Source organism: Pseudofrankia sp. EUN1h, assembly GCF_001854645.1.
GTDB lineage: Bacteria > Actinomycetota > Actinomycetes > Frankiales > Frankiaceae > Pseudofrankia > Pseudofrankia saprophytica.
Map to the genome: position 1 here is coordinate 115,208 of NZ_MBLN01000072.1, position 46,781 is coordinate 161,988.

35 protein-coding genes and 1 pseudogene (1 of these 36 cut by a window edge) are annotated in these 46,781 nt (G+C 71.9%); 19 read left to right on the top strand and 17 right to left on the bottom strand.

What is annotated here, in order from left to right:
- From BCD49_RS28180 to BCD49_RS28195, 5 genes and pseudogenes are all read right to left on the bottom strand, one after another.
- Nucleotides 1-559 carry the start of a serine/threonine-protein kinase gene (locus BCD49_RS28180; protein WP_083401744.1) on the bottom strand. 995 nt of this gene lie to the left of the window's left edge, so 559 of the gene's 1,554 nt are visible here — the first part of the coding sequence; the start codon lies at nt 557-559; the stop codon falls past the left edge of the window.
- Nucleotides 560-617: 58 nt separating this feature from the next.
- The gene (locus BCD49_RS28185; RefSeq protein WP_232794122.1) at nt 618-1,310 is read right to left on the bottom strand and encodes an LmeA family phospholipid-binding protein; all 693 of its coding nucleotides are present in this window, start codon (nt 1,308-1,310) and stop codon (nt 618-620) included.
- Nucleotides 1,311-1,853: 543 nt separating this feature from the next.
- Nucleotides 1,854-2,090, bottom strand: a pseudogene (locus BCD49_RS41165) (hypothetical protein); the annotation flags it as partial.
- Nucleotides 2,059-3,111 carry a MerR family transcriptional regulator gene (locus BCD49_RS28190; RefSeq protein WP_051466354.1) on the bottom strand — a complete coding sequence of 351 codons (1,053 nt, stop codon included), beginning with the start codon at nt 3,109-3,111 and terminating at the stop codon, nt 2,059-2,061. The gene BCD49_RS28190 and the pseudogene BCD49_RS41165, both read right to left, overlap by 32 nt.
- A complete protein-coding gene (locus BCD49_RS28195; protein WP_007513237.1) occupies nt 3,105-3,893 on the bottom strand; it encodes a HEAT repeat domain-containing protein in 789 nt (262 codons plus the stop codon). Before BCD49_RS28195 ends, BCD49_RS28190 begins: the two co-directional genes overlap by 7 nt.
- A 718-nt stretch (nt 3,894-4,611) precedes the next feature.
- On the opposite strand from BCD49_RS28195, the gene BCD49_RS28200 reads away from it, so the two are divergent.
- The 3 genes from BCD49_RS28200 (at nt 4,612) to BCD49_RS28210 (ending at nt 6,451) form a co-directional block, all read left to right on the top strand.
- The gene (locus tag BCD49_RS28200; RefSeq protein WP_007513235.1) at nt 4,612-5,085 is read left to right on the top strand and encodes a hypothetical protein; all 474 of its coding nucleotides are present in this window, start codon (nt 4,612-4,614) and stop codon (nt 5,083-5,085) included.
- 401 nt (nt 5,086-5,486) lie between these two features.
- Nucleotides 5,487-5,906 (top strand): hypothetical protein, encoded by a 420-nt coding sequence (locus BCD49_RS28205; protein WP_007513233.1) that lies wholly within the window; start codon nt 5,487-5,489, stop codon nt 5,904-5,906.
- 14 nt (nt 5,907-5,920) lie between these two features.
- Nucleotides 5,921-6,451 carry a hypothetical protein gene (locus BCD49_RS28210; RefSeq protein WP_007513232.1) on the top strand — a complete coding sequence of 177 codons (531 nt, stop codon included), beginning with the start codon at nt 5,921-5,923 and terminating at the stop codon, nt 6,449-6,451.
- 16 nt (nt 6,452-6,467) lie between these two features.
- Here BCD49_RS28210 and BCD49_RS45955 read toward each other — a convergent pair whose 3' ends face one another.
- Together BCD49_RS45955 and BCD49_RS28215 are read right to left on the bottom strand one after the other, a co-directional pair.
- Nucleotides 6,468-6,593 carry a hypothetical protein gene (locus BCD49_RS45955; RefSeq protein WP_007513230.1) on the bottom strand — a complete coding sequence of 42 codons (126 nt, stop codon included), beginning with the start codon at nt 6,591-6,593 and terminating at the stop codon, nt 6,468-6,470.
- Between the two features lie 110 nt (nt 6,594-6,703).
- Nucleotides 6,704-7,324, bottom strand: coding sequence for a TetR/AcrR family transcriptional regulator (locus tag BCD49_RS28215; protein ID WP_007513228.1), 621 nt, complete (start codon nt 7,322-7,324; stop codon nt 6,704-6,706).
- An 876-nt stretch (nt 7,325-8,200) separates the two neighbouring features.
- On the opposite strand from BCD49_RS28215, the gene BCD49_RS28220 reads away from it, so the two are divergent.
- From BCD49_RS28220 to BCD49_RS28240, 5 genes are all read left to right on the top strand, one after another.
- A complete protein-coding gene (locus BCD49_RS28220) occupies nt 8,201-10,063 on the top strand; it encodes a fatty acyl-AMP ligase (protein WP_035929275.1) in 1,863 nt (620 codons plus the stop codon).
- Nucleotides 10,060-17,133, top strand: a complete 7,074-nt coding sequence (locus BCD49_RS28225) for a type I polyketide synthase (RefSeq protein WP_071042093.1) — start codon at nt 10,060-10,062, stop codon at nt 17,131-17,133. The genes BCD49_RS28220 and BCD49_RS28225 overlap by 4 nt, the downstream gene beginning before the upstream one ends.
- Before the next feature lie 117 nt (nt 17,134-17,250).
- Nucleotides 17,251-18,426, top strand: a complete 1,176-nt coding sequence (locus BCD49_RS28230) for an alpha/beta hydrolase (RefSeq protein ID WP_007513222.1) — start codon at nt 17,251-17,253, stop codon at nt 18,424-18,426.
- Nucleotides 18,351-19,988: an MFS transporter gene (locus BCD49_RS28235; RefSeq protein WP_232794120.1), complete on the top strand. Its 1,638-nt coding sequence runs from the start codon at nt 18,351-18,353 to the stop codon at nt 19,986-19,988. Before BCD49_RS28230 ends, BCD49_RS28235 begins: the two co-directional genes overlap by 76 nt.
- Nucleotides 19,989-20,249: 261 nt before the next feature.
- Nucleotides 20,250-21,812 (top strand): alpha/beta hydrolase domain-containing protein, encoded by a 1,563-nt coding sequence (locus tag BCD49_RS28240; protein ID WP_007513219.1) that lies wholly within the window; start codon nt 20,250-20,252, stop codon nt 21,810-21,812.
- A 77-nt stretch (nt 21,813-21,889) separates the two neighbouring features.
- Here BCD49_RS28240 and BCD49_RS28245 read toward each other — a convergent pair whose 3' ends face one another.
- Nucleotides 21,890-23,023 (bottom strand): phosphotransferase, encoded by a 1,134-nt coding sequence (locus BCD49_RS28245; RefSeq protein ID WP_007513217.1) that lies wholly within the window; start codon nt 23,021-23,023, stop codon nt 21,890-21,892.
- A 221-nt stretch (nt 23,024-23,244) separates the two neighbouring features.
- Between BCD49_RS28245 and BCD49_RS28250 the strand changes: the two genes are divergently transcribed.
- Nucleotides 23,245-23,625, top strand: a complete 381-nt coding sequence (locus BCD49_RS28250; protein WP_007513216.1) for a YciI family protein — start codon at nt 23,245-23,247, stop codon at nt 23,623-23,625.
- Nucleotides 23,607-24,710, top strand: a complete 1,104-nt coding sequence (locus tag BCD49_RS28255; RefSeq protein WP_007513214.1) for an RNA polymerase sigma factor — start codon at nt 23,607-23,609, stop codon at nt 24,708-24,710. The genes BCD49_RS28250 and BCD49_RS28255 overlap by 19 nt, the downstream gene beginning before the upstream one ends.
- Before the next feature lie 65 nt (nt 24,711-24,775).
- Here BCD49_RS28255 and BCD49_RS28260 read toward each other — a convergent pair whose 3' ends face one another.
- From BCD49_RS28260 to BCD49_RS28275, 4 genes are all read right to left on the bottom strand, one after another.
- Nucleotides 24,776-26,488 carry an Ig-like domain-containing protein gene (locus BCD49_RS28260; protein ID WP_051466353.1) on the bottom strand — a complete coding sequence of 571 codons (1,713 nt, stop codon included), beginning with the start codon at nt 26,486-26,488 and terminating at the stop codon, nt 24,776-24,778.
- Nucleotides 26,489-26,749: 261 nt separating this feature from the next.
- Nucleotides 26,750-27,772 (bottom strand): FAD-dependent oxidoreductase, encoded by a 1,023-nt coding sequence (locus tag BCD49_RS28265; RefSeq protein ID WP_007513210.1) that lies wholly within the window; start codon nt 27,770-27,772, stop codon nt 26,750-26,752.
- Nucleotides 27,765-28,283 (bottom strand): isoprenylcysteine carboxyl methyltransferase family protein, encoded by a 519-nt coding sequence (locus BCD49_RS28270; protein WP_007513209.1) that lies wholly within the window; start codon nt 28,281-28,283, stop codon nt 27,765-27,767. Before BCD49_RS28270 ends, BCD49_RS28265 begins: the two co-directional genes overlap by 8 nt.
- The gene (locus tag BCD49_RS28275) at nt 28,280-29,347 is read right to left on the bottom strand and encodes a type III polyketide synthase (RefSeq protein WP_007513207.1); all 1,068 of its coding nucleotides are present in this window, start codon (nt 29,345-29,347) and stop codon (nt 28,280-28,282) included. The genes BCD49_RS28270 and BCD49_RS28275 overlap by 4 nt, the downstream gene beginning before the upstream one ends.
- Nucleotides 29,348-29,591: 244 nt before the next feature.
- Here BCD49_RS28275 and BCD49_RS28280 point away from each other — a divergent pair, with 244 nt between their 5' ends.
- Nucleotides 29,592-30,482 (top strand): hypothetical protein, encoded by an 891-nt coding sequence (locus BCD49_RS28280; protein WP_007513205.1) that lies wholly within the window; start codon nt 29,592-29,594, stop codon nt 30,480-30,482.
- Nucleotides 30,483-30,575: 93 nt separating this feature from the next.
- Here the strand turns inward: BCD49_RS28280 and BCD49_RS41170 are convergent, their stop codons facing one another.
- The 3 genes from BCD49_RS41170 to BCD49_RS28295 all read right to left on the bottom strand — a co-directional run bounded on the left by BCD49_RS41170 (nt 30,576) and on the right by BCD49_RS28295 (nt 32,988).
- Nucleotides 30,576-31,316, bottom strand: a complete 741-nt coding sequence (locus BCD49_RS41170; protein WP_083401745.1) for a class I SAM-dependent methyltransferase — start codon at nt 31,314-31,316, stop codon at nt 30,576-30,578.
- Entirely contained in the window at nt 31,208-32,137 is a 930-nt protein-coding gene (locus BCD49_RS28290) for a phosphotransferase (protein ID WP_007513201.1), read from the bottom strand. The genes BCD49_RS41170 and BCD49_RS28290 overlap by 109 nt, the downstream gene beginning before the upstream one ends.
- 95 nt (nt 32,138-32,232) lie before the next feature.
- On the bottom strand, nt 32,233-32,988 hold the full coding sequence (locus BCD49_RS28295; protein ID WP_007513199.1) for a hypothetical protein: 756 nt from the start codon (nt 32,986-32,988) through the stop codon (nt 32,233-32,235).
- A gap of 267 nt (nt 32,989-33,255) precedes the next feature.
- Here BCD49_RS28295 and BCD49_RS28300 point away from each other — a divergent pair, with 267 nt between their 5' ends.
- The gene (locus BCD49_RS28300) at nt 33,256-34,653 is read left to right on the top strand and encodes a hypothetical protein (protein ID WP_131803582.1); all 1,398 of its coding nucleotides are present in this window, start codon (nt 33,256-33,258) and stop codon (nt 34,651-34,653) included.
- A gap of 147 nt (nt 34,654-34,800) precedes the next feature.
- The gene (locus BCD49_RS28305) at nt 34,801-36,477 is read left to right on the top strand and encodes a class I adenylate-forming enzyme family protein (RefSeq protein ID WP_071042095.1); all 1,677 of its coding nucleotides are present in this window, start codon (nt 34,801-34,803) and stop codon (nt 36,475-36,477) included.
- Nucleotides 36,478-36,491: 14 nt separating this feature from the next.
- On the opposite strand, the gene BCD49_RS28310 is transcribed toward BCD49_RS28305, so the two are convergent.
- Nucleotides 36,492-37,730 carry an amidohydrolase family protein gene (locus BCD49_RS28310; RefSeq protein WP_007513193.1) on the bottom strand — a complete coding sequence of 413 codons (1,239 nt, stop codon included), beginning with the start codon at nt 37,728-37,730 and terminating at the stop codon, nt 36,492-36,494.
- 376 nt (nt 37,731-38,106) lie between these two features.
- Here BCD49_RS28310 and BCD49_RS28315 point away from each other — a divergent pair, with 376 nt between their 5' ends.
- Nucleotides 38,107-38,898 (top strand): SDR family oxidoreductase, encoded by a 792-nt coding sequence (locus BCD49_RS28315; protein WP_007513191.1) that lies wholly within the window; start codon nt 38,107-38,109, stop codon nt 38,896-38,898.
- On the opposite strand, the gene BCD49_RS28320 is transcribed toward BCD49_RS28315, so the two are convergent.
- A complete protein-coding gene (locus tag BCD49_RS28320; RefSeq protein ID WP_007513189.1) occupies nt 38,874-39,869 on the bottom strand; it encodes a Rieske 2Fe-2S domain-containing protein in 996 nt (331 codons plus the stop codon). The two genes, BCD49_RS28315 and BCD49_RS28320, sit on opposite strands and share 25 nt — an antisense overlap.
- Nucleotides 39,870-40,124: 255 nt before the next feature.
- On the opposite strand from BCD49_RS28320, the gene BCD49_RS28325 reads away from it, so the two are divergent.
- The 5 genes from BCD49_RS28325 to BCD49_RS28345 all read left to right on the top strand — a co-directional run bounded on the left by BCD49_RS28325 (nt 40,125) and on the right by BCD49_RS28345 (nt 46,712).
- Nucleotides 40,125-42,431, top strand: a complete 2,307-nt coding sequence (locus tag BCD49_RS28325; RefSeq protein WP_071042096.1) for an acyl-CoA dehydrogenase — start codon at nt 40,125-40,127, stop codon at nt 42,429-42,431.
- Between the two features lie 244 nt (nt 42,432-42,675).
- Nucleotides 42,676-44,055 carry an ABC transporter substrate-binding protein gene (locus BCD49_RS28330; protein WP_007519164.1) on the top strand — a complete coding sequence of 460 codons (1,380 nt, stop codon included), beginning with the start codon at nt 42,676-42,678 and terminating at the stop codon, nt 44,053-44,055.
- A 215-nt stretch (nt 44,056-44,270) separates the two neighbouring features.
- On the top strand, nt 44,271-45,182 hold the full coding sequence (locus BCD49_RS28335) for an LLM class flavin-dependent oxidoreductase (RefSeq protein WP_007519162.1): 912 nt from the start codon (nt 44,271-44,273) through the stop codon (nt 45,180-45,182).
- A complete protein-coding gene (locus BCD49_RS28340) occupies nt 45,175-46,215 on the top strand; it encodes an LLM class flavin-dependent oxidoreductase (protein ID WP_007519161.1) in 1,041 nt (346 codons plus the stop codon). Before BCD49_RS28335 ends, BCD49_RS28340 begins: the two co-directional genes overlap by 8 nt.
- Before the next feature lie 119 nt (nt 46,216-46,334).
- Nucleotides 46,335-46,712: a nuclear transport factor 2 family protein gene (locus tag BCD49_RS28345; RefSeq protein ID WP_007519160.1), complete on the top strand. Its 378-nt coding sequence runs from the start codon at nt 46,335-46,337 to the stop codon at nt 46,710-46,712.
- Nucleotides 46,713-46,781: the final 69 nt, after the last annotated feature.

Sequence of the window (46,781 nt, forward strand, 5' to 3'; positions counted from 1 at the left end):
CGATCACCCTCGGACCGGTCAGTGAGAGGATCACGTTGCTGGGCTTGAGGTCCCGATGCACCAGCCCGGCATGGTGGATCGCGGTCAACGCGGTCGCCACGCCGACCGCCAGCCCGGTGAGTGTGGATGAGCTGAGCGGGCCGACGGCTACTGCCTGATCGAGGCGAAGGCCTTCGATGAATTCGGTCACCAGATATGGCGCGAACGCGTCCGGGTCGGCGTCGAGAACCTCGGCTGTGCAGAACGGCGCGACGCTCCGGGCCGCCTCGACCTCCAGCCGGAAACGGTGTCGATATTCTGGGCTGTTCGCCCTGTCTGGTCGAATGACCTTGACCGCGACCGCGCGGCCACCGKGGTCACGTCCGAGGTAGACGGTACCCATTCCTCCTTCACCCAGCCGGCTGACCAGAATATAAGGGCCGACGGAATCCGAGTCATGCGGCAACAGCCGCTCGCCGGGAATGGTCGTCGCACCTGAGGAACTCACCGCCCGCGTCAGTGGGGTCGCCGGACCGTCCACGTCCAGCTGCCTCCAGGTCATGCCACTATTCCTGGTCATCCCGCGGCTCACCTCCCGGTTTTTTCTGCTTTCTGCGCATCTCGGTTTGGTGGCGCGCTCAGCAGCCCTGGAGCCGGGTCGTCGAGGGCTGCGTCGGCTCCAGCTTCAGGTCGTCGGCCTCGGCAGTGATCTCGACACCGGACGGCGTCACGGCGGCCGACGTCAACCGCAGGTCCAACGGCAGGCTGGAGAGCGGTATGGTCACGCTGAGGGCTCGCACGGTGCTCGCGGGGATGCTCAGGGCACCCAGGCCGTTGACGCCGAGCGCGGTGGGCGCGAGGGTGAGCCGGTCGTTCTGGACGCTGGCCCGCACGTCGCCGAACGCCTTGATCTGTCCGACCAGCGGTACGTCCACCGGTGCCGAGATGCGCATCCCGCCGCCAGACGCGCTCAGCTGGATGTCTCCGGGCTGGTCGGCGAGGTAGGCGTTGAGGTCGGTGTAGGTGAGTCCCACCGTGCCGATGACATGATCGATCGGCATCGTCTTGACGTTGTTGCCGATCAGCGTGCTCAGCGGAAGATGCACTCCTCGGACGTGCACGCTGATGTCGTTGACGCACAGGTCGGACACGGCGACCCGGCGAATGCGAAGACCGATGTCCTTGTAGTCACCCGTGACCACCTGGGTCAGGAACGGGAAGCCGCCTACCGAGGCCGCCGGCTTGTTCGGCAGCTGCTGACTTTTCTGGAGCTGGCTGACCAGTTGGGAGGCTGCGACGTGAGCGGCCAGCCGGTCCATCGCCCCGAGCACGATGATCAGAAGAACCAGAGCAACCGCCAGGATCCTGCGCGACCTGCGGCGGCGAGTGGATCTCCGGGGGGTTGCTGACGTCTTGGGCGAATCCTCCTCGCTCGGTGACGGCCGGCCCTCCGATGGCACCTCCATTCGGGTGGATCCCCGCAACCACGACGCTTCGCGATCTCTCGTCTTGCCAGGTGGTGGCTCGGTGGGCTGTGGCGCTCGTGGGAGCTCGGGTGCGTCAGGGCGTGCGGCACCGGAGTCCGCATCGATCTCGCCACTGGCGGCACCATGGGCCCCGTATCCGCCAGGTCGCGGATGAGGCATCGGAGTAGCCACGGAAGTGCCTCCAGACTGAGCTCAGGTCTTCACCACGCTCGCTGGGACGGCCTCTTCCGTCGTCATCCGTATGCGGACATATCCGTGTACCGCGGCTGCGGTACCTGCGCCGATCGTGGGCAGGCGCGATCAGTGTCCGAACCTGGCGATCACCCGATGGTGACTCGCTATCCGTCGGCCGCGGCGAGGTCCTCGGGACCCCTCGATCARCAGCGATGCGAAGCGTTGTATCCACCGATACACAGTCACGTGATCAACCTCGATGCCGCGCTCAGCGAGCAGCTCCTCGACGTCCCGGTAGGACGGGGCGTACCGCAGACACCAGCGCACTGCCAGGACGATCGCCTCGGGCGGGAACCGGAACCCCGTGAGCTCCGAGACCGGGATGTGCGGACGAGGACCACGGCGAGCCGTGATCCGATCATGCCGGGTCGCCGGGGCGGACCACGGCATCGACCGGCGCGACAGAACCCTCTTCGAGAACTCCGACGAAGGCGGAGGCGACGAGGGCGACAGCAGGGTCGTCGTCGCGGGCCAGCTGGCGCAGGACCTCCTGCGCGCCCGGTCCCGGCAGCTCGACCAGCGCCTGGGCCAGGCGTATCCGCGTCGCGGAGTCGGCGGTGTGCGCGGCGAGTTCGTCGACCAGCGCGGTGATGATCCGGGCCGCGCACCCGGGATCCTGGGACAGCGTTCCCAGGACCTCCGCCGCGTCGACGTCATGGAAGCCTTCGACCACCATGCCGACGAGTGTCGGCACGGCTGCGGCGACGCCACGCCCGCCCAACGCCAGCGCGGCGTACCCGCGCACCATCGTGTCCGGGTCCCCGAGCGCGTCCGCAAGCGCCACGGTCGTACCCGGAGCCTGGGACATCCCGGTGATCGCCAGGACCGCGCGCCGCCGGATGTCGACGTCCCGCGAGTGCATGCCGGCCGCCAGCGTCGCCAGGCCGTCGCCGCCCGATCGGGCGAGCGCCCAGCGCAGGGCGCCCGCGACGTTGGGGTCGGACTCGGCCAGCACCGCCCCGGCCAGTAGTTCGGCGGGAACCGGTTCGCCCACCGGGCCGGCCAGGACGGTCTGCTGTCTGCGCGCGGCGCTGGTCGAGCCGAGCCCGTGCATGAGTTCGACGATGCGCAGGACGCCCTGCCAGCCGGTGGGTGCCGACGCGTCGATCGCGCGGAGCCGCTCGAGCAGCTCCTGTTCCCGCTCCAGGCGGTCTTCCGTCCACCGGATGAGGTCGCCGACCAGGGCGGACGGAGCGAAGGCCGGGTCCTGCAGCGCGCGTCCGACCTGCCTGAGCGAGAGCCCGAGGGATCGAAGGCTCTCCACGTGGAAGATCCTGCGGATGTCCTCGGGGGAGTACTCGCGGTAGCCGCTGACCGTGCGACCAGACGGTCGCACCAGCCCGAGGGCGTCATAGTGCCGAAGCATTCGGGCACTCACCCCAGAGTGGCGGGCCACGTCACCGATCAGCAATCCGCGATCTCCGCAGCCTCCGTCGACCCGGTCGACCCGGTCGACTCCATGGTCGCGGCAGTCTCGGGACTCCCGGCGACTCTCGCCGCCACCGCCGCCGTGGCGGCAGCGGCGGCTCGTTCCGGGCCGAGCGTGACCACTCGTTTCGCCTCGTCGATGGCCACGTCGAAACCAGCCTCCGGGTACCGCAGGAGCAGCTCGGTCGCACGGGCGTGCGCCGCCACCGTCGGGTCGAGGTTCGCCGCGGCCTTCTCCAGGGCGGGCTCGATCACGCTGCCGAGGTCGACGAGGGCCCGGCTCAGGCTGAGCCGCACGTCGCGGCCGCCGCGGCCGAGCTGCGCGACCAGGTCGTCGACCAGGTTCTTCTTCTCGTCCTCGGGTACGAGGGCGACCGCGACGCGCCACGCGGTCCGCGCGACCTCGTCGTCGGTGTCGCGCAGCAGGTCGCGCGTGATCCAGTCCCACGCCCTCCTGTCACCGATCTTGGAAAGTGTGTGCAACGCCTGGCCGCGGGCCTGAGCGTGCTCGGAGTCGAGCTCCTGGCGGATCCGGGGCAGGGTGATCTCCGGCGAGAGCCGGGCAAGCGCCCAGGACAGCATGTCTCGCACGAAGAAGTCCGGCTCGACCGCGCACCGCTCGACGAGCGTCTCCAGCAGGCCGGGGTCCGGGTTCGAGCCGACCGCCAGGGCCGCCTGAAGCCGGACTGACGAGTCCTTGGCGCCCAGGGCGCCCGCCACGCGGGTGTGTTGCGGGGTTCCGGTTGTCGTGTTGATCGGGACCACCTCCTGCGCCCAGTGGACACCCTGACATCGTGTCAAGGTAAAGCCCGTGACCGGCGAATCAGGAGATCGTCTGGTTTGCAGGGCAGGCAAACGCGAGCACCGGGCCGCACGCGGTCAAAGCGACCGTGCGCGGCAGCGCGCGGGCGCACGACGGCGGGGCCGGTCGCCAGACCAGTCCTCCCTGCCGACCAGGGCCCGTGTTGATCGCGAGGACCGTAGGCCACCAGTCCCAGGCTGGCGCGGCGGACAGGACCCCGCCCGACACTGTCGCGTCCGGCGAGGCCAGATGATTTTCACGATAAATCGTCCGACTCGGAGACCTCACAGACAGCCGATGAGACTCTGAAGGTAGTCGGTCCGGCGATCGGAGGGCTTGATCGCACGAAGGCTCACGGGCAAAATCGTCTGGCTCGGCTGCATGCGACAGCGCCGAGCGGCCCGATCAGGGGCGTCGAGCGCCTCGGAAACCTTCTCCGCAAGTGTCGACACGCCCTCTGGCCGGCGAAACCGCATCGCGCGCTTCCGCGGCGGTCGGAGAATGCGCAGGCCAACCGGCACCTCGTCAGCGGCCTTCTCTACGGTCAGTCCGGTTCGGCGGAGGCCGTGAGGAAAGAACCGGCCCAGCACGCGCCCCCACGATGTCGTCAGGGTTCCAGGCAGGTGGGCACCTTTACCGACCGTCGACCAGCAGCTCTCGGATGATTGGCAGTGCTTTGCGATGGAGTTACTGGCTAGTTTGACGTCGGTCGGGATCGCCGGGGTCGCCGTGTTCTACGCGTGGAAAAGCGCGAAGGCGGCTGACCGGGCCGTCGATCAGGCCAACAAGGTAAGACTGGACGAGTTGTATGAGACGACCGGACTGGTACTTTCTCAAGATCCTCGGTTTCTTTACGACATCTATGGACTCGATCGGTCCATACCTGAGAGGGAAGCGCAGAACATTGCCTATCTTGGAATGGTTATAGATGGCATGCATCGCTACTATGGGCACGCCTACGACAGGAACTTTCGAGCGATGGTCGAGAAGATGAAGGTTGAGCGAACCTTTCTCAATGTTCTTCTTTCGAAAAGCGAGAACAGGAGGCGATGGAATACTCTCCGGATGCTTTATTACGGCGAATCTGCCAGAGAGTTCGTGGTGGCTGTCGACGAGCTCGCAACATTCGAAGCGATGCGCACGCCGGCCAGTTGAGGAGCCGGGCACCGACCTCGCCGAAGCAGAGCAACGGACGCCGAACCCCAATTTCGTGGGCCGGGATTCGCCGGCCGGGAGCAGGACCTGGCCGGCTTCGGATGTCTAGGTGCACGGGTCACCAGCGCAGTGCGGTGAAGTCGACGGGTCGGCTCGGTGCCGCGAAGGACGCTGTCGGCGTCTGGCGCCGAGGCCAGGTCGTACACGCGGCAGCGCCAACCGCCGGGGCGCCACCGGTGTGGCCGCCTGCGACGCCGTCCTTGCCCGCCAGCGCGCCGCCTGCGCCCTGCCCTGACGGCGCATCGATTCGCCGCTGGCCGCTGGCCGCTAGCCGCTAGCCGCTAATCACGCGTATGCGACCATTCGGCCGGGATCGTGACGTGACTGGGAGGTGCCGCGCGATGGACGAGGAGTCGTGGGAGGCGTGGGTCCGGCGGTACGGACTGCGACCTGCCGCGACGGATCTCGGCGAGGTGCGGGACATGGTGCGCGCCGAGACGGCGCTTGGCTGGGACGCCGACGTCGAACTGATGCGGGTGGGCTGCGTGCAGCTGTTCAACGCCGGTGCGCTGGCGGACGTCCTGACGGTCTGGGGGGCCAAGGGGGCCAACTTCGACGCGCACTGTTCGATCGATATCCAGCTGCTCTGCGGCGCTGGCCTCGACGAAGTAAAGACCCACCTGTGGGCAGCACGGGCGTACTCCGAGGAGGCCACCAAGGCGCTCGAGTACCTCCTCGAGTGCGAGGCGGCCGGGGACTTCGAGGACTTCACCGTCGAGCGTTGGTCTCGCGCGATGGCGGACTACTACGAAACCAGCTGAGAGGCGACGTCCCGATGGCTGCTCGGACGCTGTTCGACGGCGAGATATTCGTCCATTACGGCCAGTTCTACGTCGAGAGCTTCGAGAGTGGCTGGGAAGGAGACCTGTCCGCGGCGTTCGCGGGCCAGCGCAACGGGCTGTGCGGCGCCGCCTTCGACGGCTTCCTGTTCCTGATCACCGGGCTGCATACCGGCGACGTCGGTCTGAAGGTCGAGTTGCGTGAGGAAGCACCGCTGGATGAGCCCGCCTGGGAGGAGGCCGTCGAGGTCTCGTTCAGGCCCGTGTCGCCCCGGGTCCTGCTCGTTCAGTGGGCCGGCGAGAAGTCCTGGCCGCTCGACCTCGACCTGCGGGCCACCTACCGTGTCCGGTACAGCGCCACCGCCATGGACGCCGCCCATGCCGCCGACACCGTCGCGACCGGTGCGCACACGATCGACCGGTACCTCCTTCAGTTCTGGCTGGCCGCGCAGGCTCCCGACGTGGTGCTCCGCCAGACCGGCACCACCGCCGCCTACTGGCATGGCGAGGCTCCCCACCGGTCCTGACACCAGACCGATAGCGTCACAGCGACCGAGGGGCGGCGCCTTCGGCTCGCAGGAAGCCCTCGAAGGTCGCCTGGTACGCGTAGCCGATCTCCTCCTGGAACACGGCTGGGGATCCATTGACAAATGGCAGATCGAGCAGCACATCCACTACCTGGGCGTTCCCGCGACGATCCTGCGCCCCGCCGGGTTCATGGTGCTGGTGGCGGCCAGCCCGTGCGGGCCGGGTCGGCCCGTGCTTCGGCGGTTCGTCACTCAGCTCGGCGCCCTCTGTCCATCCCGAGGTACTACACACGGTTCGTGGTCCGGGTCCTCGCGCCGCGGGCCCGCGTCCGTGAACAGGCCGTCGAGRAGAAACGCCGTGAGCCGTCGAGCAGCGCCATCGCGATCGCTCTCCAGGAACTGCGTCTCGACCGCGGTCTCCAGGATCTCCATGAGGAGTATGAGGTCCATCGGATGCGCGTCCACGCGGATCTCGCCTCTGGCCTGTGCGGCGCGGAAGGCGGGGGCGAGTGCCTCGACCAGCTGAATCACGTATCGCTTCTGCTCGGGGGTCGACAACTCCCGGATAAGCGCGACCAGTGGCCGCATGGAAGCCTGCTCGGACAGCACGACGCCCAGCAGCTCGCGGAAGTGACACGCCTCTGTGTCCGCCACCGCCTGCCTCAGTCTGTCGAGATGCTCGGCGATGACGGCCTGGCCGAGCGCGTGTCGGTCGGCGAAGTGGCGATAGACCGTCGAGCGCCCTAAGCCAGCCCGACTCGCGATCTCCTGAAGCTGCACGACGCGGGGGACCTCGCCCCTGAAGGCCTCCACCGCCACGCGGAGGATGGCATCACGGTTGCGGTGGGCGTCGGAGCGCTGCGAGGTCTGCATCGAGTACCAATCCTGCTACCGTCCGTGTTCGGGTGTCCCGGCAAGGTGGGATCTCGCACCTCTTCTAAGTCCTGTTTTATCCATCTATGGTCCGGTGGCAGGAGAGGTTACCCGGTGGTAGCCGGCACAATCCAGTCGCTTCAGCGACTGCGCCCAGGAGCCGACGAGGCGGCCTACTGGGCCAGGGGCGGCTGTTAGGTGCCGACGACCTCGGCGACGGCAGCAAAGGTGTTACCGACCTCGGCTGTCGGCGCGGAAGTGCGGCAGGAGGACAATGGTCGGAATCGGACCTTCGTTGCGAGGTAGCCTGACCGTGTCATCTCGACCAGCTTGAACCGATCTCCGTATTCCAGCCTTTGTGCTCGACGGAAAGTCTGTCGGCGAAGCTCGTCGTTGATCGCCGCGATGGTGGCCGTTCCCTTGTGGGGAACGGCCGGCTTGTCGCGGCGTGGGACTACCGCGCCGTGCCGCTCGCCACGCCCACCCGGCGGCTGACCGGGCAGATCTGGGCGGGATCCGCGGCGACCCCGATGATCGGTCCTGGAATTGGGATGGATGGCCCCGGCTCCGAGCACCGTTGTCGGCGCAACGAATTCGACACGGCTTCCGCATCGGCCCCCGGAGTGTCACCAGATGGCCGAGGTCTCCGCGGCCAGAACCCCGCCGATGGCTACATCGACGCTTTACGCCGCCGTCGGGCGGCAGCTTTCCCTCCTTTCTTGAGCGCACGAAGCGTGGGCTACGGGTCGCCGCTCCCGAGAATTCCATGAATGCGGAGAAACGACGAACCGGCCCGTCTCGCGGCTGGCCGGCGAGTGGGACAGGCTTTGGAGGACGGATATGTCTGGGATTCGCGTGGCTCCGAACGGCGCTCGGGTGACCGTGGACGACGTTGTGCCCGTCCCGCTGCCCGAGCAGCTGGCCGCACGCGCTCGGGACGAGCCTGACCGTGTTGCCCTCACCTTCGTCGACTACGCCGTCGACCGGTCCGGAACCGCCACCTCGCTGACCTACGGGCAGCTGTTCAGCCGGGTCTGCGCGTTCTCGGCCCGGATCGCCGCCCGGCAGGAGCGGGGATCCCGGCTGGCGATCGTCGCCCCGCAGGGACTCGACTACGTGGTGGCGTTCCTCGGCGCGCTGCGGGCCGGCATCGTCGCCGTCCCGCTGTTCTCGCCCGACCTGCCTGGGCACTCCGGGCGGCTGGACGCCGTCTTCTCCGACTGCGAGCCGGCGGGTGTCGCCACCACTTCGGCCGCGCTGCCGGCCGTGCGCACGTTCCTCGAGAGGCAGGGGCGGGCCGTCGGCGTCATCGTCGTCGACGACGAGCCGGCTCTGGACGAGGCGGGGGACGCCGGCGCCGGCGGCCTCGCCGCGTGGATCAACCAGGCGCCGCCGGTCGCGCTCCGCCGGGATGACCTGGCGTACCTGCAGTACACCTCCGGTTCCACCCGGTCGCCGGCCGGAGTGCGGATCTCACATGGCAACATCGCCGTCAACGCGGCTCAGGCGGAAGCGGCCTACTTCGACGGCCGCGCTGGGCTGACCGTGGTCAGCTGGCTGCCGCTGTTCCACGACATGGGCCTGGTCCTCGTCGTCGGTGGCTGTGTTGGTGGTGGCTACCCCGCCGTGTTCATGAGCCCGGACGCCTTCCTCGCCAAGCCCGTCCGGTGGCTGCGGCTCCTGTCATCCAGCCCGGGCGCGGTCACGTCCGCCCCGAACTTCGCCTTCGACTTCTGCGCCAACCGGATCTCGGCCGAGGACGCCGCCGGCCTGTGGCTGGGCGACGTCGCCGCGATGAACAACGGCGCGGAGCCGGTCCAGGCCGCCACCCTCGACCGCTTCGTCCGCAGGTTCGGGCCCCGGGGGCTGCGCCCGGAGGTCATCCGGCCGTCGTATGGCCTCGCGGAGGCGACGGTGTACGTCTGCGGGTCCTCCGGACCGGCCGCGGCCCGGGTCCTCGAGGTCGACCAGGAATGGCTCGGAGCCGGCCAGGTGATGCCCGCGCCCGAGGGCGGCGGCTCCGACGCGCCGCCGGGCGGGCCCCACACCCTGGTCTCGTGCGGCCGCCCGGTCGGGCAGCTGGTCGCCGTCGTGGATCCCGCCGCGGCGCGGGTGCTCCCGGACGGGATGGTCGGGGAGATCTGGGTCCATGGGCCCAACGTCGCCCACGGGTACTGGCGTAACCCCGAGCTGTCCAGGACGACGTTCGGGCAGCGGCTCGCCCGCGAACTGGGCGGCCCGACCGCGGCTGGCCCGGCCGCCGCTGGCCGGGGCGCCGGCGAGCGAGCCGACGGCCGGCCTGTCGGCCCGTGGCTGCGCACCGGTGACCTGGGCTTCCTCGACGACGGAGAGCTGTTCGTCACCGGCCGGCTGAAAGACATGATCGTCATCGGCGGCCGCAACCACTACCCGCAGGATGTGGAGGCGGCCGTCGAGGACGGGCACGAGGCGTTGGGCCGCCACCGCACCGCCGCCTTCTCCGTGCCGGGTGACGACGGCGAACGGGTCGTCGTGGTGGCGGAGATATCCCGGCACGCGCTCGACGGGGGGTGGGACTCCGCCACTGTCGAGCAGGCCGTCCGTGGCGCCGTCTCCGATCGCCACGGCCTGGCGGTCCACGATGTCGTGCTCACGCGGCCCGGTTCCGTCCCGCGCACCACAAGCGGGAAGATCGCGCGCCGCGCCAGCCGGCAGCGCTACCTGGCCGGCGGGTTCTCGCGGGTGGGGAGCGCCTCGTGACGGCACGACGCGGACTGACCGAGGCGGAGCTGCGGGCCTGGCTGACGCGCGAGGTCGCCCGCCTGGTGGGCGTTCCAGCCGAGGCGGTCGGTGAGTTCCAGCCGCTTGGCGAGCTGGGGCTCGCCTCCCGCGACGCGGTCGCGCTGGCCGGCGAGCTGGAGGACCTGCTCGACATGGCCCTCCCGGCCACGCTCGTCTGGGAGAACCCGACCATCGCCGCCATCGCCGCGCGGCTGGCCGCGCTCGGTTCCCACAGCGGCGGCGGCGTCGGCGTCGGCGTCGGCGTCGGTGGCGGCGACGGCGGCGGTGGCGCCGGCGGTGGCGCCGGCGCCGGCGGCGGCGCCGGCGGTGGCGGTGGACCGCGCGTCGCGGCGGTCCCGAGCGCCGAGCCGGTGGCCATCGTCGGCATCGGCTGCCGGCTGCCCGGCGGCTCGGCCGACCCGGAGGGGTTCTGGGACTTCCTCACCCGGGGCGGCGACGGCATTCGCGAGGTGCCAGCGGGTCGGTGGGAACGTTTCGTCGCCCCGGCGTCGGCGTCGGCGTCAGCTCTGGTCGGGCTCGGCCGTCACGGCGGCTTCCTCGACGAGGTCGCCGGTTTCGACCCGGGATTCTTCGGCATCGCGCCGCGCGAGGCCGAGCTGATGGACCCCCAGCACCGCCTTCTCCTGGAGGTCGTCTGGGAGGCGCTGGAGAACGCCGGCGTCGCGCCGGCGTCGTTGCGCGGCACGCCCACCGGAGTGTTCGTCGGCGTGAGCCTCGTCGAGTACGCCCACCTCACGGCGTCGGACCTGAGCCGGGTCGAGGCCCACACGTCCACCGGGGCGGCGATGTCGCTCGCGGCCAACCGGATCTCCTACACGCTGGACCTGCGCGGGCCGTCGATCGCGCTCGACACCGCCTGTTCGTCCTCGCTGGTCGCGGTGCACACGGCCTGCGCGAGCCTGCGGTCGGGCGAGAGCGCGGTGGCGATCGCCGGCGGGGTCAACCTGCTGCTCGCCCCGGCCGTCTCCGCCGCGTTCGCCTCGGCGGGGCTGCTGGCCCCGGACGGGCGCTGCAAGGCCTTCGCGGCGTCGGCCGACGGAATAGCACGCGGTGAGGGCTGCGGCGTGACCGTCCTGAAGCGGCTGTCCGACGCCCGGCGCGACGGCGACCGGATCTGGGCCGTCATCCGCGGCTCGGCGGTGAACTCCGACGGGCGCTCGAACGGCATCACCGCCCCGAACCCGCGGGCGCAGGAGGCGGTCCTGCGCGCGGCCTACCAGGCGGCCGGCGTCGACCCGGCCGAGGTCGACTACGTCGAGGCGCACGGGACGGGCACGCCGCTGGGCGACCCGATCGAGGCGGCCGCCCTCGGCGCCGTCGCCGGCGCCGGCGCCGGCCGCAAGGCCGACCGTCCGCTGCTGATCGGGTCGGTCAAGACCAACATCGGCCACCTGGAGGCGGCGGCCGGCATCACCGGCCTCATCAAGGTCGCGCTCGGCCTGACGCACGGGATGATTCCGGCCACCCTGCACTTCGACGCTCCGAGCCCGCACATCCGCTTCGACGAGGCGGGGCTGCGGGTCGTCACCGAGCGCCGTCCATGGCCCCGCGTCGCCGGGCGTCCGGCCCAGGCCGGCGTGTCGGGCTTCGGCTTCGGCGGGACCAACGCCCACGTCGTCCTCCAGGAATGGCCAGCCGACGCGCGGACCCTCGTCGACGCCCCGACGCCGGACGCTCTGATACCAGAAACCCAGGCGGCGGACCCGGCGAGGACCCTCCTGCTGTCCGGCGCGAACCCGGCCAGGCTCCGGCGGCAGGCGGACCGGCTCGCCGCCTGGCTCGACGAGCCGGCCGGACGGATCGCGCGGCCGGTGGACGTCGCCGCGGTCCTGGCCCGCCGGCACTCCTACGACGCCCCGGTGAGCGCCGCCGTCGTCGGCCGGACCCGCGGCGAGCTGGCCGACGCCCTGACCGCGCTCGCGGACGAGGTCGACACCCCGGCCGTCGTCGCCCCCGTCGCGCCGGCGCGACGCCCGGCCCGCGACGGGGCGCCGGGCACCGTCTGGGTGTTCTCGGGCCAGGGCTCGCAGTGGGCGGGCATGGGCCGGCGGCTGCTGGCGACCGAGCCGGACTTCGCCGCCGCCGTCGACTGGGTCGAGCCCGTCCTGAGCCGGCACACGGGCCGCTCGCTGCGGGCCGCCCTGACCGGTGACACCTCGTTCGAGGGGCTCGAGGCCACCCAGCTGGTGCTGTTCGGGACGCAGGTCGCCCTGGCCAGGCTGTGGCGCGCGTGTGGGTTGCAGCCCGCGGCCGTCCTCGGGTTCTCGATGGGCGAGGTGTCGGCGGCGGTGGTGTCGGGCGCGCTCGACCTCGACAGCGGCGCCCGGGTCATGGCCACCCGAGCCCGGCTGCTGGCGTCGCTGGAGCACGAGGACAACGGCGAGCTGGCCATGGTCGAGCTGTCCGACGCCGAGTGGGACGCGATCGCGCCCCACTTCCCGGACGTCGCGGTCGCCGTCCACACCAGCCCCACGCAGCGCGCGGTCGGCGGCGACCCGACGCAGCTGCGGGCGCTGTGCGCGCGGCTCGAGGCGATGGGCCGCGACGTGTTCCCGATGCCCATTCCCGGGGGCGCCCACTCGAGCGCGGTCGACGTCCTGCTCGACGAGCTGACCGGCGAGCTGTCCGACATCACCGGTCGGTCGCCGGCCGTGGCCTTCTACGGCACCACCCTGGACGATCCGCGGCAGCTTCCCGCCTTCGACGCGGCCTACTGGGCGGCGAACGCCCGGCGGCCGGTCCGCTTCGCCCACGCCCTCGTGGCCGCCGGCACCGACGGCCACGCCACGTTCCTGGAGGTCTCCCCGCACCCGATCGGCGCTCGGGCGGTGCGCCAGACCCTCGGGGCGGCGCGCGTGACGGTCGCCGGAACGTTACGGCGGCACACCGACGACCAGGTGACGTTCCGGGCCAACCTCGCCAGGCTCGCCCTGGCCGGCGGGGACGCCGGGGCGCGGGCCGCCCTGTCCCGCGAGACCGCGGGCCGCGCGCCGGCGCGACGGGCCCCCGAGCCGCCGACGACCGCCTGGGACCGCCGGCCCTACTGGTTCCGGCCGACCGACGCACGGCGACCGGCCGCCGGCGCGGGCGCGGGACATCCGCTTCTCGGGGCGAGGGTGGACCTGCCCGAAGGCGGCCGGTACCTGTGGAGCGCCGACGTCGGGACCGCCGCCGTGGGGTGGCTCGCCGACCACACGGTGCACGGCGCCCCGGTGCTGCCAGGCGCGGCGCACGCCGAGATCGCCCTGGCCGCGGCCACCGCCGTGCTCGGCTCGCCCGACGTCGTGGTCGGCGACCTGGAGATCCACCGGATCGTGCCGCTGGCCGACCAGACGACGATCACGGTCTCGTTCCGAGTGACCGACTCCGGCGGCACGGTCGACGTGCACACCAGGTCGGCCGGGTCGGACCGCTGGGTCCGCTGCGCGACGGCGACGGTCACGCGGGCCGGTCCCGGCGCCGACCTTCCGCGCGATCCGGGCACGGGCGTGCCCGTGATCGGATCGAACATGCTGGGTGACGGGGAGGGTCTGCCCGTCGACCTCTACGGGGCGTTCGAGGCGGTCGGGCAGCGCTACGGCCCCGCGTTCGCCGGGGTGAGCGAGGCACGGTGCGGCGTGTCCGGCGGGCGGGGCGTGGCCCGCGGCCGGGTCCGCCTGCCGGACACGGCGACCGGGCATCCCCTGCTGCGCGCGCACCCGGCCCTGCTGGACGCGTGCCTCCAGACCCTCGCCGCGGCCGCCGCGGGGCTGTGGCCGGCGCGGGACGACCGGGCGATCTACCTGCCGGTGGGGATCGGCCGGCTGTGGGTGGGCGCGGCCCAGCCGCGGGAGGGGACCTGTCACGCGACGCTCGCGCCGGCCGGCGCCGACGACGCCGGTCTGGTCGGCGCGGTCCGCCTCGTCGGCGACGACGGCGCGGTCCTGCTGGCGGCCGACGAGATCTACCTGCGCCGCCTGCACCGCGACGACGTGCCGGTGGCGCTGGAATCCATGCTGTTCGAGTCCCGCTGGGAGCCGGCGGAACTCGCGCCGCCCGCGGCCGGCGATGGCGTGGGGCGTCCCGAGGACGTCGCCTGGGTCGTGGTGACTCCGGTGCCACCGGACGCGGGCCTCGCCGCCCGGCTGGTGGCCCGGCTGGGGGAAGCCCACAGCACGGTCGTCACCCTCGCGCTGGACGACGCGCCGGCCCTCGCGGCGGCGCTGGCCGCGCGGGCCGCGCGCGGCGACGCCGCCGGGATACTGCTCCTCGTTCCTGACGAGGCGGCACCGGCTGGCGTGGCCGCGGGCGACGCGTCCGCCCTGGTGACCGACGCGACCGCCCCGGTCGCGGGGGCGTCCGCCCTGGTGGCCGGAGCGGCCGCGCTGGCCCGGGCCGTGACGGAGGCCGGGTTCGCGCGGTCGCCGCGCCTGTGGTTCGTCAGCCGGGGCGCCGCGGTGGCCGGCGCCGGCGAGGCCGGTCGGCCCGGCCCGGCGTCGCTGCGCGGTCTGGTACGGGTGCTCGCCTTCGAACATCCCCTGCTGCGGGCGACGCTCGTCGACCTCGACCCGGCCGGCGACCCGCTGCCCGACCTGCTGGCCGAGCTGGCCGCCGGCGCCGACGACGACGAGGTCGCGTGGCGAGGCGGCCGGCGGATGGTGGGCCGCCTCGCCCGCGCGTCGCTCGCGCCCCCCGCGGCGGCCCGGCCCACCGGGCGGAAGCTCGTACGTCCCGAGGCCTACCTCGTGACCGGTGGCCTCGGCGGCCTCGGACTCGCGCTGGCCGGCCGGCTCGCCGAGGGCGGAGCGGCCCGGCTCGTCCTAGGCGGCCGGCGCCAGCCGTCTCCCGAGGTCGAGGCCGCGCTGGCCGAGCTGCGCGCCGGTGGGCGCACGGACGTCGTGGTGGTCAGGGGCGACATCGCCAGACCGGGGACGGCCGGGCGTCTCGTCGCCGCGGCCACCGCCGGCGGGACGCGGCTGGCCGGCGTCGCCCACGCGGCCGGGATGCTGGTCGACCAGACCGTGCTGACCCTCGACCGCGACAGCCTCGAGCGGGTCTGGGCTCCCAAGGTCACCGGCACCTGGCTGCTGCACCAGGCCACCGAGCACCTCGACCCGGACTGGTGGCTGGTCTTCTCGTCCGCCGCCGGCCTGCTGGGCTCGCCGGGGCAGGCGTCGTACGCGGCGGCGAACGCCTGGATGGACGCGTTCACGCGCTGGCGGCGCGCCACCGGACGGCCGGCGACGAGCATCCAGTGGGGCGCCTGGTCCCAGGTGGGCAGGGCAGCGGGGAACACGAACCCGCTGCTCGAGCCGCTGTCGCCGGCCAACGGCCTGGAGGCTCTGGAGGCCGTCCTCGCGTCCGGCCGTGACGTCACCGGCGTCACCCGGCTGTCCCCCGAGCGCGCGGTCCACCTGCTGCCGGAGATCGCGGGTGCCGCGTACTTCGGCCCGCTGCTGGCCGAGGCCGGCCCCGGGAACGGCGCGGGGGACAGCGCCGGCGACGACCGCTGGCCCGGCGTGGCCGCGCTGCGGTCGGCCGACCCGGCGGTGGCCCGCGGCATGCTGGCGGCCAGGCTGCGCACCCGCGTCGCCCAGATCATGGGCTTTCCGCCGGACCGGGCCGAGCTGGTCGACCCGGACGTCCCGCTGACCGAGCTCGGCCTCGACTCGCTGATGGCCGTGCGCGCGCGGGGCGCCGTCGAGAGCGACGTCGACGTCGTGCTGCCGGTGCGCCTCCTGCTGCGGGGAGCGAGCCTGGCCGACGTCGAACGCCACGTCGCCGCCGAGCTTGGCCTGCCCGAAGCCGCCCAGGGCGCCGCCGCGGACTCCGATGCCGGCACCCGGCGGGCTCACGCCGGCGGTGCCGGCGCCGCCCCTCGGTGGGACCCGGCGGCCGTGGCTCGGGCCCGTGGTTACATCCCACCCCGCGACCCGACCGAACGCTGGCTGGTGGTCCTGTGGGAGGAGGCGCTGGGCCGCTCCCCGGTCGGCGTGACGGACGACCTCGCCGCCGCCGACCGGGCCGGCGAGCCGCCCGGTCGGGCCGGCGCCGCCGTCGCGGCCGCCGTGGCCGACCGGCTGGGAGCCGACGCGGTGGCGGACGCGGGACCGCTGCTCGCGGCCGGCACGGTGGAGCGGATGGCGAACCTGCTGCGTGAACAGCTGGAAGGCAACGGCGGGAACCCGCTGCGCGTGCTGCGCGCCGCCGGGGTCGAGCCGGGCCGGGAGCACGCCGCTGGCGACCGGCAGCGGCCGCTGTTCCTGTTCCATCCCGCAGGCGGCCCGACCAGCGTCTACCACGCGCTCGTCTCGCGGCTGCCCGCCGGCCCGCCGGTGTACGGCCTGGAACGGCTCGACGACCTGCGGGACGTCGAGTCCAAGGCCGACCGATACCTGGAGATCATCCGGGAGATCGCCCCGGGCGGCCCCTACCGGCTGGGCGGCTGGTCGTTCGGTGGGGTCCTCGCCTACGAGGTCGCGCAGCGACTGGTCGCCGCGGGAGAGGCCGTCGAGGTCGTCGCCATGATCGACTCCATCCTCCCGCTGCCGGTCGCCTCCGGGGACGTCCGCKGGCTGGTGGTCGAGCGGTTCCGCCGGTTCGCCGCCTACGTGAGCGAGACCTATCACGTCGACCTGGACCTGCCCTACGACGAGCTGGCCGCCCTCGACGAGGACGCGCAGGTCGAGCGCCTCGGCCGGCTGCTCGCGTCCTCGGCGATCGCCATGACCCCGGGAGTGCTGGAGCACCAGCGGACCTCCTACGCCGACGCGCGGATCGCCGAGCGCTACCGGCCGCGGCCGTACGCCGGCCGAGTCGTGCTCTTCCGGGCCGCGTCGGCCCACCGGGTGACGGTCACGCTGGACCCGCGCTACGACCGGGCCGAGACCGCGCTCGGCTGGGACTCCTACTGCTCGGACCTCGACGTCGTCGTGGTCCCGGGCGACCACACCTCGGTCATCGACCCCCCTGCCGTCGGCCTCATCGCCGACCACCTCGGCGTCGTCCTGGCCGGTCCCGCCTCGCCCGCCGACCCGCTGATCGGTTGATCGGTTGATCGGCTGGCCTGCGAGAACGACGGCCAGGGCCCGAAAACCTCCCCGCGCCGGTCCGTCGGCGGCTGGCGCCGCGGCTCCCGGAACGGCTGCATGGACGGAGAGACAGGAATGCCCGCACGGTTACGGACACGGCGGCGGCTCGCCACGGCAGCCGCGGTGGTCGCGGTGGTCGCGGTGCCCGCCGGCTTCGCCGGCACGCCGCCGGCCGCCGGGTCGTCCCCGGCCCCGGCCGCGTCCCCGGCTCCCGGGACGCCGGTCGCCCCGGTGACCCAGGTCAACCAGAGCGCGAACGGCGGTGACAACCCCAAGATCGGGACGGTGCCGGACACCGCCACGCTCGGCGTACCCAACCCCGGGACCGTGCCCGTCGTCGGCCTCGCCACGGCGACGGCCGACGACGGCGCTCGGGTTCTCTACGAGACTCGCGTCGACGCCCGCACGATCGACCTCATGGTCAGCTCGCCGGCCCTCGGCGGCGCGGCCCCCGTCCGGCTGATGCTTCCGGCGGCCTGGGCGTCCAGTCCGGGCGCCCAGTTCCCGGCGCTGTACCTGATCCACGGCTGCTGCGAGAAGGCCGACTACCAGTCCTGGTCTCTTTACACCGACGTCGAGACCCTCACCGCCGACAAGAATGTCCTTGTCGTCATGCCCAGCGACGGATCTGCCGGGTTCGGGACCAACTGGTGGAACTTCGGCGCGCCGCACAAGGGATGGAACTACGACACCTTCATCGCCACCGAGCTGCCGCAGATCCTGCGCGCCGGATACCGGGCGTCCGGGCGCGCCGCGATAGCCGGCGCGTCGATCGGCGGTTACGCCGCGCTGGCGCTGGCCGCCCTGCACCCCGGACGGTTCGCCGCGGCGGCCTCCTACAGCGGACTTCTGAACACCCAGACGCCGGTGGTGAGCACCGAGATCCTGGGGATCCTCGCCCGGGAGGGCCGCAACCCGCTGGCGATGTGGGGTGACCCGGCGCTGCTGGCGCTGCAGTGGCTCTACACCAACCCGGCTGCCCAGCTCTGGAGGCTCACGAACGTCGGCCTGTTCGTCTCGGCGGGCAACGGCAGCCCCGGTCCGCTGGACCCCCCGGGCCGGGAAAGCGATCTCCTGGACGCGATCACGCTGGCCAACAGCACCACGTTCGTGAACCTGGCCCGGCTGAGCGGGCTGAGGCCGACCGTCGACTTCTATGGAGCGGGCACCCATTCATGGCCGTACTGGAATCGCGAACTCGCCCGGTCGTGGCCGGTGCTGGCGGCCGGGCTGGGGCTTCCGGCGACCTGACCGGCGGTCCGGGCCGCCCGGGCAGCCCGGGGAGGGCTCGGGCGGCTCGACGGACCGGGCTGCTGCTCACGGTCGCCCTGGTCGCGTTCGTCACGGCGCTCGACAACACCGTCGTGAACGTGGCCCTGCCGTCGATCGAGCGCGACCTGTCCCTGTCGACGACCGGCCTGGAATGGGTCGCGACCAGCTACATCCTGGCCTTCTCCAGCCTGCTGCTGGCCGGCGGCCGGCTGGCCGACCTGTTCGGACGGCGCCGCGTCCTGGTGCTCGGCCTGGTCGTGTTCGCCGTCGGGTCGGTGCTGTGCGGCCTGGCCTCCTCCGGCGCCGGACTGATCGCCGCCCGGGCGGCGCAGGGCGCGGGCGGGGCATGCGCGCTCCCGGCGACGCTGGCGATCCTGGCCGTGGACCTGGACGGTCGTGACCGCGACGTCGGCGCGGGTGTGCTGACGGCGGCGATCGCGGCCGCCCTCGCGCTCGGGCCGGCGGTCGGCGGCGCGATCAGCCAGTACGCCCACTGGAGCTGGATCTTCTTCGTCAACATCCCGGTCTGCGCGGTGACGACGGGGCTCGCCCTCTGGGCGGTGCCGCCTGGTCGCCGGCGTGCCGGGCGGCGGGCGGGCCTCGACCTCGCCGGGCTCGCGACCTCCGGGATCGCGCTGCTCGCGCTCACCTGGGCGCTCGTCGAGAGCACCAGCCGAGGGTTCAGCTCGCCGCCCATCGTCACCGCCTTCGTCGTGGCGGCGCTGGCCGGCTGGGCGTTTGTCGCGGTCGAGACCGCGGCGACCGACCCAATGCTCGACGTGGGCCTGTTCCGTTCACCGGCCTTCTCCGGCGGCACGGCGTCGCAGATGCTCTGGGGCCTCGGGGTGAACGGCGTCTTCCTGTTCACATCCCTGTACCTGCAGCACATCCTCGGTTTCAGCCCGGTCACCGCCGGGCTCGCGTTCGTGCCGCTGGCCGTCGCGCTGGTCGTGTGCGTGCCGGTGGCCGAACGCCTGGTCGCCTCGTGGGGCGCGCGGATCACCGTCGCGGCCGGCCTGGGGATGGTCGCCGCCGGCCTCTACCTGACCGCGCGCGTGGAACCGGGCGCCTCCTATCTCGACCTGCTGCCGGGGCTGCTGGTCATCGGTTCCGGCTCGGCCCTGACGACCCCGCTGACGTCGGTCATGCTCGGCGCCGTCGACCCGGCCGGAGCGGGGATGGCGTCGGCCGTCCTCAGCACGGCCCGGGAGGTCTCCGGGGTGCTGGGAGTGTCGGTGACCGGGGCGATCCTGCTGGCCCGTCAGCGGGCGGTCGTCGACGGCGGCGGCAGCGTGGTCGACGGTTTCGTCGCCGGCTACTCCCGCGGGCTGAGGGTCTCGGCCGGACTCGTCGCGCTGGGCGCGCTCATCAGCCTGGCCACGCTGGGAGGCCGGCGCGGGCCGGGCCGGCACCGCCGGACTCGGCCCCCGCCAGCCCGGCGACGGTCCCGGCCGCGGCCAGCCCCACCACGCCCTGCCGGCTCGATCTCACGCAAACCGCGGGTAAACCGGGACCAGGAAAGCTCCCGAAGCCCACATTAAAAGCAGGTTCTTCATTCGCTTGACACTTCATGTTCCGGGCTTCCATGATGTGGATGTCATCCAGGTTACCGGTCGGTAAATCCCTTCCAGGATGCGCGTTCGAGGCGTCGTTGTTGCGCGCTCGGCCATCCTGGGAGCCGGCCCGCGACCATTTCTGGAACAGCATTGATCCGTCCGGGGCCTGGTCTTATTCCCGGCGTGCCGGCACTCCTCCCTCGAAGTATGCCGCGCGCACAACTGTCGATCGGAGAAACGAACAACATGGCATTCACGCATCCGCGGATCCGTACTTCTCTGAGAGCTCTCTTACCCGGCCGGCCACGTCGGTCGGTGTCGCGGGCGCTGCTCGCGGTGCTCGTCGCGGTGCTGACGCCGTTGCTGGCCTTCTGGGCCTCGGACATGGCACTGGCGGCCGGCGGGACAGGGGGCGCCGCCGCTTCCGTCACGCCTGTTCCCGGCCCGGCGGCTGACCTGTCGCATCCCTTGACGGGCGGGAACGGTCCGTTCATCGGGACGGCGATCCCGGTGGATCTGAACCAGGCCGGGTATGTGCAGCAGGAGTATGCCGCGGTCGGCACGGCCACCTCGTACCGTGCCGTCGGCGCGCTCGCAGGGAACGGCCGCTGGACGTTCGCGCCCAACGGGACCGCCCCGTACGACACCCGGGTACTGGTACGCCGCCCCGCGGACCCGGCGAAGTTCAGCGGCAACGTCCTCGTCGAATGGCTCAACGTCAGCGGCGGCGTCGACGCCGACCCCGAATGGGCGAACCTGTACGAGGAGATCACCCGACGTGGTGACATCTGGGTCGGCGTCTCAGCCCAGCGGATCGGTGTCGAGGGCGGCCAGGTACTGGTCACGGTGCCCGGCGCGGGCTCGGATCTGGCCGGCCAGGGCCTCAAGAAGATCGATCCGGCCCGCTACGGCACTCTCGCCCACCCGGGCGACGGGTTCGCCTTCGACATCTTCACCCAGGTCGCTCGTGGCCTGCGCGGCGGCGGGGCTCTCGACGGCCTCCACCCACAGCGACTGGTCGCGGCGGGGGAGTCCCAGTCGGCCTTCGCGATGACCACGTACTACAACGGCGTCCAGCCGCTGACCCAGGCCTTCGACGGCTTCTTCGTGCACAGCCGCGGGGCCGCGGGACTGCCACTGGTCGGCCCCGGCCAGAGCGCCGACCTGACCGGGGCGCTGTTCAGCGCGTCGACCACCTTCCGCACCGACCAGAACGCGCCGGTGCTCGACATCCAGACCGAGTCCGACCTGACCGGGATCCTCAACTCGGTGCAGGCGCGCCAGCCCGACAGCGACCGGTTCCGCCTCTGGGAGGTCGCCGGCACCTCGCACGCCGACGCCCATCTGCTCGGCTCCACGGCGGCGGGCATCGACTGCGGCGCCCCGATCAACAACGGCCCGCTGCACCTGGTTGCCAAGGCTGCCTGGCACGGGCTCACTACCTGGCTCACGACCGGTCAGGCGCCGGTGACCGCGCCACGCATCGACATAAGCCAGTTCCTGCTATTCCGCAGCGTCAAACGCAACGCGGACGGCATCGCGACCGGCGGCATCCGTACCCCACCGGTCGACGTCCCGGTCGACGTCCTGTCCGGCGACCCAGGACCCAACCTCTCCGCCATCTGCCTGCTGCTCGGATCCACGAAACCGTTGTCCACCGCCCGGCTGGCCCAGCTCTACCCCTCCCGCGCCGACTACGAACGCCGCTACGCGGCCAACGCCGACGCCGCCGTCAGCGCGGGATTCGTGCTCGGCGACGACCGCCCCGCGCTGATCGCCTTCGCCCAACCGGCCCGCATCCCCAGCTGACCACCGACAGCACCCGGGCCTCGCCGCCCTGACCCGTAACTCACGCTGCCAGCCCCGCCCGGCGGGGCTGGCAGCGGCTACGTCGGCGGGCTCGTCGCGACAGGCCGACAGGATCCAGGGGTGCGTGGCCGGGGGAGCGTCGCGCGCGGCCGGCGTCGCGGTGGTGTGACCGCGCCGCTGTGGTCGGCGAGTGCGGTGGCGAAACGTTCGATGACCGCCAGGCACGCGTCGGTCGGCTGGAAGCCGCCACCGGACAGCGTGTGCAGCCAGGTGCCGAGCCCGAACACCGGTGTCTGGCGGTACAGCTCCCAGGCTTCGTCGAGACCCGGGCCGGGCGCCCCCCGGGCGCCGAGCTCGTTCACGTAGTCGCCGAGGAGATCACGCTCGTGGTCACGCCGGTCGGCGGTGCTCAGGCAGGAGACCAGGAAGTAGCCGACGTCGTGCGACCAGTTGCCGGCCCGCACCAGCTGCCAGTCGTAGAAGCCGGTGACGCCTCCGGGCAGCGTGTAGGTGTTGGCCAGGTGCGGGTCGCCGTGCAGCAACGTCCGCGGGTGCGCCGCCGCCAGCGCCGCCCAGTCGCGGAATCCCCGCTCGACGACACCTGCGTCGACGCCGGCGGGGATGAGCCGGCCGTGCCCGCCCGCCCGCAGCCGCCGCAGCGCCCGTGCCAGGCTCGCCCAGGAGATCGGCGCCCAGACCCGCCCGAGCCGCCATGGACGCACGAAATCCAGCGGCCGCGGCAGCGGGTCCTCCCAGTAGGCCGCGTGCAGCCTGGCCAGGCCGAGCAGGCCGTCGCGCACCTGGTCGACGTCCAGGGGGACGGTGGCGACATTGGCGCGCGCTCCGCGCAGCGTCACGTCCTCCATCACGGTCACCGCCGCCAGCCTGCGCCGGTCGACGGCGGCGGCGTAGAAGGCAGGATGCTCCAGCGGCAGGTCCGGCCCGCAGGAGGCCAGGCGGGCCTCGGCCTCCCGGGCGCCCAGAGCGGTCAGCGCGAGCCGGTTGAGCATCCGGCCCTCCCGCTTGACGAACACCCGCCGCGGGCCGCTGCCCGACGCGTAGCGCAGCCGCACCCGGGCTCGACTGTTCGTCCCGTCGACCAGGTCGTCGAGCTCGACCGCCACGACCGCGGCGCCGGGGCACGAGCCGGCGAGAGCCGCCGTCATCCACTGCGGAGTCACGTCCGACCAGCCCTGCGGCACGCTCAGCACCTGCGCATCATCCCGAAACCTGGCAGGCACGGGAATCCGACCGTGAGTAAGGATCCCGACAAGAGTGGCACCGACCCCACACCCCAGGTGTCCGTCGCAGAAGGTCAGGCTCAGCGCCGGGCGTAGGCGACCGGGTCATCTTCCGTTCGTGACCTGTCGATTTGGTCCTGCCTCACTCGTCACTGCAGTGTCAGCGTCGAACCGATCCGAGAGGACGTCTCATGCGCTACACGATTTTGCTGCACTACCCGGAGATGATGGCGACGGGCGAGCTCGACGAGGCCGCTGTTCAGGACGGTCAGGCCGCCTTCCAGAAGTACGCCGCCGACCTCGACGCGGCGGGCTTTCTGATCTCCGCCGAGGTGCTCGGTGACTCGTCGGCGACCACGACAGTGCGCAGCGTCGACGGTGAGCTCCGCATTCAGGACGGCCCGTTCGCCGACACCAAGGAACAGCTCGCCGGCACGTTCGTGATCGACGTCGCCGACCTGGACGCGGCCCTGGAGTGGGCGAAGCGGGCGCCCTCGGTCGCATGGGGGCCTGTCGAGGTACGGCCGGGCATGACCCACTGGCAGGACGGCGCGTGGACGTCGATGCGGTGACCGACCTGCCCGGCAGCATCCCCGACGAGGTGCGCGCCGCCGCCGAGGGCGCGGCGCGCGCCTCGTACGGTCGGCTGCTCGCCCTGCTCGCGGCGCCGACACGTGACATCGCGCTCGCCGAGGACGCCCTCGCCGACGCCTTCGAGCAGGCACTACGCACCTGGCCGGCCTCCGGCATCCCCGACAACCCCGGAGGGTGGCTGCTCACCGTGGCCCGCAACCGTCAGCGCGACGTGTTGAAGTCGGCCGCCCACCGCATGTCGACGCCCCTTCCCTCGGCCGACGACGCCGACAGCGGCGCGGCCGTCGCGCCCGTCGCGGCCGACCCGTTCGCCGCCGTCGATCCGGACGCGATTCCCGACAAGCGACTGGAGCTCCTGTTCGCCTGCGCCCACCCCGCGATCGCGCCGGATGTGCGGACCCCGCTCATGCTGCACACCGTGCTCGGCTTCGACGCGGCCAGCATCGCCGCCGCGTTCCGGGTGCCGTCGGCGACGATGGCGCAGCGCCTGGTCCGGGCGAAGCGCCGCATCCGGGCCGCCGGCATACCGTTCGCCGTGCCGACCCGCGCGGACCTGCCCGAACGGCTCGGCTTCGTCCTCGAGGCGATCTACGGCGCCTACACGATCGACTGGGAGTCGCTCGGCTCTCCCGACGCCCGGGTCTCGCCGCACGAGTCGCTCGCGGCGGAGTCGCTCTACCTCGCCGTCACCGTCGCGGCGCTGCTCAAGGCTGAGCCCGAGGCGTGGGGGCTCGCGGCGCTCATCGCGCTCTCGTCGTCCAGGGCCCCCGCGCGCTGGTCGGGCGGCGTGTTCGTGCCCTTCGCGCAGCAGGATCCCGAGCGCTGGGACCCGGCCCTCATCCGCGAGGGCGAGGCGTACCTGCGCCGTGCCCACGCGCTCGGGTCACCCGTCGGTCGGTTCCAGATCGAGGCCGCGATCCAGTCTGTACACGCCGACCGCCGACGTACCGGCGCGACCGACCGGGAGGCCCTGCTCCGGCTCTACCGGGCGCTCGTCAACGTCGCGCCGACCCAGGGCGCCCGCGACGCACTCGCCGCCGTCGAGGGCAACGCCGCCTTGTAGGGCGGCCCCGCGGGGCGGCGTGAGCGGCCGTGGTCGACCCGCGCGACAGGTCCGTTTCCGCTAGGTCAGGTGCAGGCCACGTTGTACGGACCGCTGCTGGCGTTCGTGACGACGTTGGAACACGAGACAGTGTTGTGGGTGTCGTTGGGCTTGTTGATGTTGACGCCGTAACCGGGCCCGCGAACGTCCAGGGTGTTGCCGGTGATCAGGTTTCCGGTTCCCCAGCCGTCGACCACGACGTGCGTCTGGATTCCGTCCAGCGGGCTGTTCACGCCGGAGTTCTTCTCGATCCGCCAGCCGTTGCCCTTCAGATCGATCCACGAGTCCGCGTAGTTGGCCCCGGTGATCGCCGACCCGTCGAAGCTGTTACCGGCGACGACGCCGCCCGTGGTCCCTTCCTTGATGTCGACGCCCTCGGCGGTGAAGCCGCTCAGGGTGTTGCCGATGACCTGGTTGCGGTCGGAGTTGTCGGGACGGCCGCCGGTGATCTGCTTCCAGTTCGATTCGGCGGTGCCGACGTAGATCGCTTCGCCGAAGCCCTCGTTGGCGCGTCCGGTGCCGTTGACGGTGACTCCCGCCACGAGGTTGTCACTGGAGAAGTTACGTAGGTGAACTGCCTCGTTGCCGATCTGTGAGACCGCCAGCTGATGAATCACGGCGTGGTTGGTCTGGTCGACCATCAGACCCTTTTGCCCGTTGCGGATGGAGAACCCTTCGAGCCGCCAGTAGTTCGCGCCGTCCAGGTGGAACACGTAGCCGTTCTTGACGTTTCCGCCGTCGAGGACCGCGCCCCGCGAGCCGCGCACCGTGACCGGGGCCGCGGCGGAGCCGGGCCGGTCGCCGACGAAGTTTCCCTTGTAGACGCCGTCGGCGAGCTGGATCAGGTCGCCGGGCTTGGCGGCCGCCAGCGCGGCGGTCAGCTCGCCGCTGGTGGACACGTTGACGGTGCGAAGCGGTTTTGGCGCGGGTGGGACCGAGGCCACCGCGGCCGGCGGGGCCGCGACGGTCGGTGCCCGGCTGGGAACCGTCCCGCCGCTGCCCGCGCCGACCCTGAAGTTCGCCTCGATCACGTCGGGGTCGCCAGAGCCGCTGGAGCTGTCGGAGCCGCCCGCGCCGCCCGCGCCACCGGTGGGCTCGGCGCTCGCGGAGGCCGCGTCGTCGTCCAACCGCACCCGGGCGGACAGCACATGATCACCATCCGAGAGCTGGTCCAGGCGCACGGTGAACGGCGCGTCCCGGTCGCTCTGCACGGTGTCGCCGTCGAGCGAGAACCGCACCCGGTCGATCCCGTCCAACGAGGCCGTGCCGGCAACGAGGGACACCTCGACGCCGGCGGCCACGGCCATGCCGTCCAGGGGCCGGTCGCCCACCACCAGGGTCCACTTGCCGGTCGGCTTCGGGATCGTGGTCGCGCCGGGCTGCGTCGACGCGCCGGGCACCGAGCCGGCGGTGGTGACAGCAGGGTCGTCGTTCCCGCCGCCACTGACGAGCACCACGGCCAGGAGCACGACGACCAGCAGCACGGCGACCGCCGCCCCGATCTTGCGGGGACGGCTGTCGAGCAGCCCGGCGAGTCGGGCTCCGAGACCGCGCCATCCACCGGCGCCACCCGGGCGGCGCCCCCCGCTGGCCGGGTCGGTCGCCGGGCCGGAGTGGTCGCCCGTCGCGGGGTCGGTCGCCACCGCCTCCGTCACCTCGGCGCGGGTGGCCAGGATCGTGTCCGACGCGGAGGGCGCCAGCTGCCGGCCGGTCGCTGCGGTCGCGGCGGTCCGACGCACGATGGGTGTCGTTGGCGGGTCGGACCCGCGGCGCGGATCTGACCCGAGGTTCCCGGATGCGCGATCGTCGGGCGAGGAAAACGCCATGTGCGATGTACTCCCGGGAAACACGAGCGGGTACGCCGGACACCGGGGGTGCGCCCTCGAGGTCCAGCGCCACGGCTGGGAAAGCCAGCCGGCGCCGCCCCCCGGTGGCAGCTCGGAGCCGGTCCTCAGCGTAGCCGCAGGCCAGCGCGCCCTGCCCATTCCCCTGGTGTGACGTCAGCGGGCGAGCTGGTCCACGGCGAAGGTGAACAGTCTCGGGGCGCGCGCGGCGGCCGGCACTATGCACCGCGCCAGTGCCGGGCGGCTTCGGGTCCACAGCAGACCCGAGGTCAGCCACCTCGACCGCCGCGACGTGGCGGCCCACGCGCGTTCGTAGTCGCCGGGCCGGTCGGCGCGCAGGCATCGCACGAGTTCGGCCGCCGCGGCCAGCGCCAGCGCCAGGCCCTCGCCGGTCAGCGCGTCGATGTAGCCGGCGGCGTCGCCGACCAGCAGCACTCGGCCCGCTACCCGGCCGGAGGCCCGCTGCCGCAACGGCCCGGCGCCCCGGACGTCGGAGACGGGTCGCGCGTCGGCCAACCGGGCGGACAGTTCCGGGAAGGCGGTGAGCTGGTCGGCGAAGCCGCCCCGGACCGAGGAGAGCACCGCGACGCCGATGGTGTCCGTCGAGACGGGGGTGACGTAGGCCTCCGAATGCCGGGCCCAGGTCACCTCGACCGAGTCGCTGAACGGCCGCATGGCGAAGTGGCGGCGCAGCCCCCACCGCGGTGTCCCCGTCCGGCCGTTCGCGGTCAGCCCCACCATGGTGCGGATGGGGGAGTGCAGGCCGTCGGCGGCGACGAGGTACCGGGCGCGCAGCGCACCGGCCCGTACGTGGTCGGTGCGCTGGTCGATCTCGGTGACGGGAGTCGGCAGCACCGGGATGCCGTGCTGGTCGACGGCGGCGCGCAGCGCGTCGTGCAGGGCGGTGCGCCGGACCCCGCGGCCCAACCCGCCGCGGAACGCGGCGTGGGCGACCGTGGAGCCCTGTCGGTAGGTGATGCCGCCGATCACATGCCCCGGGGGGTCGACGCCGAGCGCGGCGAGTGCGCGCACCGCGCCAGGCATCAGCCCCTCCCCGCACGCCTTGTCGATGACCCCGCGGCGCCTCTCGCACACCACGACGTCCAGGCCCGCCCGCGCGCAGCCCAACGCCACCGCGAGCCCCGCCGGTCCGCCGCCGGCGACCACGACGTCATGCATGGGCCGACCGCAGCGCGTCGTCCTCGGCCCGGATCCGGATGGTCAGCAGCCAGGCGTTGAGCACCGTGAAGACCGCGGCGGTGATCCACGCGCTGTGCACCAGGGGCAGGGCGAATCCCTCGACGACGACCGCGACGTAGTTCGGGTGGGCGAACAGCCGGTACGGGCCCTGGGTGACCCGGGGCAGTCCCGGCACGACCACGATGCGGGTGTTCCACTGATGCCCGAGCGTGTGAATGCACCACCACCGCAGTGCCTGCGCGGCGAGCACCAGCGCCAGCATCGGCCAGCCGAGCGCGGGCAGGAAGTCACCMCCGCGCAGCCACACCTCCACCAGGCAGCCGGCCAACAGGCCGGTGTGGAGCACGACCATGAACGGGTAGTGCGAGAACCCGGTCTCGCGGCCGCCGCGCGACAGGCTCCACGCCAGATTGCGCTTGGCGACGATGAGCTCCGCCACCCGCTCGAGCGCGACGAGCCCGACCAGGACCGTGTACCAGACCTCGCTCACCACCGCAGCAGCACCAGCTCGGCGCAGAACCCGGGGCCCATCGCCATCAGCACGCCCCAGTCGCCGGGACTGGCCGGCCGTTCGTCGAGGGTGTCCGCGAACACGTGCAGCACCGAGGCCGAGGACAGGTTGCCGATCCGGTTCAGCGAACGCCACGTCATCGCCAGGTCGTCCTCGTCGAGGCCCAGCACCAGCTGGATGGCCTCGATGACCTTCGGGCCGCCGGGGTGACAGATCCAGCGCGCGATGTCGCCGACCACGAGCCCGTGCCGCGACAGGAGCTGCTTGACGTCATCGGCCAGGTACGTCTGGACCAGGTCTGGCACCTCCGCGCCGAGGACGATCTTCAGGCCGGTGCTGCCGATGTCCCAGCCCATGGCGCGATCGGAGTCCGGGTACAGGTGGCTGACCGTGTCGACCACCCGTGGACCGCCGGACGCGCGTGGATGGTCCGCGCCGAGGGCCACCACCGCGGCGGCGCCGTCGCCGAACAGCCCTGACGCGATCATGTTGGCCATGGTCGGGTCCTGGCGCTGCACGGTCAGCGAGCACAGCTCGACCGACACCAGCACCGCGACGGAGGTGGGCCAGCCGCGCAGGAAGTCATGCAGCCGCGCCACTCCCGCGGCGCCCGCCAGGCACCCCAGACCGAACATCGGCATCCGCTTGACGTCGGGCCGCAGCCCGATCCTGGCGGCGACGTGCGCGTCGAGGGAAGGCACCGCGATCCCGGTGACGGTCGTCGACATCACCAGGTCCACGTCGGCTGGTTCGAGGCCGGCGTCGGCGAGCGCGCCGAGCACGGCCTCGCAACCGAGGTCCACCGCCACCGACAGGAACGCGTCGTTGGCCGCGGTGAACCCGTCCAGTTCGGCGTACCGCTCGATCGGCAGGGCCAGATGGCGGGTGGCGACCCGGGCGCTGCTGTGCAGCCGGCTCAGCACGGCGCGCGATGCCGAGTCGGGCAGGCAGAGCTGGGCGAACAACTCGGTGAGCCGTGCCTGCGGATATCGGTGTGGCGGAAGGGCCCCGCGTACCGACGCAATGGTCGTCGCTCTGTTCACCGCATGGCCTCCGCCTACGCTCGGCAGATGACCGGCCTGCCCGCGGCACCGCCGAGGCGCTCGCCGATCCGTGGTCGTTCCGGTGCCTGCCACTCGACGTCGAGCCTTACCGTGACCACTGTAACGGCGGTGGTCGCCGCTGGAGGCGTGCTCGACGCATGGACCACCTGGCCGTGGCGTAGCCGGAGGGGTGCCGCCAGTGTCGCCGGCACCCCTCCGGAGCACTCGACAGTAGGGTCACGCCGTGGTGATCGAACGTGTCGCATGGCCGAACCTCGACGAGGCGCTCAAGGACGCGATCGCCGCCCAGTGCGGCCCGGTCCAGCACGTCACACCCGTCGGCCCAGGCTTCAACTCCCAGCTCGCGATCGTCGTTCACGCCGAGAGAGGCAGCCGCGTCTTCATCAAAGGGTTGCGCACCGACCACGCGCGTGCGCGGACCCAGCGGATTGAGGCGACGATCAACCCATACGTGCACGCCGTCGCACCTCGCCTGTTGTGGACGCTGAGCGCCGCCGGATGGGATCTGCTCGGCTTCGAGTGCGTCACCGGCAGGCTGGCCGACTACGCTCCCGGTTCCCCCGATCTCCCGATCGTCCTGGAATGCCTGCGGCTGCTCCAGGCCATCCCCGCACCTGGCCTGCCGCTCAAACGCGCCGAACACCGCTGGCGCAACTACGTGGACGATCCCGCCGACCTCGACCACTTCGCCGGCAACCACCTCCTGCACACCGACTTCAACCCCGACAACATCCTCATCGCCGACCGCGCCTATTTCGTCGATTGGGCATGGCCCACGCGCGGCGCAGGCTGGATCGACCCCGCCCTCTGGGCGCTCTGGCTCATCGCCGCCGGCCACACCCCTGATCAAGCCGAAAATTACGCCGCGCACACGCCATCCTGGGCGAGGGCGCCCGCGTGCGCGATCACGACATTCGTCAGGGCAAACCATCGGCTATGGTCGGAAATCGCCGCCGACCACCCAGACGCGTGGACCGTTGATGTCGTCGATGCAGCGAAGCGTTGGGACCGCTACCGCAGTGCCAAATATGGCGAAGTCCAGCCGGAGTGTCCGTCGGGTCCAGCCCTCTCTGCGAACTGGCCAGCTGGAACCGGGGCAACTCATGGCGCATAGGTCGCGCAGAGTAGCATTTTAAGTATTGCCAGCGCCGGATGCCTACCGCCGGCCCGTGCCGATACCGGCACGAGAGTCGGAGTTTTCTCGGCTCTATGGGTCGAGGCGCCGGGCCGTCGCAATGACTGTGTCCGGTCCGCGCGGTTCATCGACGATCGTGACGTCGATCTTGTGGAACTCGGCAGCCGCCAGCAGGCATCGCCATTCCCGCGCCGTGTGCTCATAGCGGATCACGGGCACGGTGATACCGCCGTCGAGCGCCAAGGTTTCCCGGCGCGGCCCCGTCCCGTCGCCGACGGTTCCCGAGACCGCCAGCAGCCCGCCCGGCGCGAGCTTCGCGCCCACCAGGTCCAGCAGAGATTCCGCCGGGTAGAAGCTGAAAGCGCCGAAGCACGAATAGCAGACGTCGAACCCTGCGCAGCCGGACAGATATCGTGCCGCATCCACGCAGTGGAAGGCTGGTTTCGGCCAGCGTGCCCGTGCCCGCCGGATCTGGCCTGCGGCCAGGTCGATACCGACGCCACCTGCGCCACGTTCGACGAGGTACGCCAGGTTGTCACCGGTGCCGCAGCCGAGTTCGAGGACCCGACGACCCTGGACGTCACCCAGAAGGCTTGCGCCCGGGTCCGTGGTGCTGTCCCGGGTCCAGCGGAATGCGTGCTTGGAGGGTCTGTCGCCGAGTCCGCGCGTCCCGATCCGGACCCGGGCGTGGGTTTCCCAGGCCGCTACGTTGACCGCGAGGGCATCCGCAGCCCGAAACAGGTCGCTGCCTCCGCCAGATGCCGCCGGATCACCCCGGCCACGAAGTCGTCCTGTGAAGGGTCGTTGATCCATGTTGTTGCCTGTTCGAGATACCAGGCGATGATCCACAGGCGGTGCCAGCCCATCGCCCACGCCTCGGCCGGCAACCCGCCGCGCGGCATCGCCGCCTCGGCCGCTCCTCCGGCGCGTACGTAGTCGTCCATGAACGTGCGCAGCGCGTCGAGGTCCGCCGGGCCGGTCGTCCCCTGCCAGGACACGAGATCCAGCAGACCCGGACCGATGAACGCCCGCGCCCAGTCCAGCAGCCGCCAGCCGTCCGGCCCGATGTGCAGGCTGGTCGGATGAAACTCCGAGTGACACAGCCCGAACGGCGGAACCTCCGCCCCCCGCGCCCGCTCCTGCGCGACCGCGCCCAGTTCGCCGAGAATTACGTCGAGATCCGTCGTGTCGACCCACCGGTCCCGTGATCGCAGCGCGGTCAGGCTCTCCAGAGCGCGGTCTGGCAGCGCGGCGAGCGCAGCGCCATCCAGCACCGGTAGCCAGCTCGGCGCAGGCGCCGCATGGGTCACCACGGCTGCTGCGGCTCCATCGGCATCGGTGGCGGCCCTGACCGAGTCGCCGAGATCTTCCATCAGCATCCCGAGTTCGCCATCCCGGCGAACGCTCGCCAACAGGTACGGCACCGGCATGCCTAGGGCGTTGAGGTAGTCCAGTACGTCGGACTCACCCGCGAAGGGCTCCCGCGCGTACTTGAAGATCGTATGACCGCCGCCCGGCAGGCTCACCCGCTCCACCCCGGACAACACCCACACCCGGATGGGCGACCGAACCGTCCGACCCTCCGCGCCGAACTCCGCCAGCACCGCAGCCAGCAGCGACCCCGACTCGTCCATAGACCGGTCCGTCCTTCCGTCCTCTGTACCCGTCACGCCAGTCCGACCGGCGATGCGACCCGTGCGCCACCATCGCCGGTCGGACCCAGAGACCGTCAGTCCGCCGCGCCCGCCGGCAGCGCCAGAATCGAACCGATCCACTCCGCCTTGAACGCCGCAAGATCCGACCGGAACCGCTCCAGGTCCGCGCCGTACGGCAGCACCGCACCGCCGGACATGTTCGGCGACGACTGGCAGGCATGCACCAGCCTGCCCCCGAGCGCCGCATGCGCCCGGACCGCATCACGGCGCCGGTACTCGTTGAAGAACCCGCCGTGGTACAGGTCGTCGATCCGCTCGCCCTCCGCCTCATCCAGGTCGAAGACGACGCGCGCCGTTGCAGGGAAGAACCAGCACGGCCCGATGTCCGTGATCTCCCCCGACAGCTCCACCCGGTTCAGCGCCGCCAGCGTCGCCGACTCCCGCAGAATCCGAAGGTCCGCCTCCGTCACCTCCGACAGATCCGGGTCAGACAGCCGCTCACGGTCGAACAGGTAGCCGTATACCTGCTCCGCGGTTCGCAGTACCTCCGCCGGGTCCGACGTCCGCCGCCCGTACCCCAGCACCAGCCCGAGCGCCTGCTGTTCCACAGCCTGCGTCGCCGACTCCGCCGAGCCCAGCAGACGAGCGATCACCACGTCCCAGTCCACGAGCAGCCACACCGGGTTCTTGCTGCGGCGGTAGAAGTAGGCATCCGAGTCGATGGTCACTCGCGTTCCGTCCACCTCGATTCCCGGAATCCGATTCCACGTCGGTGTGAACGGCTCCCGCGTCTCCACTGTGATCTGACGCTGGCTCGGACTGTCCGTCATGGCGGTCCCTCCTGTCTCTGGCGCCGCCAGCCCGCGAACCTCGCATGTGAGGACTCAGCTGTGCGGAGTGTCGATGGTGAGTCGCCCTGTCGCGAATCGCCACAGCCATGACACAATCCGCACAGCTCGCGGACACAGAGCGCAACTCCCAAGTGCGGCCCGCACGCACCGGCCAGTGCGTGCGCCGCCCAGACATCAGAAGGCCGGGGACGATACGTGGCCTCTCACCCGCCGCCTGACGGGGCACTCGCCGAGTTCTCCGCGCTCATGCAACAGCTCGTCGCCGACCACGCCACGAGTTACACCGGCCTCAGCCGCCGCATCACCTACAGTCGTCAGCAGATTTCCCGCGCCGCCAACGGCCAGGAGGTGCCATCCGAAGGCCTCGCCCGAGCGCTGGACGATGCCCTCAGCGCGGATCACCGCCTCATCGCGTTGCGCGGGCGGGCGGATCGCGAGAGGCACGCGCGTAGGCTTGGGATCAATCTGGCAGCCTCTACCCAGACCTCGGACGAGCAGGAGGAGGCCGGGTCAACGGACAGGCGCGCGTTCGTCCCTATCGACCCGGTCAGCGACGCTTTGCATGAGGAGAAGACGACGGACCGACGCGAGTTCGTTGCCCTGCCCGCACTTTCCGCACTGGTATCCGGGCAGCACCCGTCCACCGACCTCTCACCGTCTACAGTTTCGATGCCCGACGACGCAGACAACGCGCTTCACGCTCTGTCGCGTGCTGACGATGCTGCGCCCTCCGAAGTCATCGATCTCCTGTGGTCGGGCGTGCGCCGTCTCGCTCATGCCTACGGTGATCAGCTCACCTTCCTGGTGGATGATCTGGTCATCGCCCGTAAGGCAGCGTTCCGGCTCCTCGACGGCGCCACCACTCCAACCAAGAGCCGGGACCTCTATTTCCTCGCAGGCATCGTCTGCGCGATRCTCGCCCACACCGCCCGCGACCGAGGCCAGCCCGACACCGCGTTGTCCTACCAGCGCAGCGCGCTCCTCTGCGCCGAAAGATCCGGCCACAGCGGACTACGCATCTTTGCCCGCACTGAGCAGGCCGCTACCGCCTACTGGACAGGGCACCACACCGAGTCGGCCCGCCTCGCCCGGATGGCGACCGACGAAGCGCGTTCTGTCCGAGGCTCCCTGTCAGTCCTACCAGCCGTCCAAGAGGCACGTGCCTGGGCCGCTGCCGGACGAGCTGACCTCGCGACCGACGCCATCACCAGGGCCGCCGATCTCCGCGACAGCGTGACCCTGGACGACCTTGACGACATCGGCGGAATCCTCGCTCTCCCGCTACCCGAACAGCTCGGCATCGTCGCCGGAACGGCAGCATGGCTCCCCAGCGCTCCCGACGCCGAACGCGCGGCCCGCCAAGCCATCCACGCRTTCCAGACAGCCGCACCCCACGAGCGCTCGTACAACTCCGAAGCAATCGCGCACGCCGACCTGGCACTTGCGTGCGTACGCCTCGACTCCCTGGACGCAGCGGCGAGTGCCGTCGCGCCGATCCTCGATGTTCCGCCCACACGCCGCGTACATCAGATCCAAGCCAGCGTTGCCCGGGTCGCACATGCGCTGGCTGACGCACGCTTCCAGCACTCCACCACAGCCCGCGACACCGTCGCCGCCATCCACTCGTTCAGGAAGGCCGGATAGAGGGTCGTCCGTCACTGACTCGCCCTCGTCGACGGCGTGGGCGGTCGACGACGTGGGCAAAGGATGCCCCACCACCGCCGCGTCGTATATATCTAGATGTTATTGGGGCCTACTGGCTGGCGTCGCGGCAATGCGGAGGTCGATGTCATGATCGCCACGACGATCGAGGCTGGTGACGACCTGCCGCTGACCGTCCCGGCGCTGCTGCGGGAGCGGTGCTCCCAGCACGGCGAGCGGGTGCTGCTCTCCTGCGACGACGAGGCACTGACGTACGCGGACGCCGACCGGCGGTCACGCGCGCTCGCCCGCGGCCTGCTGGCGCTGGGGGCGGGCAACGGGACGCACATCGGGCTGCTGCATCCGAACGGCGGCGAGTTCKTCGTGGCGTGGCTGGCCGCCGCGCGGATCGGCGCCGTGACCGTTCCGCTGAGCACGTTCTCGACGAGCGCGGAGCTGCGCACGCTGCTGCGGGGCGCGGACGTCGGGATCCTGCTCGCGGCGCGCTCGTTTCGCTCCCACGACTACGCGGCCACGCTGCGGTCGGCCCTCGGCGAGCCCGGCCTGGGCGCCGGGCCGCCGCTGCTGGTGGGGTCCGTGCCGAGACTGCGGCACGTCTTCTTCGCCGCGGGCGGTACCGGCCGGCCCGAGCCTGAGGCCCCCGAGACCCCCGAGGCCCCCGACGGCGGCGTCGGGGCGGCCYGGTCCGTCGCGGCGCTCGAGCGGCGAGGTGCCGAGGTGGGTGACGAGCTGCTCGCGGCGGCCGAGGAGTCCGTCCACCCGAGCGACCGTCTCGTGATCGTGCACACGTCGGGGTCGACCAGCGCTCCGAAGGGTGTGATCCACACACACGGGGCGCTGATCCGGCACCAGGCGAACCTGAACGAGATCCGCCGCTACACCCCGGACGAGGTGCTGTTCTCCAACTCGCCGTTCTTCTGGGTCGGCGGCTTCGCCTACGCGCTGCTCGGGACGCTGGTGGCCGGCGGCCGGCTCGTGTGCTCGAACGCGCAGGCGGCGGCCGGTGTGCTCGACGTGCTCGAACGCGAGCGCCCGACGATGGTCAACGGCTACGCCCAGTCAGTGGCGGGCCTGCCCGCCGACCCGACGTTCCCCGGGCGCGACCTGTCGTCGATCCGGCGCGGCAACCTGTACTCGATCATGCCGGCGGAGGTCCGGCCCGCCGACCCCGGGCTGCGCCACCAGATGCTCGGGATGACCGAGGCGGGCAGCGTGTGCCTGGTCAGCGAGGACGAGGGCGACCAGCCCGAGCACCGGCGCGGCTCGTTCGGCCGCCCGGCGCCGGGCCTGGAGGCGCGGGTGGTCGGTGAGGACGGGACCGTTCTGGGGCCGAGCCTGGTGGGGGAGCTGTGGCTGCGGGGTCCGTTCCTGATGGAGGGCTACTACGGGCGTGAGCGTCACGAGGTGTTCGACGCGGACGGCTGGTACCACTCCGGCGACCTCTTCGCCGTCGACGCGGACGGCTTCTTCTACTTCCAGGGCCGGCGCGGTGATCTGATCAAGACCGGGGGCGCGAACGTGTCGCCGAGCGAGGTCGAGGCCGCGATCCGGGAGGTCGCCGGGCTGACGGCGCACGTCGTCGGCCTCGAGGACGCCGCGCGGGGGCAGATCGTCGCGGCCGCGGTCCGGGTGCCGCCCGGACGGCACGTCGACGCCGACGAGCTGCGCCGGGGGCTCGCCGAGCGCCTGTCCGCCTACAAGGTTCCGCGCCGGGTCGTTCTGCTCGCCGACGACGAGGTGCCGACGATGTCCAGCGGGAAGATCGACATGCCCGCGCTCAAGGAGCTGCTGCGTGCCGCCGGATGACCGGGCACCGGAGGTCAGCCGTGGCTGGCCGCCGGGGTGGGGCGTGGGACGCCGAGTAGTTCGGCCAGGTTCGTCGACATGATCCGTTCGATGTCGGCGGCCGGGCGGCCGGCGATCCGGGTGGCGAAGGACAGCGGCTCGGCGAGGCCCTCCGCGTGCGGGAAGTCGGAGCCGAAACAGACCCGGTCGCTGCCCATCAGGTCGATCAGGCCGTCGAGGGAGTCCTCCCAGAACGGGTTGATCCACACGTTGCGGCGCAGCAGCTCCAGCGGGTGGGTCGGGAACTCCTTCGGCATCTTCTTGTAGGTCAGTGCGAGGTTCCTCGTCAGTACGTCGACCCAACTGCCGCCGTTCTCGACGCTGATCAGGCGCACGTCGGGAAACCGGTCGAGCATGCCGTGGCAGATCGCCGAGGCGAGGGTGTCCTGGATGGAGCGCCCGCCGTCGGCGACGTAGGCGAACGTCTTGGGCTTGAAGGCGACGAACTCGCCGCCGCGGCCCTCCCAGGTGTTCAGGTAGTCCTGGTAGCCGCTGTCGGAGGCGTGCAGCGCGACGACCACGCCGGCCTCCTGGACGCGGGCCCAGAACGGGTCGAACTCCGCCAGGAACGGCGACCGCGGGCCCCGTGATCCGGTCACCGGGGCCGGGCGCATGAGCACGACGCGTGCCCCGCGGCCCAGGACGGTCTCCAGCTCGCGGATGCCCACCTGGGCGGTCGTCGGGGTGATCACCGGGGCGGTGAAGATCCGGCCGGCGTAGTCGTACTTCCACTCGTCGTACAGCCACTCGTTGAACGCGTGGATGGCGACGTCGGTGAGGTCCGGGTCGTCGCGCAGCCGCTCCTCGATGAGGCTGGCCAGCGTCGGAAACATCAGGCAGGCGTGAATGCCCTGCTCATCCATCAGCTCCAGGCGCGCCGCCGGCTCGCGGAACGCCGGGATGGAACGCATCGGCTTGCCGGTGAGCTCCCGCAGCGACTTGCCCTCCGGGTTGTCGCTGGCGTAGAACGCCATGTGCGCGCCCGGCCGCGCCACCACCTCGAACGTCGGGTTCGGGATGTACTCGGTCAGCAGGCTGCGCACGACCAGTTTCTTGCGCCCGCTCAGCTCCACGAACCGGAACAGGTCCCGGTGCGCCGCCGGCAGGTGCCGCGTCAGCGCGTCCTCGGTCTCGTACAGGTGGTTGTCCGCGTCGAACACCGGGAAACCGAGATCCGGCCGTCCCGCCGCCGCGGAGTCGACAACACTCGTCATGATCCGAAACACCTCCGCCGCCGACGTCCCGCGGGCCACCCGCGGACTCTGCCCTCGGCCTGCAATATATCTAGATTTATAGCGCTCGCGCCATGCTCGCGGCGCGCTAGCGGCCATCCCGGGAGGGCGCGCTGGGCTCCGACGTCACCGACCGTCGATACATATAGATGTCTCTGGTCGGATGCGGTAGAACAGCAGATGGGGCCGGGTACGGCCCGATAACTCCTGGTTGGAGGCATGGCGATGACCTTCTGTGGCTGGCGTGGAGAACGGGCCGAACCTGCCGGGCCGGTGGCCGTCTTATCGACGAGGGGCGGTGGCTCGCGATGACGCGGCCGGCGAAGGCCATCGTCAAGGTCATCGTCAAGGCCGTCGCGTGAAGCGCGTCGTCGTGGTCGGGGCCTCTAGCGGCCTGGGGCGCTGCATCGCGCTCGGCCTCGCGAGGCAGGGAAAGCAGGTGGCCATGCTGGCCCGCCGGCGCGACCGTCTCGAGGCTGCGGCGCGGGAAGCCGGCGACGGGGCGGTCGCGATCGCCTGCGACGTCACCGACGAGACGTCGTGCCGGGACGCGGTCGCCGAGGCGGCCGCGGCGCTCGGCGGCATCGACGCCCTCGTGTACTCCACCGGCGTCATCACGATCATGCCGCTCGAGCAGATGGACGCGGCCGCCTGGGGGAAGCTGTTCGCGACCAACGTCACCGGCGCGGCGCTGGTGACGGCGGCCGCGCTGCCGCATCTGGCCGACGCGGGCGGTTCCGCCGTCTACCTGTCGTCGATCAGCGCGTCGGGGGGCCCGCCCTGGCCGTTCGTCGGCGGCTACGCGGCGAGCAAGGCGGCGCTCGACAAGCTCGTCGAGGCCTGGCGCGTCGAGCACCCCTCCATCGGCTTCACCCGCCTCACGATCGGGGACTGCCTGGGCGGCGAGGGCGATTCCGCGACCGGCTCGCTGGTCGGCAACGACCCCGAGCACATCAGCCGGGCGGTCACCGAGTGGCAGCGGCTCGGCTACTTCACCGGGCACTTCATCGACGTCGACCACCTCGTCGAGGTCACCATCGCCGCGCTGCACTGCGGAGCGAGCAGCGCGATCCCGTCCCTCACCCTCGTCCCGCGCGCCCCCGCGACGCCTGGCGTCCACGGTGGTTACTCGCCGGGCGGGATCTCGTAGAACTGGGTGGCCCAGCGGCGGTAGGCCATGTAGGGCTTGGCGTCCTGGATGGCCATCGTCGGATGTTCGATGTAGGCCTGGTAGCGCCAGATCTCGAGGTCGTCGTCGAGGGTGGAGAGGAACTCCTTCTCCAGGCGTTCGAGGACGTCGGGCGGCGGGGTGTCGGACTCGTCGCCGGCCAGGCGCGGCCACCAGATCGAGTAGAACATGTCCGAGCAGCCGTCCTCGACCGGCGTGGTCGCGAAGATCAGGCGGTAGTTGTCCGCGCCGGCGAAGGCGCTGATCGCGCCGCCGAGTCCGAACAGGTAGCTGTGGATGCGCAGCGCCATCGCGTCCGGGTCGCTCTTGCGCCTGTCGGGCCAGCCGGTCTCGAACAGCCATCCGCTGTCGTCGTGCTCCCAGTTGAGCAGGACGGGGGTGACGGTGGCGTGGTGGACGTACTGGAAGTGCATGCTGTCGGCCGCGTTCTCGCCCGGGATCTGCGGGTGCACCGGCTCGCGTTCGGCCTTGCGGGACAGCGCCGGGTAGGGCGGGTAGTAGGCGGCGGGGTCGGTCTCGAACTGCGGGAAGATCGTGAAGATGTCGGGCATCTCCCAGCGGGGCGGCTGCCCGTTCGGGTCATGCCAGATGAAGACGCAGTCGTACTGCTCGCGCACGGGCCACACCCGCAGCTGGGCGGCGCGGTTGGGCCGGTCCTGGTAGGGGATGTAGCGGTTCCGGCCGTCCGGCCCCCAGCCCCAGCCGTGGAACGGGCACTCGATGCAGTCGCCGTTGACCTTGCCGCCGTGGCCGAGGTGCGCGCCCAGGTGCCGGCAGTGCGCCGCCAGGACGTGCAGCTCGCCGTCGTCGTCCCGGTAGGCGACGAGGTCCTCGCCGAGGTACCGCAACGGGCGCGCCTGGCCGGTGGGGAACTCGGCCGACCAGCCGATCATGAACCAGCCGGTGGGCTTCCAGGTGAACGGAACCTTCACGTGACGTCCCCTCGCTAAAAGCTTTAGATTTATCCAGCGCCCGGTCGATGTGGCGGCAAGGGCGGTGCGTGGCCGCGGCCTGCGGCCGGGCGTGCGGTCCGGATGGTCCCCGCGCCGGGGGCCAGTGCGCGGGCCGCTGGGTCGGTCTCGGTAGCCGGGACGCCGACCCGAATAATATATACATATCGACGGGCGGTGTCTGGCCAGAAGGCCCAGCCGTCCCGGTCGAATGGCAGCCGACCTCGGGAGACGTGGATGGACCTGTCGATGGACGAGGCGTCCCGGGCGGCGCGGGAGCTGGTCCTGGCGGTGCTCRCCAGGCGTCCCGGGCTGGCGGCCGCGCGGGCGGCCGAGCCGCTCGGGCACGACCGGGGGCTGTGGGCCGAGCTGTGCGCGGCCGGGCTGCCGGGGCTCGCGGTCGCCGAGGAGCACGACGGCGGCGGGGCCGGCCTGCACGCGCCGGTCGTCGCCGCGGTGGAGCTGGGCCGGGTGCTCGCGCCGGTCCCGTTCGCGGAGCATGTCGCGGCCGCGCGGCTGCTCGCCACGGCCGCGCCGGGGCATCCCGACCTACCCGCCGTCGTCGCCGGCGAGCTGATCGCGACGCTGGCGCCGCGGGTGCGCGCGGGCGTCGGCGTGGCGGTTCCGGCGGGGGCGGTCGCCGGCCTGGTCCTGGCGGTCGCCGACGGGCAGCTGGTCGCGGCCCGGTCCGCTCCGCCCGGTGCCGCCGTCGCCAACCAGGGCGACCTGCCGGTGGCGGACCGCGAGCTGCGCGGCGCGACGGTGCTCGGCGGCGGCCCGGCGGTGGCCCTGTTCGAACGGGCGCGGGCCGAGTGGCTGGTGCTGATGGCCGGCTGGCTCGCCGGGCTGGCCGACGGCGCGCTGGAGCTGACGACCCGGTGGGTCAAGGAACGCATCCAGTTCGGCGTGCCGATCGGCTCGTTCCAGGGGGTGCAGCACGGCCTCGCGGACCTGCCGGGACTGGTCGACGCCGCGACGCTGCTGGCGCGGGAGGCGGCCTGGAGTCTCGACACCGGACGGCGGTCGGAGACCGGGGCCGACGGCGGCCAGCTCGCCGGGATGGCCGCCCTGGTGGCCACCGACGCCGCCCGGCACGCCGCGGACCGCGCCGTGCAGTACCACGGCGGTCTCGGGGTCGCCGTCGAGCACGACGCGCAGCTGTTCTTCCGCCGCGCCCGCGCCTACCCCGCGCTCGCCGGCGCCCCCCTTGCCCTGGCCCGCGAGCTGGGCCGCGCCCTCGTCGACAGCCCCAGCCCCAGCGCCGTAGACGGCCACGCGACGCTCGCCGGCACGTCAGCCCAGCCCGGCGACGACGGTGCCATCGGGACGGACTTCGCCCACAGCCCGTCGGTCGCCGCGTTCGCCGCCGAGGTCCGGGGCTTCGTCCGGTCCTGGCTGACCGACGAGGTCCGCCGCGAGGCACGCCGGACCGGCACCGTGCACGTGCCCGCGCTGCACCAGGCCCTGGCCGAGCGCGGCTGGCTCGCCGCCTCGGCCCCGGGCGGGCGCGCCGCCAGGGATCCCTACGAGCTGGGCGCGCTCTTTCGCGAGCTGGAGCTCGCCGACGCCCCGTACCACGGCATCGGCACCACCATGATCGTCGCCGGCGTGCTGGACCAGATCGGTAGCCCGGCGCTACGGGCCGAGGTGCTGCCCCGGCTGCTGACCGGCGAGGCCACCGCGGTCCTCGGCTACTCCGAGCCGGGCTCGGGCTCCGACGTCGCGGCCGCCCGCACCCGGGCCGTCCCGGTGGACGACGCGCGCACCGCCTGGCGGATCAACGGTCAGAAGATGTGGACCACCCTCGCGCACACCGCGGCCCACTGCCTGCTGCTGACCCGGACGAACCCCGACGTGCCCAAGCACCGCGGCCTGACGATGTTCCTCGTCCCGATGGACAGCCCGGGCATCACGATCCAGCCGATCCACACGATCGCCGACGAGCGGACCAACGTCGTCTTCTACGACGACGTGATCGTCCCGGACTCCTGCCGGGTCGGCGAGGTGGACGAGGGCTGGCGGGTCATGGCCATCGGGCTGAGCCTGGAACGCGGCGTCATGGGCAGCACCGCGATGCTCGAACCCCTGCTCGCCGACGTGACGGCCTGGGCCCGCGTCGCCGGACCGGCCGGAGACTGGCCGGGCGAGGGGCGACCGGCCGACGACCCGGCCGTGCTGACCGCGATCGCCCGCGCCCGCGCCGACGCCGAGGCCGCCTTCCTGCTCACCCAGCGCACCGCCTGGCTGAACGTCTCCGGGCAGTCCCCCGCGGTCGCAGGCACGATCGCGAAGCTGTTCGCGTCCACCGCCTACCAGCGCGCCAGCCGTGAGCTGCAGGACGCCGTCGGCCTGGGTGRCATCCTGCGCGCGCCCTCCGGCGAGGGCACCCTCCCGGCGGCGGCCGGCGGCGAGATCGAACGAGCCGCCCGCCACTCCTGCGTCGTCACCATCCAGGGCGGCACCACCGAGATCGCCCGCAACCTCGTCGCCGAACAGCGCCTCGGCCTCCCGAAGACCCGCCAGGGCACCCGCTCGTCAGCCTGACCGGGTGGCGAGGCCACCCGACCAGTTCGACCTGACGCTTCCATCCGTCGAGTAAAGCATCTATATATATAACTCTATGGGCGCCGAGACGCTCCGCCGGTCGGTGGGTCCGGACGGATCGGGCCGGCGTGACCATCACCATCACCACCGCCGGCGGGCCTGAGCCGTCTCCGCCGGGCGGTCTGGCGATTCATCCCGCCGCGGCGGGCCTGGCGGCCCGCCGCGTTCATAGCGAAGGAATCTGATGAGACTGCCGGCACGATTAACGACCCGACTCGTCGCGGCACTGGCCGCGTCTTCGGCGATCATGGCTGGGATGGCGGCCTGTTCGGACGACAAGACCGACACGGCGACGACGACCAGTGCTCCGACGGTCAGCGTCGCCGACGTGAAGGCCGGCCCCGCGTCCGGGTGGAGCGACGGTGGCTACAAGCCGGACCTGTCGACGCTGAAGTGCGGCCAGACGGCCGCCGACCCCACCCGGGGGATCACCGACACCGAGATCACCATCGGCGGCCTGGCCTACCTGACGAGTCCCTCCGGCGCCTCGATGACCGGCACGGAGGCGGGCGCCCAGGCGCGGTTCGCCCGGGTCAACGCCGAGGGCGGCATCAACGGACGTAAGATCAACTATGTTGGCACCCTCGACGACGGCAACGACCCGGCCCGCAACGGCTCCCAGGCCAAGGTGCTCGTCGAGCAGAAGAAGATCTTCGCCGCCGTGCCGGTGATGACCAGCGGCGCCAGCTACCTCGACACCTTCTGCGCGCAGACCGTCCCGTTCTTCGGCTGGGGGTTCAACTCCGGCTTCTGCAACACCTCGATCGGTTTCGGCATCACCGGATGCCTGCTGCCCGGCAAGGACCTCAAGGCCACCGCCACCACCTACGGCGTCATGCTCAACGCCCTGTTCGGCGGCAACGCGACCGGCAAGACCGTCGCCCTGGTCGGCAACGACGACGACACCGCCCGCACCGGCCTGGCATCCATCGCCCGGCAGATCAAGTCGGTCGGCCTCGACGTCGTCTACCAGGAGACGCCCATCCCCGACTCCGGCCTGAGCGACGCCACCCCGATCGTGAGCGGGATCATGTCGGCGAACAAGGGCGCCCCGCCGGACGTCGTGCTCTACGGCACCGACTTCACCGCGACCACCAAGCTGACCGAGGCGCTCGACGCCGCCGGATACAAGGGCAAGCACCTCAACACCGTCGGCTACGACCCTCGGCTGGCCGCCGCCAAGCTGCCCGGCCTGGAGGGTGCCTACACGTCTCTGCAGTGGCAGCCGGGCTCGGACGTCTCCGTTCCGGCGATCAAGCAGATGACCGATGACATCAACAAGTACGCTCCGGGCACCGCGATCAGCCTGCCGACGATGGCCGGGTACTGGTCCGCCGACATGTTCGTCGCCGCGGCGACCAAGGCCGGCAAGGACCTCAACCTCAACACCCTGCTCAAGTCCATGAACGGCGACTTCTCCTACTACGTCGACAATGCGGTGGCCGAGTCCCGCTGGCCGCTCAATCACTTCCTCTCGACGCCGTGCACGTCCGTCGTGCAGCTCAACGGCGACAAGTACGACGTCACCAGCGCCCTGTCCTGCGGGGCCTACACGACCGGCTAGCAGCCTGTGATCCGTACACCGACGTCGTGCGCGTGACGGGCGCCGAGCCGTCGTGCGGATCATCGTCGTGCGGATCACCGTGGTGAACATGCTGCGGGTGAACATGTCTCGGGGGCGCCGCCAGACATTCGGCGCCCCCGAGCGCCTCCGCCGGTTCACGCCGCACGTGGCTGCCTGGTTCGGACTCGTAGTCGCCTGGTTCGGAAAGGTGCCGCATGTCGATCGGGCGCTTCGGCCTGCTGATGACGAACTACACGCATGACCTCGCGCCGGGCTCGTTGTTCGGGCGGATCGGCGACATCGCCAGAGCCGTCGACGAGAGCGCCTTCGACACGTTGTGGCTGCCGGACCACCTCATGCAGGGGCCGGTCGGTGACCTCGAGGCCAACCGTGGCGCGGCCGAACGGACGGCGGACGGACCGGCCGGTCGGCACACCCCCATGTTCGACGCTCCGACCCTGCTCGGCGCGCTCGCGCTGCTGACGGCGCGAGTGCGGATCGGCCCGCTGGTCAGCCCGGTCACGACCCGTCATCCGGCGCTGCTCGCCAAGGCGATGACCACCGTCGACGTCGTCTCCGGCGGGCGCGCCGTCGTCGGCCTGGGGGCGGCCTGGGATGCCGACGAGCACCGGCGTTTCGGGATGGCGTTCCCGCCGGCGCGAGCGCGGGTGGACCGTCTCGAGGACGCCGTGCGGATCTGCCGCGCGATGTTCGACGAGCCGGTCGTGAGCCTTCAGGGCCGCCAGGTCTCGGTCGACCGGGCGGTCAACGAACCGCGACCGGTCAGCCGGCGGGTCCCGGTGCTGGTCGGCGGGACCGGCGCCCGGTCGCTGCGGATCGCGGCGACGTACGCCGATGCCTGCAACCCGATCGGCGAGGCCGACGTGCTGCGCGGGGCGTTCGCGGCGGTCGACCGGTGCTGCGCCACCCTTGGCCGGGACCCGGCCAAGGTCGCGCGGCTGGCTGGCGTGATGTTCCATCGGACCGCGGACGTGCCTGGCCTGGTGGCCGACGCGTTCGCCGCAGGCGCCGACGGCGTGATCCTCGTCCCCTGGCAGATCGCGCTGTCGCCGGAATGGGTGAGCGCCATCGGCGCCCAGCTGAGGGCGGAGTTTGGTGATGACTGATGGACGGGACGCCGGTCGAGGCCGTGGCGCGAGCGAGCGAGCTGCGCCGGAGGACCTGGTAGCGGAGGATCTGAAGGTCGGGCTGTTCGTGGACGCGCGCAACCCCGAGCCGTGGCGGCGCCCCTGGCGGGAGCACTATCCGAGGCTGCTCGACCTGGCCGCCGAGGCAGACCGGCTCGGCGCGGACTGTATCTGGCTCACCGAGCACCACGGGTTCGACGACGGGTACCTTCCGCAGCCTCTCGTGCTGGCCGCGGCCATGGCGAGCCGCACGACGCGGGCGAGGATCGGCACGGCCGTGCTGCTGGGGCCGATCCGCGATCCGGTCCACCTGGCGGAGGAGGCGGCACTCGTCGACCTGGTGTCGGGCGGCCGGCTGGAGCTCGGCCTCGGAGCGGGGTACGTGCCGGGCGAGTTCGAGCTGTTCGGCGTCGACATCGCGGCGCGGTTCGCCACCCTCGACGCGGTGTTCACCCGGGTCCGCGCCCTGCTGACCGACGGTGGCGTCACCCCGGGGCCGTTGCAGCGTCCGGTGCCGATGTGGCTGGGCTACGGCGGCCCGGTGGGTGCGCGCCGGGCCGGGCGGATGGGCGCGTCGCTGCTCACCATCGGCCGGCGAGTGGCGGCCGCCTATCTCGAGGGCCTTGCCGAGGGCGGGCACGACCGCGCGTCGGCCCGGCTGGCCGGCGACGTGGACATCGTGGTGGCCGACGACCCGGAAGCCGCCTACGAGCGGATCAGGCCGCACTACCTGTACCAGCTGAACTCCTACCGGCAGGCCGGTCGGCTGGGGCCACCGCACACCGAGGCGGAGCTCGGCGACCGGCGCGGGCACGGCCGGGCCCGCGTGCAGCTGAACCTGCTCGTGCTGTCCGTCGACGAGGCCGTGGCCGAGGTACGCCGCCGCGTCGAGGGCCTGCCGGTGGAGCACGTCTACACCTGGGCGACGGTCGCCCAGATGCCCGAGGACCTGGTCGCCCGTCACCTGCAGCTGTGGCTCGGACCAGTACGGGACGCGCTGTCGACGGCCTGACCGCCTGACCGCCTGGCCACGCGCATTCCGACACCCACGACACCGACGACACCGACGACTCGCGCGACGCMAACGACCCGCGCGACACACATGACATCCATGACCAAGGAGGCGCGGCGATGGACGTGGCCGACCGGCTGGCACTCGGCGAGCTCCCGGCCCGCTACGGCGACCTGATCGACGACCGCAACTGGCGGGACCTCGACCAGATCTTCCTGCCGGAGGCCACGTTCGAGATACCCGGCCAGGTCCTCGACGGGCTGGCCGAGATCCGGGCGTTCATGACCCAGGCGCGCCACCCGCGGACCCACATCATGACCAACATCTACGTCGACGAGACGCCGGACGGCGTCATCCTCCGGTTCCGCCTCGTGGGCATGCGGCCCGACGGCCGGATCAGCTCCGGCCGCTACCGCGACGTCGTGGTGAAGCGCCCGGAGGGCTGGCGGGTGGCAAGCCGGGTCTTCACGGCGACCCCATACGACGAGCCGGCGTAGGAACCTCCCGACAGTTACCGTTTCTGGACGGTGTAGGTCAGGTGGGTCACCCGCCGCGTCGGCTCCGCG

Excerpts from the sequence above, each read along its gene's own strand:
- BCD49_RS28335 (WP_007519162.1), top strand. The coding sequence starts at position 44,271 with ATGTCGATCGGGCGCTTCGGCCTGCTGATGACGAACTACACGCATGAC.
- BCD49_RS28340 (WP_007519161.1), top strand. The coding sequence starts at position 45,175 with ATGACTGATGGACGGGACGCCGGTCGAGGCCGTGGCGCGAGCGAGCGA.
- BCD49_RS28200 (WP_007513235.1), top strand. The coding sequence starts at position 4,612 with ATGGAGTTACTGGCTAGTTTGACGTCGGTCGGGATCGCCGGGGTCGCC.
- BCD49_RS28235 (WP_232794120.1), top strand. The coding sequence starts at position 18,351 with ATGGCCGTACTGGAATCGCGAACTCGCCCGGTCGTGGCCGGTGCTGGC.
- BCD49_RS28345 (WP_007519160.1), top strand. The coding sequence starts at position 46,335 with ATGGACGTGGCCGACCGGCTGGCACTCGGCGAGCTCCCGGCCCGCTAC.
- BCD49_RS28330 (WP_007519164.1), top strand. The coding sequence starts at position 42,676 with ATGAGACTGCCGGCACGATTAACGACCCGACTCGTCGCGGCACTGGCC.
- BCD49_RS28295 (WP_007513199.1), bottom strand. The coding sequence starts at position 32,988 with ATGACGGACAGTCCGAGCCAGCGTCAGATCACAGTGGAGACGCGGGAG.
- BCD49_RS28205 (WP_007513233.1), top strand. The coding sequence starts at position 5,487 with ATGGACGAGGAGTCGTGGGAGGCGTGGGTCCGGCGGTACGGACTGCGA.
- BCD49_RS28310 (WP_007513193.1), bottom strand. The coding sequence starts at position 37,730 with ATGACGAGTGTTGTCGACTCCGCGGCGGCGGGACGGCCGGATCTCGGT.
- BCD49_RS28250 (WP_007513216.1), top strand. The coding sequence starts at position 23,245 with ATGCGCTACACGATTTTGCTGCACTACCCGGAGATGATGGCGACGGGC.
- BCD49_RS28240 (WP_007513219.1), top strand. The coding sequence starts at position 20,250 with ATGGCATTCACGCATCCGCGGATCCGTACTTCTCTGAGAGCTCTCTTA.
- BCD49_RS28265 (WP_007513210.1), bottom strand. The coding sequence starts at position 27,772 with ATGCATGACGTCGTGGTCGCCGGCGGCGGACCGGCGGGGCTCGCGGTG.
- BCD49_RS28210 (WP_007513232.1), top strand. The coding sequence starts at position 5,921 with ATGGCTGCTCGGACGCTGTTCGACGGCGAGATATTCGTCCATTACGGC.
- BCD49_RS41170 (WP_083401745.1), bottom strand. The coding sequence starts at position 31,316 with ATGGATCAACGACCCTTCACAGGACGACTTCGTGGCCGGGGTGATCCG.
- BCD49_RS28290 (WP_007513201.1), bottom strand. The coding sequence starts at position 32,137 with ATGGACGAGTCGGGGTCGCTGCTGGCTGCGGTGCTGGCGGAGTTCGGC.
- BCD49_RS28230 (WP_007513222.1), top strand. The coding sequence starts at position 17,251 with ATGCCCGCACGGTTACGGACACGGCGGCGGCTCGCCACGGCAGCCGCG.